The sequence below is a fragment of the Mycobacterium toneyamaense genome (genome assembly GCF_055384815.1).
On the sequence record NZ_AP040333.1, the window covers coordinates 1240875 to 1296697 of the forward strand.

55 protein-coding genes and 1 pseudogene (2 of these 56 cut by a window edge) are annotated in these 55823 nt (G+C 68.3%); 31 read left to right on the plus strand and 25 right to left on the minus strand.

Annotation, left to right across the window (positions count from 1 at the left end):
• Window positions 1-991, minus strand: partial view of an NAD(P)/FAD-dependent oxidoreductase gene (locus tag ACZ5IQ_RS06110; protein WP_212812651.1) — the 5' portion only. 824 nt of this gene lie to the left of the window's left edge; only the first 991 of its 1815 coding nucleotides appear in the window; the start codon lies at window positions 989-991; its stop codon lies off the left edge, out of view.
• Window positions 992-1105: 114 nt separating this feature from the next.
• Between ACZ5IQ_RS06110 and ACZ5IQ_RS06115 the strand changes: the two genes are divergently transcribed.
• The 6 genes from ACZ5IQ_RS06115 (at window position 1106) to abc-f (ending at window position 7539) form a co-directional block, all read left to right on the plus strand.
• Window positions 1106-2152 carry a 2,3-butanediol dehydrogenase gene (locus ACZ5IQ_RS06115; protein WP_464480972.1) on the plus strand — a complete coding sequence of 349 codons (1047 nt, stop codon included), beginning with the start codon at window positions 1106-1108 and terminating at the stop codon, window positions 2150-2152.
• A gap of 14 nt (window positions 2153-2166) precedes the next feature.
• A complete protein-coding gene (locus ACZ5IQ_RS06120) occupies window positions 2167-2961 on the plus strand; it encodes an acetoin reductase (protein ID WP_464480973.1) in 795 nt (264 codons plus the stop codon).
• A gap of 23 nt (window positions 2962-2984) precedes the next feature.
• Window positions 2985-4265 (plus strand): GAF domain-containing protein, encoded by a 1281-nt coding sequence (locus tag ACZ5IQ_RS06125; RefSeq protein ID WP_318986206.1) that lies wholly within the window; start codon window positions 2985-2987, stop codon window positions 4263-4265.
• Window positions 4266-4383: 118 nt separating this feature from the next.
• Complete coding sequence (gene dapE, locus ACZ5IQ_RS06130) at window positions 4384-5448, plus strand: succinyl-diaminopimelate desuccinylase (protein WP_406784226.1); 1065 nt, start codon at window positions 4384-4386, stop codon at window positions 5446-5448.
• Window positions 5445-5807, plus strand: a complete 363-nt coding sequence (locus ACZ5IQ_RS06135; RefSeq protein WP_073697652.1) for an RNA-binding S4 domain-containing protein — start codon at window positions 5445-5447, stop codon at window positions 5805-5807. The genes dapE and ACZ5IQ_RS06135 overlap by 4 nt, the downstream gene beginning before the upstream one ends.
• Before the next feature lie 142 nt (window positions 5808-5949).
• Window positions 5950-7539 (plus strand): ribosomal protection-like ABC-F family protein, encoded by a 1590-nt coding sequence (abc-f, locus tag ACZ5IQ_RS06140; RefSeq protein WP_406775602.1) that lies wholly within the window; start codon window positions 5950-5952, stop codon window positions 7537-7539.
• A 126-nt stretch (window positions 7540-7665) separates the two neighbouring features.
• Here abc-f and ACZ5IQ_RS06145 read toward each other — a convergent pair whose 3' ends face one another.
• Window positions 7666-8532, minus strand: coding sequence for a type VII secretion target (locus ACZ5IQ_RS06145; protein ID WP_212812645.1), 867 nt, complete (start codon window positions 8530-8532; stop codon window positions 7666-7668).
• Window positions 8533-8603: 71 nt separating this feature from the next.
• Window positions 8604-10262: a tetratricopeptide repeat protein gene (locus ACZ5IQ_RS06150; protein ID WP_371824596.1), complete on the minus strand. Its 1659-nt coding sequence runs from the start codon at window positions 10260-10262 to the stop codon at window positions 8604-8606.
• 101 nt (window positions 10263-10363) lie between these two features.
• Here ACZ5IQ_RS06150 and ACZ5IQ_RS06155 point away from each other — a divergent pair, with 101 nt between their 5' ends.
• Window positions 10364-10927, plus strand: a complete 564-nt coding sequence (locus tag ACZ5IQ_RS06155; protein WP_212812643.1) for an LOG family protein — start codon at window positions 10364-10366, stop codon at window positions 10925-10927.
• Window positions 10928-10938: 11 nt separating this feature from the next.
• Entirely contained in the window at window positions 10939-12720 is a 1782-nt protein-coding gene (gene fadD6 / locus ACZ5IQ_RS06160) for a long-chain-acyl-CoA synthetase FadD6 (RefSeq protein ID WP_212812642.1), read from the plus strand.
• Window positions 12721-12806: 86 nt separating this feature from the next.
• Here fadD6 and ACZ5IQ_RS06165 read toward each other — a convergent pair whose 3' ends face one another.
• Window positions 12807-13631 (minus strand): hypothetical protein, encoded by an 825-nt coding sequence (locus ACZ5IQ_RS06165; RefSeq protein ID WP_212812641.1) that lies wholly within the window; start codon window positions 13629-13631, stop codon window positions 12807-12809.
• A 225-nt stretch (window positions 13632-13856) separates the two neighbouring features.
• Between ACZ5IQ_RS06165 and folP the strand changes: the two genes are divergently transcribed.
• From folP to ACZ5IQ_RS06190, 5 genes are all read left to right on the plus strand, one after another.
• The gene (gene folP, locus ACZ5IQ_RS06170; protein WP_212814939.1) at window positions 13857-14681 is read left to right on the plus strand and encodes a dihydropteroate synthase; all 825 of its coding nucleotides are present in this window, start codon (window positions 13857-13859) and stop codon (window positions 14679-14681) included.
• Window positions 14682-14686: 5 nt separating this feature from the next.
• Window positions 14687-15619 carry a glucosyl-3-phosphoglycerate synthase gene (locus ACZ5IQ_RS06175; RefSeq protein ID WP_212814938.1) on the plus strand — a complete coding sequence of 311 codons (933 nt, stop codon included), beginning with the start codon at window positions 14687-14689 and terminating at the stop codon, window positions 15617-15619.
• Between the two features lie 46 nt (window positions 15620-15665).
• The gene (locus ACZ5IQ_RS06180; protein WP_212812640.1) at window positions 15666-15971 is read left to right on the plus strand and encodes a DivIVA domain-containing protein; all 306 of its coding nucleotides are present in this window, start codon (window positions 15666-15668) and stop codon (window positions 15969-15971) included.
• A complete protein-coding gene (locus ACZ5IQ_RS06185; RefSeq protein ID WP_212812639.1) occupies window positions 15968-16549 on the plus strand; it encodes a DNA-3-methyladenine glycosylase I in 582 nt (193 codons plus the stop codon). The genes ACZ5IQ_RS06180 and ACZ5IQ_RS06185 overlap by 4 nt, the downstream gene beginning before the upstream one ends.
• A gap of 153 nt (window positions 16550-16702) precedes the next feature.
• Complete coding sequence (locus tag ACZ5IQ_RS06190) at window positions 16703-16870, plus strand: DUF3117 domain-containing protein (RefSeq protein ID WP_005059648.1); 168 nt, start codon at window positions 16703-16705, stop codon at window positions 16868-16870.
• A gap of 1 nt (window position 16871) precedes the next feature.
• Here the strand turns inward: ACZ5IQ_RS06190 and glgA are convergent, their stop codons facing one another.
• Window positions 16872-18041: a glycogen synthase gene (gene glgA, locus ACZ5IQ_RS06195; protein ID WP_212812638.1), complete on the minus strand. Its 1170-nt coding sequence runs from the start codon at window positions 18039-18041 to the stop codon at window positions 16872-16874.
• A gap of 77 nt (window positions 18042-18118) precedes the next feature.
• On the opposite strand from glgA, the gene glgC reads away from it, so the two are divergent.
• Window positions 18119-19333 (plus strand): glucose-1-phosphate adenylyltransferase, encoded by a 1215-nt coding sequence (glgC, locus tag ACZ5IQ_RS06200; RefSeq protein ID WP_064857802.1) that lies wholly within the window; start codon window positions 18119-18121, stop codon window positions 19331-19333.
• Here glgC and ACZ5IQ_RS06205 read toward each other — a convergent pair.
• The 4 genes from ACZ5IQ_RS06205 to ACZ5IQ_RS06220 form a co-directional block, all read right to left on the minus strand.
• The gene (locus tag ACZ5IQ_RS06205; RefSeq protein ID WP_212812637.1) at window positions 19330-19920 is read right to left on the minus strand and encodes a DUF4126 domain-containing protein; all 591 of its coding nucleotides are present in this window, start codon (window positions 19918-19920) and stop codon (window positions 19330-19332) included. The genes glgC and ACZ5IQ_RS06205 overlap by 4 nt on opposite strands.
• Before the next feature lie 72 nt (window positions 19921-19992).
• Window positions 19993-20667, minus strand: coding sequence for a methyltransferase family protein (locus ACZ5IQ_RS06210; protein WP_212812636.1), 675 nt, complete (start codon window positions 20665-20667; stop codon window positions 19993-19995).
• Window positions 20668-20675: 8 nt separating this feature from the next.
• Window positions 20676-22313, minus strand: coding sequence for an ABC transporter permease (locus ACZ5IQ_RS06215; protein WP_212812635.1), 1638 nt, complete (start codon window positions 22311-22313; stop codon window positions 20676-20678).
• Window positions 22310-23188 (minus strand): ATP-binding cassette domain-containing protein, encoded by an 879-nt coding sequence (locus ACZ5IQ_RS06220; RefSeq protein ID WP_464481430.1) that lies wholly within the window; start codon window positions 23186-23188, stop codon window positions 22310-22312. The genes ACZ5IQ_RS06215 and ACZ5IQ_RS06220 overlap by 4 nt, the downstream gene beginning before the upstream one ends.
• Between ACZ5IQ_RS06220 and ACZ5IQ_RS06225 the strand changes: the two genes are divergently transcribed.
• Window positions 23108-24333, plus strand: a protein-coding gene (locus ACZ5IQ_RS06225; protein WP_464481431.1) for an IS3 family transposase whose coding sequence is annotated in 2 segments (ribosomal slippage) — window positions 23108-23336 and window positions 23336-24333 — 1227 coding nt in all. Because the reading frame shifts where the segments join, the coding sequence is not laid out codon by codon here. The genes ACZ5IQ_RS06220 and ACZ5IQ_RS06225 overlap by 81 nt on opposite strands.
• 32 nt (window positions 24334-24365) lie before the next feature.
• On the opposite strand, the pseudogene ACZ5IQ_RS06230 reads toward ACZ5IQ_RS06225, so the two are convergent.
• The 4 genes and pseudogenes from ACZ5IQ_RS06230 to ACZ5IQ_RS06245 all read right to left on the minus strand — a co-directional run.
• Window positions 24366-24590, minus strand: a pseudogene (locus ACZ5IQ_RS06230) (ATP-binding cassette domain-containing protein); the annotation flags it as partial.
• On the minus strand, window positions 24587-25240 hold the full coding sequence (locus ACZ5IQ_RS06235; protein WP_406802099.1) for a TetR/AcrR family transcriptional regulator: 654 nt from the start codon (window positions 25238-25240) through the stop codon (window positions 24587-24589). The pseudogene ACZ5IQ_RS06230 and the gene ACZ5IQ_RS06235, both read right to left, overlap by 4 nt.
• Before the next feature lie 418 nt (window positions 25241-25658).
• Window positions 25659-27206: an IS1182 family transposase gene (locus ACZ5IQ_RS06240; RefSeq protein ID WP_464480974.1), complete on the minus strand. Its 1548-nt coding sequence runs from the start codon at window positions 27204-27206 to the stop codon at window positions 25659-25661.
• A gap of 64 nt (window positions 27207-27270) precedes the next feature.
• Window positions 27271-28020, minus strand: coding sequence for an O-methyltransferase (locus ACZ5IQ_RS06245; RefSeq protein ID WP_244872643.1), 750 nt, complete (start codon window positions 28018-28020; stop codon window positions 27271-27273).
• 237 nt (window positions 28021-28257) lie between these two features.
• Between ACZ5IQ_RS06245 and sigE the strand changes: the two genes are divergently transcribed.
• From sigE to tatB, 4 genes are all read left to right on the plus strand, one after another.
• A complete protein-coding gene (sigE, locus tag ACZ5IQ_RS06250; protein WP_212812632.1) occupies window positions 28258-29091 on the plus strand; it encodes an RNA polymerase sigma factor SigE in 834 nt (277 codons plus the stop codon).
• A gap of 90 nt (window positions 29092-29181) precedes the next feature.
• Window positions 29182-29589: an anti-sigma E factor RseA gene (gene rseA / locus ACZ5IQ_RS06255; protein ID WP_212812631.1), complete on the plus strand. Its 408-nt coding sequence runs from the start codon at window positions 29182-29184 to the stop codon at window positions 29587-29589.
• A gap of 84 nt (window positions 29590-29673) precedes the next feature.
• A complete protein-coding gene (gene htrA, locus ACZ5IQ_RS06260; protein ID WP_346416948.1) occupies window positions 29674-31167 on the plus strand; it encodes a serine protease HtrA in 1494 nt (497 codons plus the stop codon).
• Window positions 31167-31589 (plus strand): Sec-independent protein translocase protein TatB, encoded by a 423-nt coding sequence (gene tatB, locus ACZ5IQ_RS06265; RefSeq protein ID WP_212812630.1) that lies wholly within the window; start codon window positions 31167-31169, stop codon window positions 31587-31589. Before htrA ends, tatB begins: the two co-directional genes overlap by 1 nt.
• Before the next feature lie 5 nt (window positions 31590-31594).
• Here tatB and ACZ5IQ_RS06270 read toward each other — a convergent pair whose 3' ends face one another.
• Window positions 31595-32302: a TetR/AcrR family transcriptional regulator gene (locus ACZ5IQ_RS06270; protein ID WP_212812629.1), complete on the minus strand. Its 708-nt coding sequence runs from the start codon at window positions 32300-32302 to the stop codon at window positions 31595-31597.
• Between the two features lie 139 nt (window positions 32303-32441).
• On the opposite strand from ACZ5IQ_RS06270, the gene ACZ5IQ_RS06275 reads away from it, so the two are divergent.
• From ACZ5IQ_RS06275 to ACZ5IQ_RS06285, 3 genes are all read left to right on the plus strand, one after another.
• Entirely contained in the window at window positions 32442-33527 is a 1086-nt protein-coding gene (locus ACZ5IQ_RS06275) for an oxygenase MpaB family protein (protein ID WP_212812628.1), read from the plus strand.
• A 41-nt stretch (window positions 33528-33568) separates the two neighbouring features.
• Window positions 33569-35260, plus strand: coding sequence for an aldehyde dehydrogenase family protein (locus ACZ5IQ_RS06280; RefSeq protein ID WP_464480975.1), 1692 nt, complete (start codon window positions 33569-33571; stop codon window positions 35258-35260).
• Window positions 35261-35443: 183 nt separating this feature from the next.
• Window positions 35444-36355: an acyl-ACP desaturase gene (locus tag ACZ5IQ_RS06285; protein ID WP_464480976.1), complete on the plus strand. Its 912-nt coding sequence runs from the start codon at window positions 35444-35446 to the stop codon at window positions 36353-36355.
• Between the two features lie 4 nt (window positions 36356-36359).
• On the opposite strand, the gene ACZ5IQ_RS06290 is transcribed toward ACZ5IQ_RS06285, so the two are convergent.
• The 5 genes from ACZ5IQ_RS06290 to ACZ5IQ_RS06310 form a co-directional block, all read right to left on the minus strand.
• A complete protein-coding gene (locus ACZ5IQ_RS06290) occupies window positions 36360-37364 on the minus strand; it encodes a beta-ketoacyl-ACP synthase III (RefSeq protein ID WP_464480977.1) in 1005 nt (334 codons plus the stop codon).
• Window positions 37365-37392: 28 nt separating this feature from the next.
• A complete protein-coding gene (locus ACZ5IQ_RS06295; protein WP_020099368.1) occupies window positions 37393-38526 on the minus strand; it encodes an Mrp/NBP35 family ATP-binding protein in 1134 nt (377 codons plus the stop codon).
• Between the two features lie 43 nt (window positions 38527-38569).
• A complete protein-coding gene (locus ACZ5IQ_RS06300; RefSeq protein ID WP_464480978.1) occupies window positions 38570-40075 on the minus strand; it encodes a lytic transglycosylase domain-containing protein in 1506 nt (501 codons plus the stop codon).
• 119 nt (window positions 40076-40194) lie between these two features.
• A complete protein-coding gene (locus tag ACZ5IQ_RS06305) occupies window positions 40195-40785 on the minus strand; it encodes a DUF1003 domain-containing protein (RefSeq protein WP_464480979.1) in 591 nt (196 codons plus the stop codon).
• A complete protein-coding gene (locus ACZ5IQ_RS06310; RefSeq protein WP_464480980.1) occupies window positions 40782-42095 on the minus strand; it encodes a magnesium transporter MgtE N-terminal domain-containing protein in 1314 nt (437 codons plus the stop codon). The genes ACZ5IQ_RS06305 and ACZ5IQ_RS06310 overlap by 4 nt, the downstream gene beginning before the upstream one ends.
• Window positions 42096-42120: 25 nt before the next feature.
• On the opposite strand from ACZ5IQ_RS06310, the gene ACZ5IQ_RS06315 reads away from it, so the two are divergent.
• Complete coding sequence (locus ACZ5IQ_RS06315) at window positions 42121-43086, plus strand: HpcH/HpaI aldolase/citrate lyase family protein (RefSeq protein WP_212812622.1); 966 nt, start codon at window positions 42121-42123, stop codon at window positions 43084-43086.
• A gap of 9 nt (window positions 43087-43095) precedes the next feature.
• Here ACZ5IQ_RS06315 and ACZ5IQ_RS06320 read toward each other — a convergent pair whose 3' ends face one another.
• Complete coding sequence (locus ACZ5IQ_RS06320) at window positions 43096-43326, minus strand: DUF4190 domain-containing protein (RefSeq protein WP_464480981.1); 231 nt, start codon at window positions 43324-43326, stop codon at window positions 43096-43098.
• Window positions 43323-43982, minus strand: a complete 660-nt coding sequence (locus tag ACZ5IQ_RS06325) for a DUF4190 domain-containing protein (protein WP_464480982.1) — start codon at window positions 43980-43982, stop codon at window positions 43323-43325. The genes ACZ5IQ_RS06320 and ACZ5IQ_RS06325 overlap by 4 nt, the downstream gene beginning before the upstream one ends.
• Before the next feature lie 80 nt (window positions 43983-44062).
• On the opposite strand from ACZ5IQ_RS06325, the gene ACZ5IQ_RS06330 reads away from it, so the two are divergent.
• From ACZ5IQ_RS06330 to ACZ5IQ_RS06355, 6 genes are all read left to right on the plus strand, one after another.
• Window positions 44063-44563, plus strand: coding sequence for a general stress protein (locus tag ACZ5IQ_RS06330; RefSeq protein WP_212812619.1), 501 nt, complete (start codon window positions 44063-44065; stop codon window positions 44561-44563).
• A gap of 113 nt (window positions 44564-44676) precedes the next feature.
• Entirely contained in the window at window positions 44677-46086 is a 1410-nt protein-coding gene (locus ACZ5IQ_RS06335) for an ABC transporter substrate-binding protein (protein ID WP_464481432.1), read from the plus strand.
• Window positions 46083-46982, plus strand: coding sequence for a carbohydrate ABC transporter permease (locus tag ACZ5IQ_RS06340; protein WP_406801836.1), 900 nt, complete (start codon window positions 46083-46085; stop codon window positions 46980-46982). Before ACZ5IQ_RS06335 ends, ACZ5IQ_RS06340 begins: the two co-directional genes overlap by 4 nt.
• Before the next feature lie 14 nt (window positions 46983-46996).
• Window positions 46997-47833 (plus strand): carbohydrate ABC transporter permease, encoded by an 837-nt coding sequence (locus ACZ5IQ_RS06345; RefSeq protein ID WP_346416938.1) that lies wholly within the window; start codon window positions 46997-46999, stop codon window positions 47831-47833.
• A 3-nt stretch (window positions 47834-47836) separates the two neighbouring features.
• Window positions 47837-49012: an ABC transporter ATP-binding protein gene (locus ACZ5IQ_RS06350; RefSeq protein ID WP_406775620.1), complete on the plus strand. Its 1176-nt coding sequence runs from the start codon at window positions 47837-47839 to the stop codon at window positions 49010-49012.
• A complete protein-coding gene (locus ACZ5IQ_RS06355) occupies window positions 49009-49605 on the plus strand; it encodes a suppressor of fused domain protein (protein WP_318986184.1) in 597 nt (198 codons plus the stop codon). The genes ACZ5IQ_RS06350 and ACZ5IQ_RS06355 overlap by 4 nt, the downstream gene beginning before the upstream one ends.
• On the opposite strand, the gene ACZ5IQ_RS06360 is transcribed toward ACZ5IQ_RS06355, so the two are convergent.
• The 3 genes from ACZ5IQ_RS06360 to corA all read right to left on the minus strand — a co-directional run bounded on the left by ACZ5IQ_RS06360 (window position 49602) and on the right by corA (window position 52629).
• Window positions 49602-49880, minus strand: a complete 279-nt coding sequence (locus ACZ5IQ_RS06360; protein ID WP_318986183.1) for a hypothetical protein — start codon at window positions 49878-49880, stop codon at window positions 49602-49604. The genes ACZ5IQ_RS06355 and ACZ5IQ_RS06360 overlap by 4 nt on opposite strands.
• Window positions 49881-49923: 43 nt before the next feature.
• Entirely contained in the window at window positions 49924-51321 is a 1398-nt protein-coding gene (locus ACZ5IQ_RS06365; RefSeq protein WP_464480983.1) for a flavin monoamine oxidase family protein, read from the minus strand.
• A 201-nt stretch (window positions 51322-51522) separates the two neighbouring features.
• On the minus strand, window positions 51523-52629 hold the full coding sequence (gene corA, locus ACZ5IQ_RS06370; protein ID WP_212812612.1) for a magnesium/cobalt transporter CorA: 1107 nt from the start codon (window positions 52627-52629) through the stop codon (window positions 51523-51525).
• A gap of 136 nt (window positions 52630-52765) precedes the next feature.
• Here corA and ACZ5IQ_RS06375 point away from each other — a divergent pair, with 136 nt between their 5' ends.
• Window positions 52766-53908: an NAD(P)-dependent malic enzyme gene (locus ACZ5IQ_RS06375; protein ID WP_212814933.1), complete on the plus strand. Its 1143-nt coding sequence runs from the start codon at window positions 52766-52768 to the stop codon at window positions 53906-53908.
• Between the two features lie 5 nt (window positions 53909-53913).
• Complete coding sequence (locus tag ACZ5IQ_RS06380) at window positions 53914-54774, plus strand: glycine betaine ABC transporter substrate-binding protein (RefSeq protein ID WP_212812611.1); 861 nt, start codon at window positions 53914-53916, stop codon at window positions 54772-54774.
• Window positions 54775-55057: 283 nt separating this feature from the next.
• Here ACZ5IQ_RS06380 and ACZ5IQ_RS06385 read toward each other — a convergent pair whose 3' ends face one another.
• A protein-coding gene (locus ACZ5IQ_RS06385) for an SDR family NAD(P)-dependent oxidoreductase (protein ID WP_464480984.1) crosses the window boundary here: on the minus strand, window positions 55058-55823 show its 3' portion. It continues 65 nt past the right edge of the window; 766 of the gene's 831 nt are visible here — the last part of the coding sequence; its start codon lies off the right edge, out of view; it ends in the stop codon at window positions 55058-55060.

The window sequence follows — 55823 nt, forward strand, 5'->3', positions numbered from 1 at the left end:
CCGGCCCGGGGTGCTGACTCGAGTGGTGCTGTTCCCCGGCGAAGATGTCCTGGCCGGGCAGCGTCGGGATGCTGGGCTTGCCGGACATGCCGGTCGCCAGCACCAGCTGTGTCGGGTGCAGCGTCATGCGCTCACCGTCGCGATTGACCTCGACGGTCCACCGGCCCGCTTCGGAATCGTAAGTGGCCGAAAGGCATTCGGTGCGCGACCAGTACGGCACCTCCATCACCTTGGTGTAGAACTCCAGCCAGTCGCCGACCTTGTCCTTCGGCGCGAATACCGGCCAGTTGGCCGGGAACGGCAGGTAGGGCAGGTGGTCGTACCAGACGGGGTCGTGCAGGCACAGCGACTTGTAGCGCTTGCGCCACTGGTCGCCGGGCCGCTCGTGCTTGTCGACGACGATGGACGGCACGCCGAGTTGCCGTAGCCGCGCACCCAGGGCGATGCCGCCCTGGCCACCGCCGATCACCAGCACGTAGGGCTGCTTCTCGCGTCCCAGTGTGGCCTCTTCCTCGGCGCGCTTCTCGGCCCACGAGCGCGGGTCGGGATCGGATCCGTGCACGGCGCCGAGCACGCGCGTTGCGCCCTTGCGCTCCTCGTGTCCCTTGAGTTCCTGCAGCGTCGTCAGCAGCGTCCAGCCTTCGTCGCCGCGCAGCCGCAGGTGTCCCGAGCCGCGCCCGGTGGCCGTCTCGAACTCGATGAACGCCGACGTCACGTCGCCGTCGGCGGTGGCGGGTTCGCGGGTCCGGAAGCCGGACGGGGTGGTGTCGGCCAGCCGGGTGCGCAGCATGTCCGCGATCTGGTCGCGACCCTCGACGGTCTTGATGTTCCAGGTGAAGGCGACGAGGTCGCGCCAGAAGCTGTCGACGGCGAACATCCCGACGACACCGTCGATGTCCTGTGCGGCCAGCGCCGCCTCGAAGTTGGCGAGCCAGGTCTCGACGCGCTGCTGCGGTGAGACGGCGGTAGTTGGTTCCAGTGTTGCGGTCATGTGACTCAGGACACAGCCAGAGCGCAACCTCGGACAAGAGTTGCACCAGGTTGCAGCGTTGCAACCTCCTGCAACTCTGTCGAGGTGTGGCCGCGGTCACATACAACTGGTCGCATGAGAGCAGCTGTCTACTACGGTCCCAACAAAGTCTCGGTCGAGGACGTCGCCATCCCGGCGCCAGGCCCAGGCCAGGTGCAACTGCAGATCGGCTTCAACGGTATCTGCGGCACTGACCTCCACGAGTACTACGCCGGCCCCATCTTCGTCCCCACGCAGCCGCATCCCCTGACCCATCAGGAGTTGCCGCTCACGTTGGGCCACGAGTTCTCCGGCACCATCACCGCCGTCGGCGCCGGCGTCACGGGCTGGCGTGAGGACGACCGGGTGGCCGTCGAACCGATCTACAAATGCGGCCACTGCGGCCCATGCGCGGCCGGCAATTACAACGTCTGTCAGCAGATCGGCTTCCACGGCCTGATGTCCGACGGCGGCATGGCCGAGTACACCGTGGTGCCGACGAACATGCTGCACCGGCTGCCCGACAACGTCTCGCTGGAACTCGGTGCGCTCGTCGAACCGATGTCGGTGGCCTACCATGCGGCGACGCTCGGTGACGTCAAACCCGGTGATACCGCGATGGTATTCGGCGCAGGTCCCATCGGCATCGGATTGTGGTTCGCCTTGCGCGGCAAGGGACTTCAGGAGATCTTCGTCGTCGAGCCGTCGCCGACGCGGCGGGCCGCCATCGAAGCACTCGGTGCCGTCACGCTCGACCCGACGGTCACCGACGTGCCCGGCTTCATCGCCGACCACACCTACGGCGCCGGGGCCGACGCGGCGTTCGACGCCGCCGGCGTCACTCCCGCGGTGGAGACGGCACTGGCCTGCGTCGGCTCCCGCAAGCCGATGGTCAGCGTCGCGATCTACGAAAAGCCGCTGCAGACACCACTTTTGAACCTGGTTATGAACGAATCCCGTATCCAGGGCTCGCTGTGTTACACCGGCGCCGACTTCGAGGCCGTCATCGCGTTGATGGCGCAGGGCGCCTACGACACCAGCGGATGGGTGGCCCAGATCCCGATCGGTGACGTGGTTTCCGAAGGATTCGAGGCCCTGCATGCGGGGAACAAGATGAAAGTTCTGGTCGACCCGACGCGATGAGCGGAGAAACAGCAATGACATTGGCAGGAAAGGTAGCCCTGGTCACCGGGGCCGGACGTGGCATCGGTCGCGGTATCGCGCTACGGCTGGCGCGTGACGGCGCCGACGTCGCGCTCGTCGACGTCGAAGCCGATCCCTTGGCGGAGGTGGCCGCCGAGATATCCGAAATCGGGTCCAAATTCACCACTTTCGTCGCCGATGTCAGTGCTCGGGACCAGGTGTTCGCGGCCGTCGACTATGTGGCAACCGAACTCGGCGGGCTCGACATCATGGTCAACAATGCCGGTGTCGCACTGGTCGGCCCGCTCGCCGACGTCACACCGGAGGATCTGCAGCGGTTGTGGTCGATCAACGTCGACGGCGTGCTGTGGGGCATCCAGGCCGCGGTCGCGAAATTCAAGGAACTCGGCAACCAGGCGCACGGCAAGGTCAGCAAGATCATCAACGCCTCATCGATCGCCGGGCATGACGGCTTCGCCATGCTGGGGCCGTACAGCGCCACCAAATTCGCCGTGCGCGCCCTGACCCAGGCCGCCGCGAAGGAGCACGCCGCCGACGGCATCACCGTCAACGCCTACTGCCCCGGCGTGGTGGGTACCGACATGTGGGTGGAGATCGACAAGCGGTTCGCCGAACTCACCGGCGCCCCGGTCGGCGAGACGTACGCGAAGTTCGTCGGCGGCATCGCGCTGGGCCGTGCGGAAACCCCGGATGACGTCGCCGGGTTCGTGTCGTACCTGGCCGGGCCCGACGCCGACTACATGACCGGGCAGGCCGGTCTCATCGACGGCGGCCTGGTTTATCGCTGACATGCGGAGCACAATCGGCGTTGATGCAGAGCCCGGCCGTGCCTGAACCAGCGGTAGCTGTTGGCGAGGACCCGCGCAGTTACGCGCGGTTGATGTCGGCTGTCTACGACGCGACCATGTCCGGCGGCCGCGCGCCGGCTCGGCCCCGCGACGTCATCGGCGAGTCGTGGCAGCGGATGCTGGCCCGCGGCGTCAACCCCGACACCCACATCCCGCCGGTCATCGAATCGTCCGGTCTGGATGCGCTGCGCAAGTCGTCGGGGCTGCTCGCCGTGCTCGACGACGTGTCACGCGGGCTGGAATCCATTGTCGCCGAAGGGGACAACATCCTCGTGCTGGCGGATGCGCGGGGTCGTGTGCTGTGGCGGTCCGGGTCCGCGGCCGTGCTGGGCAAGGCCGACCGGCTCGGGTTCGTCGAAGGCGCCAACTGGGGTGAGGGCGCCGTCGGCACCAACGCCATCGGGACCGCGCTGGCGTCCAACCGGGCCGTGCAGGTGTTCTCCGCCGAGCATTTCCTGCGCAGCCACCACGCCTGGACCTGCGCGGGCGCTCCGGTCCGTGACCCGCGCACCGGCCAGGTCATCGGCGTCGTCGACGTCTCCGGCCCGGCCGCGACGGTGCATCCCACCACCGTCGCGCTCGTCGACGCGGTCGCCCGGCTGGCCGAAGCGCACCTGCGCGAGCAGCACGAGGGCACGCTGAACCGGCTGCGGATGGTCGCCGCGCCCATCCTGGCCCGCATCGGCAGTCCGGCGCTGGCGGTCGACGCCGACGGCTGGGTGGCCGCCGTCGACCAGATGCCACTGCACAATCGGATTCTGCTGCCCGACGAACTGGCCCCGGGGCGGGCGTGGATCCCGACCCTCGGACGATGCGACGTCGAGATGCTGCCCGGCGGGTGGCTGGTCCGGCCGTCCACCGCCGCGGCCGACGACGACGCCACCGCCACCCGCGTCGTCCTGGACCTGCGCGCCGCCCCGGTCCTCGAGATGGCCGGGGAGTTCGGGGGATGGCGCCATGACATCTCGCTACGGCACGCCGAAATCCTGCTGGTGCTGGCGATCCACCGGAACGGGCGCTCGGCGTCGGAGCTCGCCGAAGACCTGTACGGCGACCGGAGCCGGGTGGTCACGGTGCGGGCCGAGCTGTCCCGGATGCGAAAGCAGTTGGCGGGCTTGATTCTCGGCAAGCCCTACCGGTTCGGTGACGACGCCGTCATCGACGTGCGCTACCCGGCCGACCGCTCGACACTGCTCGGCGCCTCGACGGCACCTGCCATCCGGGCCCTGCGCGCCGTCGCCTGAACCTCGTGAGCTGGGGCACTCTCCCCTCGCGAGCAGACGTAAAACTGTCGTTTTCGGCCGTGAAAACGACAGTTTTGCGTCTGCTCGCGGGTGAAAGGTGACCAGCTAATCTGGCTGAATGCTCGATCTCACCGCCGACCCGATCGCTCTGACCGCCGCCCTGGTCGACATCCCCAGCGAATCGCGGCACGAGCAGCTCATCGCCGACGAGATCGAGGCCGCAATCAAGGCCCAGGCTCCGCACTTCGAGGTGATCCGCAACGGCGACGCGGTGCTGGCCCGGACCAATCTGGGCCGGCCGTCGCGCGTGCTGCTGGCCGGGCACACCGACACCGTCCCGGCGGCCGACAACCTCCCCAGTCGGCTCGTCGGCGGCGAGCTCTGGGGCTGCGGTACCTCCGACATGAAGGCCGGCGACGCGGTGTTCCTGCACCTGGCGGCCACCATCGCCGAGCCGACGCACGACATCACCCTCGTCATGTACGACTGCGAGGAGATCGAATCCAGCGCCAACGGTCTCGGCCGCATCGAGCGTGAACTGCCCGACTGGCTCAAAGCCGACGTCGCGATCCTCGGCGAGCCGTCGGGTGGTCTCATCGAAGCCGGGTGCCAGGGCACCCTGCGCGTCATCATCCACGCCACCGGTACCCGCGCGCATTCGGCGCGATCGTGGCTGGGCGACAACGCGATTCACAAGCTCGGTGCCGTCCTCGACCGGCTCACCGCCTACCAGGCGCGCTCGGTCGACATCGACGGCTGCGTCTACCGCGAGGGACTGTCCGCGGTCCGGATCGACGGCGGCATCGCCGGCAACGTCATCCCCGACGCCGCGTCGGTCACCGTCAACTTCCGGTTCGCGCCGGACCGCAGCGTTGAGCAGGCCCTCGCGCACGTCCACGAGGTGTTCGCCGGTCTCGACGTCCGCATCGAGCTCACCGACTCGGCTGCCGGCGCGCTGCCCGGTCTGACGCAGCCGGCCGCCGCCGCGCTGGTGGCCGCGGCCGGGGACCAGGTGCGAGCCAAGTACGGCTGGACCGACGTGGCACGCTTTGCCGCCCTGGGCATTCCGGCCGTCAACTACGGACCGGGCGACCCGAACCTGGCGCACAAGGTCGACGAGCGCGTGACGACGGCGGACATCACCGCCGTCACCGAGATGCTGCGGCGGTATCTGACAAGTTGAGTAGCGTCCGCGTCGACAGCTGGATTTTCGCCGTCCGGATCACCAAGACCCGGTCTTTGGCGGCCGCCGCCTGCCGGGCCGGCCACGTCCGCGTCAATGGCGTCACCGTCAAACCGGCGCAGCTGGTCAGCCCGGGCGACGAGGTCCGGGTCCGGCTCGATGGCCGCGAGCGCATCGTCGAGGTCATCCGCCCGATCGCCAAGCGGGTCGGCGCGGCCGTCGTGCCGGAATGCCTGATCGACCGCAGCCCGCCGCCACCGGCCAAAGAGACGATGCCGGCAGTGCCCGTCCGGGATCGCGGAGCCGGCCGGCCCACCAAACGTGAACGGCGACAGCTGGATCAGTTGCGCGGGTACTGAGCGGCAATAAATCAGTTGCGCCCGTGAGTACTGTGGGCTTTGCAACTGCTGCCAACCGAGGTGGGCCGAAACATGCTGGGAGAAGACATCTCCGGATAACCGGAGTACGCCCTCGCCCTGTCACTCTCACGAGAGCTCTTGCATGTCTTCTATCTCCTGTTCCCATTTGTCGTTTTCCTGGCCCGATGGCACCGAAGTGTTCTCGGATCTGTCGTTCACGGTCGGTGCCGGTCACACCGGACTGGTCGCTCCCAACGGCGCCGGGAAGAGCACGCTGCTCAAACTCATTGCCGGAGAACTGCAGCCGACTGGCGGCAATGTGACCGTCGACGGCACGCTCGGCTACCTGCCGCAGACACTGCCGTTCGCCACCGATCTGACCGTCGCCGAAATGCTCGGCGTGGCACCCGTTTTGGCGGCTTTGGCGGCACTCGCCGAGGGTGACGCCTCCGAGGCCGTGTTCGCCACCATCGGTGACGACTGGGACATCGAGGAACGCAGCACGGCGCAGCTGGCCCGGCTCGGTCTCGACGTCCCGCTCGATCGGGTGCTCGGCACGCTGTCGGGCGGTGAGGTCGTCACCCTCGGCCTGGCCGCGCAACTGCTGCGGCGTCCCGATGTCCTGCTGCTCGACGAACCGACCAACAACCTGGATTCTGCTGCACGGCAACGGCTCTACGACGAGCTGGACCGCTACCCAGGCGTTCTACTGCTGATCAGTCACGACCGCGCACTACTGGACCGCATGGACCGCATCGCCGAACTACGTGACGGTGACGTCCAGTTCTACGGCGGCAACTTCACGGCGTACCAGGATGCGATCGCTGAATTGCAGCGAGCGGCTGTCGATGAGATGCGTAACGCCGAGTCGCAACTGAAGCTGCAGAAGCGGCAGATGCAGCAGGCCCGCGAGCGCGCCGCCCGCCGGGCCGGCACTGCTGCCCGCAACGTCAAGGACGCCGGGCTGCCGAAAATCATTGCCGGAAAGCTCAAGCGCAATGCCCAGGAGTCGGCAGGCCGCGCCGACGAGGTCCACTCCCAGCGCGTCGACGATGCCCGGGCGCGCCTCGACGCCGCCGAGCGTGCGGTGCGCGACGACGACGTCATCGCCCTCGACCTGCCGGACACGGAAGTGCCCGCAGGCCGGACGGTGCTGAGCGCGGCCGGCCTGAACATCCAGCGCGGCGGCCGGACGTTGTTCGCCGGCAACGGAATCGACCTCGACATCCGTGGACCCGAGCGGATCGCCCTGACCGGCCGGAACGGTGCGGGCAAGTCGACGCTGCTCAAGATGATCAACGGCGACCTCGAACCCGACGCCGGAACCCTGATCCGAGGCGACGGCCGCATCGCCTACCTGTCGCAGCGCCTCGACCTGCTCGATGAGGAGCGCAGTGTCCTGGAGAACCTGATGGCCTGGGCGCCGACCCTCAGCATCACCCGCAGGCGGCATCTGCTGGCGCAGTTCCTGTTCCAGGACAACAGGATCGACCTACCGGTGTCGGTGCTGTCCGGCGGCGAGCGGCTGCGCGCCACACTGGCGTGCGTGCTGTACGCCGAACCGGCGCCGCACCTGCTGCTGCTCGACGAACCGACCAACAACCTGGACCTGGTCAGCGTCGCGCAGCTGGAGTCGGCGCTCAACGCCTACCGCGGCGCCTTCATCGTGGTCAGTCACGACGAGCGCTTCCTCGATGCGATCGGCATCGAGCGGCGGATGACGCTGGAGTGAAACCGGCGTGCACGGCTCCGCGTGTCGGCTCTCCTGCGGCGCTTGCGATTTGAAACTGTCAACATCGGCTGACAATGTCGGGTTTGGTGACAGCTCCGGGTCACCGGGTGAGGCCCCGGCCCCGATCTAGATGTCCTGCGGCCGGGTCTGGGCCGGACGCCGCGGCGGGGGAGCGGCGACGCCCGACGGACCGGCCGCCGGGTCCCCGCTCCCGTCGGCGGTGCCGCTTGCCGGACCGCGGTGCTCGACCGACAGGATCCGCTTGTCGTCGTCACCCTTCTCGTGGCGTTCGGGATCCCGGCGTTCCCGTTCCCGGTCGTCGGTGTCCGGCTTGTCATGTTCCCCAACGGAATCCACGCCACCCGAGCCGCTCGCTCCGCCCAGTCCCGTGCCCGCCGCATGGCCGGCGCCGACACCGTCAGCCCCGCCCAGTCCGCCGAGCAACCCGCCCAACACGCCACTCACGCCCTGGGCGATCTGTCCCGGAATCTGCCCCAACGTCTGCGCCACACCCTGCGCGATCTGACCGGCCTGCTGGCCCACCTGCCCGAGCGTCTGCGCGGCGTCACCACCACCGGCGGCGGGGGAACCCGGCACCGCGGCACCGAGTCCCCCGGGCGCGCCGGCACTGACGCCACCACCGCCACCACCGCCACCACCGCCGGGAATGCCCTCGGCGGCCGAGGACAGCCCACGCGCACCCTGCTCGTCACCGGCGCGGTAGGCCTCGGCGGCGCGGTGCAGCTGCTCGGACAGCTGCTGACCGGCGGCGCCCGTCGACTGCAGGATGCTGTCGCGTCGCGCCATGACCCCACCAAGTGCCGAATTCATGCCGTGGGCGATCAGCCCGTGCGTCGCCGCCGGACCGGCCGGGCCGACCGACTGGCCGAGACCCGCGCCGTTCTGCAGCTGACCGAGCCCGGCCGCCACGGCGTCGTGCACCCGGGCCATGCCCAGCACACCCTCGGTATTGACGTACAGCGGATCGCCCATGACCTGACCCCTCGAAGATCTGTTGCGGTCAATCCTATGGCGGCGTCGACGACCTGCCCTGCGGCAAATGGTCAGGTGCGATCGGCGGCAACCTCCGCCGCCACCGCGCGAGCCTGCCTGGCGAACGCACAGTCGACGCCGACGCGGCCGAAACAGTCTGCGGCGCGGACATCGCCCAACAACGCCGCGTCGTGCAACGCACGCAGCGCCACGGCCGACTGGCCGCCGCGCTCGGCGGCACGGAACGCCTCGCGGGCGGCGGCGATCGCGCCGTGCCGGTCCCGCCGCGCCGCGTTGGTCCAGGCGCGAGCCAGGGCCAGTTCGGGAGCGAACAACATCGACTTCAAGCCGTGCCTGGCCTCGGCGCGGGCCAGTGCCCGGCCCGCCTCGGCGGTCGCCCCGCGCTGTCCGAGGGCTCGCGCCAGCAGCATCCATGCCAGCGGGCCCCACGAATACCCGGTGCGCGCCAGCGCTTTCGCCGCGTTCTCAAGCAGTTCGATCGCCGAGTCGAGTTCGCCCCGCGAGATCAACACATCGGCCAACAGCACCTCACCGATGGCCCGCCCGGGCTGTTGGGACTGCGTGAAATCGATCAGCTCCTGCGCCAGCCGCTGCGCGTTGTCGGGCTCGCCGGCCAACAGCAGGGCCGTCGTCTGCCCGAAGCCACTGGTGAACCGCAACAGGCCCGGCTGGCCGGCGGCCAGCGCGCGCTCGGCGAAGCCGTCCACCTCGGTCAACCGGCCCGTTCGCGCACAGCTCAGCGCCGCCGCCGATGCCGCCCAGCCGACGGCGGTGTCGCTCGGATCAGGACTGGACAGCACCGAGTCGGCCAGCTGCATCGCCCGATTGAGATTGCCCGCGTTCATCGCGAACGTCGCCGACAAGGCGTCCAGGGTGACCTGCGCCGTCGGCGTCTGGACCCGGCTGCGGACGGTGCGCAGGAAGGCCGTCGCCCGCTCGGGCTCGGACAGCATCCAGAACTGGTTGGCCGCGCGGGGCAGCGCCCACATCAGCAACGCGGGTTCGGTCAGTGCGGTCGCGTCGACCTCGGCCAGCACGGCATCGGCATCCGGACCGCGACCCTGCCAGGCCAGGGCGTAGCTCAGCGTCACCCGGGTGGCCAGGCCGCCGCCCGGCAGCGCGGCGCGGCCCAGGCGTTCCGCCAGCTCGAGATCACCCAGCCGCAGGGCATCGTCGGCGGCGGCAGCCAGCTCGGCGACGGGTAGGGCGTCACCGCCGTCGAGTGCCCGCACCGCACGCCGCAGCCGACCGACGACACCGTCGTCGTCCGGCGTCGGCAGCGGGTCGGCAGCGGGGGACGCAACGGGCGGGACCGGCCCGTCGGCGGTCACCGGCATCACCAGCCGGTCCCGTACCAGTGCCGAAATGCCTTCGGGCAGAGACTGATTCGATTCCGCGGTGACGATGACCCGGGCCGCCCCCGACACCGCGAGCTGGTAGACCAGCGACGCCGACAACCGGTCGAGCAGATGCCCGTCGTCGACGACCAACAGCAGTCCGGTCCCGAGGGCCTCGCGGGCCGCGCTCAGCACCTGAACCGTCCGGCCGGTCTCGGGCACCGTGAACAACCGCTCGAAGGCGCCGAACGGTACGCGGGAGTCGGCCGCGGTGCCGGTGATCCAGGCGGCGCGCTCGAAGCCGGGCGCCAGCTCGTCGTATGCGGCCCGTGCCCATGTGGTCTTGCCGGACCCGCGGGCACCGGTGAGCAGCGCACCGGACCGGGTTTCGACGCCCGCTTCGAGCTGGCTCAGCACCACGGTCCGATCCTATGGCTGCGCGATGCCCGGCACGGCTCGATTAGCGTTGCGGTGTGACAACCGAAAACGCCTACGCCGTCTGTGTCTACTGCGCCGCTGGTCCCCGTCATCCCGAATTGCTCACCCTCGCCGGCGATGTCGGCCGGGCGATCGCGGCCCGGGGCTGGACGCTGGTGTCCGGCGGCGGCAACGTCTCGGCCATGGGCGCCGTCGCCGACGGAGCCCGGGAGAACGGCGGCCGCACCATCGGTGTCATCCCGAAGAAGCTGGTGCACCGTGAGCTGGCCGATGTGAACGCCAGCGAACTGATCGTCACCGACACGATGCGCGAGCGCAAGCAGATCATGGAGGACCGGTCCGACGCGTTCATCGCGCTGCCGGGCGGGATCGGCACCCTCGAGGAGTTCTTCGAGGCCTGGACGGCCGGCTACCTCAACATGCACGACAAGCCGCTGGTGATGCTCGATCCGCACGGCCACTACGACGGCCTGCTGGCGTGGCTGCACACGCTGGTCGACACCGGCTATGTCCAGCGGGCCGCGCTCGACCGGCTCATAGTCGTCAAAGACGTCGACGCGGCCATGGCTGCTTGTGCGCCGCGTGACATCGCTCACTAGGCTCACCGGGCATGAGTGACGAGACATCACGCACCGGCGTCGGGCTGCTCGATATTGCTAAGCAACTGCCCGGTTTCCTGTCCGACGCCCCGGTGATCCTGCGCGGCCTGATCACCGGCTTCGGTGCGACCCCGACGGCGAAGACGTCCATCGGCAAGGTCTTCCAGGAACGCGCAGAGGCCAACAAGGACAAGGTCTTCATCAAGTTCGAGGACCAGCGCATCACCTACGGCCAGGCCAACGCGACGGTGAACCGCTACGCGGCGGTGCTGGCGGCCAAGGGCGTCGGCCCGGGTTCGGTCGTCGGCATCATGCTGCGCAACTCGCCGGACGCCGTGCTGCTGATGCTGGCGACGGTCAAGTGCGGCGCGATCGCCGGAATGATCAACTACAACCAGCGCGGCAACGTGCTGGCGCACAGCCTGGGCCTGCTCGGCGCCAAGGTGCTCGTCACCGAGCCGGACTTCCACGAGCCCGTCATCGAGTGCGGTGCCGCTCCGGAGCTGACCGCGGGTCTCATGTCGGTGGAGGAACTGCGCGAGCAGGCCGTCGGCCAGTCGACCGCCAACCCGGTGGGCACCAGCCAGATCCTGGCCAAGGAGAAGGCGTTCTACATCTTCACCTCGGGCACGACCGGCATGCCCAAGGCCAGTGTCATGACGCACTACCGCTGGCTGCGCGCCCTCGGCGGGTTCGGCGGGTTGGGGCTGCGTCTGAATAGCAGCGACACCCTGTACTGCTGCCTGCCGCTGTACCACAACAACGCGCTGACGGTCGCGACGTCGTCGGCCCTCAACGCCGGTGCGGCGCTCGCGCTGGGCAAGTCGTTCTCCGCCTCGCGGTTCTGGGACGAGGTCATCAAGTACGACGCCACCGCGTTCATCTACATCGGCGAGATCTGCGGCTACCTGCTGAACCAGCCGCCCAAGCCCACCGACCGGGCACACAAGGTCCGGGTCATCGCCGGCAACGGGCTGCGCCCCGCCATCTGGGACGAGTTCACCTCGCGCTTCGGCATCAAGCGGGTGTGCGAGTTCTACGCCGCCAGCGAGGGCAACACCGGCTTCGTCAACGTCTTCAACATCGACAAGACGACGGGCATCTGCCCGTCGCCCGTCGTCTACGTGGAATACGACCTGGAGACCGGCGAGCCGGCCCGCGGACCCGACGGCCGGCTGCGCAAGGTCAAGCGCGGCCAGCCGGGCCTGCTGCTCAGCAAGGTCAACAACCTGCAGCCGTTCGACGGCTACACCGACAAGGCCGCCAGCGAGAAGAAGTTGGTGCGCAACGCATTCAAGGACGGCGACGTTTGGTTCAACACCGGTGACCTGATGCGGTCGCAGGGCTTCGCGCATGCCGCGTTCGCCGACCGTCTCGGCGACACCTTCCGGTGGAAGGGCGAGAACGTCGCCACCACCGAGGTCGAGGCCGCGCTCGGCGCCGACGACCAGGTGGAGGAGTGCACGGTGTACGGCGTCGAGGTGCCGGGCTGCGGCGGCCGCGCCGGCATGGCGTCGGTGCAGTTGCGCGAGGGCGCCGAGTTCGACGGAGCCCGCCTGGCCAAAGCCGGCTTCGAGCACCTGCCCGCCTACGCGGTACCGCTGTTCATCCGGGTCGTGCCCGCCCTGGCGCACACCTCGACGTTCAAGAGCCAGAAGGTCGACCTGCGCAAGCAGGGCTACGGCGACGAGGTGAAGGACCCGATCTACGTGCTGGCCGGCCGCGACGAGGGCTACGTGCCGTTCTACCCCGAGTACCCCGCCGAGGTGAAGGACGGCAAGAAGCCGCGTTAGTCAGGGATTTGTGCACGATTTTCCGCGCTTACCGCGGAAAATCGTGCACAAATCACACGGGTGGCGAGCCGAATTCGGTCAGCTGATCACCACGTCACCGACGTCTCGACGTGGCCGAGTTCGGCTTTCTGCCTGCCGCTGGCGTCCTTGCATGACAGCACCACGTTGTAGGTGCTCAATGTTGGTGCGCCACTGAAGGATTCGGTGTGGCTGCCGTTGGCGGGAACGTTGAACTGCCGCGTCGTCTTCTTCGGGACCAGCGGGTTGATCGAATCCGCCGTCGCGGTGTAGTTGCACGTAGCCGCGATGTTGGAGGTGTTGGTGACGTTGAACGCGATGCTGGAGACGCCGGGTGCGCCGAACGACGCCTGAATCGCGTTGGTGACGTCAGGGATCGGGGCGCAGGTCTGGCCGGCCGGCACCGTCGGGGTGGGGGAGCCCGCGGGGCACTGCACCGGGGGCTTCTCCGCCGGTGGCGGGGTCACGACGGGCGGTGCCTGTGGTGTGGGTTTCGCGTTCCCGGGCATGGTGAACGTCGTGTTCGACCACGGACCGCACCAGTCGCCCTCGAGATCCTTCTTGCGGCACGCCTGCACCGCGATGTTCCAGTGGGCACCCGGACCGCCGCCGAGGGTGAATCGGGTGGTCGCGCCGTTGATGCACTTGAAGCCCTCTTCTTGCTGCTCGCCGCCGTCGATCTTCCAGTGCACCGCGTCGACGACATAGTCGCCGTGCACCCGGGGGCAGCCGCTGATGACGCAGATCGCGGTGGTGATCTCGCCGGGTTCCTGATTGCAGTTCACGTCGAGACCGTTGGGTAGGGCCCCGGCGGGCGCCGGTGCCAACACGGGGAAGCTCGTCATCGCGGCAACGACGGCGACGCGCGTCAAATACAGTGCTCGCTTGCTCATCTGCGGCCTCCTGGGAGTTTGCTCTCGATCCGATTGGACGTGAATCGAACCTATTGACCGCGGCACCTCCTCGAATCAGGGAATTCCCTACACTTCGCGGCATTTGCCACAGCGGTGGCCGCGGAATGAGCGGATTTGCGGCAGCCCGATAGCCTGGGAGTCGTGCAGTCCTCCGCAAGGGGCCAGTTCCTGGGTCGCCAGGTGGCCGGCGATCGCGCGCTGATCATGGCGATCGTCAACCGCACCCCGGATTCCTTCTATGACCGGGGGGCGACCTTCAGCGACGGCGCGGCCAAGGACGCCGCGCACCAGAAGATCGCCGACGGGGCCGACGTCATCGACATCGGCGGCGTCAAAGCGGGTCCGGGCAGCACCGTGGACGCCGACGAGGAGATCGCGCGCGTCGTGCCGTTCATCGAATGGCTCCGCGGCGAGTACCCCGACCAACTCATCAGCGTCGATACCTGGCGCGCGAACGTGGCCAAGCAGGCCTGCGCGGCCGGGGCCGACCTGATCAACGACACCTGGGCCGGCGCCGATCCGGGACTGCCCGAGGTGGCCGCCGAATTCGGCGCGGGACTGGTCTGCTCGCACACCGGCGGGGCCGTGCCGCGAACCCGGCCCTTTCGCGTCAACTACGGCGTCACCGAACGCGGCGTGGTGGACGACGTCATCGCCGAGGTCACCTCAGCGGCGCATCATGCCGTCGATGTCGGCGTCGCGCGGGACGCCATCCTGATCGACCCGACGCACGATTTCGGCAAGAACACTTACCACGGTCTTAGTTTGTTGCGCCACGTAAAAGATCTTGTAAATACCGGATGGCCAGTCCTGATGGCCCTCAGTAACAAGGATTTCGTGGGGGAGACTTTAGGTGTCGAACTGACCGAGCGCCTGGAGGGGACGCTGGCCGCGACGGCACTCGCCGCCGCTGACGGCGCCGCCATGTTCCGGGTGCACGAGGTGGGCCCCACCCGACGCGTGCTGGAAATGGTCGCGTCGATCCAGGGCGGGCGTCCACCGAGCCGAACAGTGAGGGGACTCGCGTGACCCTAATGCCCGAGATGACTGCTGAATCCATCGCTCGCCATGCGTGGCTGGCCGAACGCAGCTGGAGCCGGCCGGCGTGGACCATCGCCGAGCTCGAGGCCGCCAAGGCTGGCCGGACCGTCTCTGTCGTGTTGCCCGCGCTGAACGAGGAAGACACCGTCGCCGACGTCATCGACAGCATCAGCCCGCTGCTGGGTGGTCTGGTCGACGAGCTCGTCGTGCTCGACTCCGGTTCCACCGACGAGACCGAACTGCGTGCCATCGAGGCCGGCGCCCGGGTCGTCAGCCGGGAACAGGCGCTGCCCGAGGTGCCGGTACAGCCCGGCAAGGGTGAGGCGCTGTGGCGCTCGCTGGCGGCCACCACCGGCGACATCATCGTGTTCGTCGACTCCGACCTGCTCGACCCCGACCCGATGTTCGTGCCCAAGCTCCTGGGCCCCCTGCTGCTCGCCGACGGGGTGCATCTGGTCAAGGGCTTCTACCGGCGGCCGCTGAAGGTCGGCGGCACTGAAGACGCCAACGGCGGCGGCCGGGTCACCGAACTCGTGGCACGGCCCCTGTTGGCATCCCTGCGGCCCGAGCTGACGTGCCTGCTGCAGCCGTTGGGCGGCGAATACGCCGGCACCCGGGAGCTGTTGACGTCGGTCGGGTTCGCGCCGGGCTACGGCGTCGAGATCGGTCTGCTGATCGACACCTACGACAAGCTGGGCCTCGACGCCATCGCGCAGGTCAATCTCGGGGTGCGCACGCACCGCAACCGGCCGTTGAACGAGTTGGCCTCGATGAGCCGTCAGGTGATCGCGACGTTGCTGTCGCGCTGCGGCATCAGCGACTCGGGCGTCGGCCTGACACAGTTCTTCGCCGACGGCGACACCTTCACGCCCCGCACGTCGACGGTGTCACTGATCGACCGTCCCGCCATGAACACCCTGCGCTGACCCGCCCTCGCGGCGCTTGTCGGTGCCATCCGGCAGGATCGTCGGTGTGACACTGATTTTGATCTACCTCGTGGTGCTGATCCTCGTCGCGGTGGTGCTCTTCGCGCTGGGCACCGTGCTGTTCGGGCGCAGCGAGCAGCTGCCGCCGCTGGCACGCGGCACCACGGCCACCGTGCTCCCCGCATCCGGTGTCACCGGCGCCGACGTCGACGCCGTCAAGTTCACGCAGACCCTGCGCGGCTACAAGACCAGCGAGGTCGACTGGGTGCTGGACCGGCTGGCGCAGGAACTGGACTCGCTGCGCGGCGAGCTGACAACGCTGCGGGCGCAGACCGCGGACGCCGACCAATGACGAGTGCCGAGCGGACCCGCTGCGGGTGGGTCAACATCGGTGAGTCGGCGGACGCGGTGCTGTACCGCGACTACCACGACACCGAATGGGGGCGTCCGCTGCGCGGCACCCAGGCGCTGTTCGAACGGGTCTCGCTCGAGGCGTTCCAGAGCGGCCTGTCGTGGCTGGTCATCCTGCGCAAGCGGGAGAACTTCCGGGCGGCGTTCAAGGGGTTCGACGTGGCCACGGTCGCCGGCTTCGGGGAGAAGGACATCGACCGGCTATTGGCCGACCCGGGCATCGTCCGCAACCGCGCCAAGATCGAGGCGACCATCGCCAACGCCCGCGTGATCGACGGGGGCCTGGACCTCGACGAGCTGCTGTGGTCGTTCGCGCCACCGGCGCGGCCGCGGCCGGCCGACCTGGCGCAGGTTCCGGCGACCACACCGGAGTCGGTGGCCATGGCCAAGGAGCTGAAGCGCCGCGGTTTCCGGTTCGTCGGCCCGACCACGGCGTATGCGTTGATGCAGGCCACCGGGATGGTGGACGACCATGTCGAGGCCTGTTGGGTGCCCCGTTACAGCTTGTCGGAGGCGTGACGGGCGGGTCTTTCACACCCTCAGGTAGCGATAGGGAACAATAGACATAGTTCAGTTGCAGTTCAGTGCCGTGATCCGACCCACTGAGTGGGTAGATCCGGCCTTGATCCGGGACCGTGGATGCGGTCCGGGCGCGTGCGGAGGGAGCACCCGATGGCGGCGATGAAGCCCCGGACCGGCGACGGTCCACTGGAAGCAACCAAAGAGGGGCGCGGCATCGTCATGCGGGTACCGCTGGAGGGTGGCGGTCGTCTGGTGGTCGAGCTGACCCCGGATGAGGCCGCAGCCCTGGGCGACGAACTGAAGAACGTCACCAGCTAGTTCAGCCGCAGACGCTCCGATAGATGTCGAGCGTCTGCTGGGCGACCTGCATCCAGGAGAACTCCTCGATGCACCGCCGACGGCCGGCCTGCCCGAACGTGCGGGCCTGTTCCGGGTTCCGGACCAACGCATTGACCGCGTCCGCGAGCCCTGTCTCAAACCCCACCGCATCCGCGGCGTCGTAGTGCACAAGTGACCCTGTGCTGCCTTCGTCGACCACCTCGGGAATGCCGCCGACGTCCGAGGCGACCACGGCGGTGCCGCAGGCCATCGCTTCGAGGTTGACGATGCCGAGCGGTTCGTAGACCGACGGACAGACGAAAACTGTTGCCGTCGCCAGGATTTCGCGGATCTTCTCGAGCGGCAGCATCTCCTGGATCCAGTGCACGCCGGCGCGCGTCGCGCTGAGCTCTTTCACCGCGGCCGCCACCTCGGCCGCGATCTCCGGGGTGTCGGGTGCGCCCGCACACAGCACCAGCTGCACGTCCGGGTCGAACCGGTGGGCCGCCGCGATGAGGTGACCGACACCCTTCTGCCGGGTGATCCGCCCGACGAACGCCACGATCGGCCGGTCCGGGTCGATCCCGAGGTCAACCAGGGTCTGGCCCGCCTCGACCGGATACCAGTCGTCGGTGTCGATCCCGTTGCGCACCACGTGCACTCGCGCGGGGTCCAGCTGCGGGTAGGTGGCCAGGACGTCGGCCCGCATGCCGGCACTGACCGCGATGACGGCGTCGGCCGCTTCGATCGCCGTGCGCTCGACCCACGAGGAGATGCGGTAGCCGCCACCGAGCTGCTCGGCCTTCCACGGCCGCCGCGGCTCGAGCGAGTGCGCGGTCAGCACGTGCGGGATGCCGTGGAGCAGCGCGGTGAGATGCCCGGCCATGCCGGTGTACCAGGTGTGCGAATGCACCACGTTCGGCATGGCAGCCGGCCCGGCGAACGCGTTGTTGACCATCGCCAGATCTGCCGACAGCGTCGTCAGGGCCGCATTGGCGCCGGCGAGCAGGGGATCGGGCTGGGCCACGAAGGCGTCCCGCCGCTGCACGCCCATGCAGTGCACGTCGACGTCGCACAGCTTCGTGAGCTGCCCGACGAGCTCGGTCACATGCACGCCCGCGCCGCCGTAGACCTCCGGTGGATACTCCCGCGTCATCATCGCCACCCGCATGTCGATGACGTTAACGCGTGCGACGGGTTGGGGCGTATGTCTGGCCGCTTCGGTTGGTGGCTACTAGGTTTGGTGGCATGAGGGAACAGCCGCAGGTGCTGGGAATCGTCTTGGCCGGCGGTGAGGGCAAACGGCTGTATCCGCTGACGGCGGACCGCGCAAAGCCCGCCGTCCCGTTCGGCGGCGCCTACCGCCTCATCGACTTCGTCCTGTCGAACCTCGTCAACGCCCGATACCTGCGGATTTGTGTTCTGACGCAATACAAGTCGCACTCACTGGACCGGCACATCTCGCAGAACTGGCGGCTGTCGGGCCTGGCCGGCGAGTACATCACCCCGGTCCCGGCGCAGCAGCGCCTGGGCCCGCGCTGGTACACCGGCTCGGCCGACGCCATCTATCAGTCGATGAACCTCATCTACGACGAGGACCCCGACTACATCGTGGTCTTCGGGGCCGATCACGTGTACCGCATGGACCCCGAGCAGATGGTGCGGTTCCACATCGAGAGCGGAGCGGGCGCGACGGTCGCCGGCATCCGGGTGCCGCGCGCCGAGGCGTCGGCGTTCGGCTGCATCGACGCCGACGAGTCCGGCCGCATCCGCAGCTTCGTCGAGAAGCCGGCCGACCCGCCGGGCACGCCCGACGACCCCGAGCAGACGTTCGTCTCCATGGGCAACTACGTGTTCACCACCAAGGCGCTCATTGACGCCATCCGGGTGGACGCCGAGAACCACGACTCCGACCACGACATGGGCGGCAACATCATCCCGCAGATGGTGGCCGACGGAATGGCCGCCGTCTACGACTTCAACGACAACGAGGTGCCCGGCGCCACCGAGCGCGACCACGGCTACTGGCGCGACGTCGGCACGCTCGACGCGTTCTACGACGCCCATATGGACCTGGTGTCGGTGCACCCGGTGTTCAACCTCTACAACCGGCGCTGGCCCATCCTCGGTGAGTCGGAGCATCTGGCCCCGGCCAAGTTCGTCAACGGCGGCTCGGCCCAGGAATCGGTCGTCGGCGCGGGCAGCATCATCTCGGCTGCGTCGGTGCGCAATTCGGTGTTGTCGTCCAACGTCGTGATCGACGACGGCGCCATCGTGGAGGGCAGCGTGATCATGCCCGGCGCCCGCGTCGGGCGCGGTGCCGTGGTGCGGCACGCCATCCTGGACAAGAACGTCGTCGTCGGCCCCGGCGAGATGGTCGGCGTGGACCTGGAGAAGGACCGCGAACGCTTCTCGGTCAGTGCCGGCGGCGTCGTCGCGGTCGGTAAGGGCGTCTGGATCTAGACGGCCGCATCGGGCGTCCGGCGGCGTCTGCGGCGGAGTAGCGCCACCGCCGCCCAGACCAGCAGCGCGAGCGCGACGACAACCAGCACCGGCAGCACGATCGCGACGATCACCAGCCCGACGCTGGCCACGTCTTCCACCGTGCTCAGCACGGGTGCCGCGAGCCCGCCGGTGGCGACATTGGCGACGGGCCGCACCGTCGACTTGGTCAGCGACACCACGAGCGCGGTGACGGCCCCGATCACCACGGGAATCCACTGACCGGAACTGGCGAACGCGCCGGGATCGGTGACGGCGGCAGTCTGTGCCGCGGTGCCGGAGCCGAAGACGATGCCGCCGGACGTCGGCCGCACGAACGTCTGGATGACGTCGTTGACGCTGTCGAGGGCGGGCACCTTGTCGGCGACGATCTCGACGACCAACAGCACGGCCACGATGCCGATCACCCAGCCGTTGGTCAACCACGCCCACGGGTGCGGGAGCTCCACGAGGTTGGTGAAGCGTCCCAGCAGGCCCATCGCCAGCAGGGGAATGTAGGCGTTGAGGCCCGACGCGGTGGCCAGACCGAGGCCGGTGAACAGTTCCACCCGTTCAGTCTCCGGGATTTGTGCACGATTTCCCGCGCTGTCCGCGGATTTTCGTGCACAAATCCCGCGGTGTCACCAGACGTAGGGGAGCAACCGGTAGCGCACCTTGTGGGTGTAATCGACGTAGCCGGGCAGTTCGGCGCGCAGCATCTTCTCCTCGTCGAAGATGCGCGCCATGAGCGCCGGGGCGGCGGCCAGCACCGGGATGAGCCCCCAGTAGGAGCCCAGTGCCAGCGGGGTCGCGAGCATCATGATCAGTGCGCAGATGTACATCGGGTGCCGCACGATGCCGTACAGGCCGGTGGAGATGACCGGCTGGTTTTCCTCGACCGAGATGCTCGCGCCCGCGAAGTTGTTCTGGATGACGACCCACTGGGCCGCCAGCAGCGACACCGCGACGACGACGTTGCCGAGGATGACGACGGCCGTCGGCACGTAGGACCACCCGAAACGCCAGTCGAGTGCGCTGACGATGCCGGTTCCGATCACCGACGCGAGGATCGCCCAGATCGCCACCTTCTGAATCGGGCGCGTCTCGGCCGTCGGGCCGCCGTGCATCCGTCGCGCCAGCGCCTCGGGGCGCTTGATGGCCAGGTACATGCTCGGGCCCATGGTCGCGACCATGAAGACCGCGATGAAAACCCAAGCCTGCCAATAGTGGATGGTGCCGGCCGGCACGCACAGCAGCACCGCGAAGAAGACGATGCCCCCGGCCGCCGAGGCGAGCGCCTGCAGAGCGAGTTTCATGATTTCTCCTACCGTAGATCACGGCGCCGGAAAGCCAAGGCGCCCAGGATGATCAGAGTTGCGTCCAGAGCCAGCAGCCAGACCAGTGGCGTCGCGGTGAAGGTACCCGAACCAACCCGCGGGATATGGCTGAACGGATCGAGGTCCAGCACCCAGTGCGGTGAATTCGCCAGCGAACCAAGCAGATACACCGCGATGAAGCCGACCAGGGCGCCCCACGCCACCGGAGTGAATCGCGGCGCTGCCCCGAACAACACGGTCGTCACTGCGATCAGGAGCCAGATGGCGGGCAGTTGCACTGCTGCCGAGCCCAGCACCAGGGGCAGTTTGCCGCCGAGGTCGTCGGCCGCCGCGCCGTACGTCAGGCCGGCCAGCAGGCCCGACGTCAGCATCGCGACCGTGGTGCCGGCGAGCGCGATGGCCAGATAGCCGGTCAGCCAACGGATCCGGCTCACGGCTCCGGCGAGTAACGTCTCGGCGCGCTGGCCGGTCTCCTCTTGATGCGGCCGCAGGGCCAGCGATACCGCGAACGCGGCGGCGACCATGCCGAGCATGTTGAAGGCGATCGAGATGAACGCTTCCTCCAGTGCGCTGGTACCGCCGAGACGCGTGATGATGTCGCGTGCCGAGCCGCTGCCGCCCAGCTCGTCGCCGATGCCGTGTACGACGCTGCCGACGAGCAGCCCGTACAGCCCCAGCCCGACGGTCCATACCAGGACCGAGCCGCGGGTCAGCCGCCAGGCCAACCCTGTTGGGCCGCTGAGCATTCCGGTGGCCCGAGGCCGGCCGCGCCGCTCGGCGAACATCCCGGCTCCGACATCGCGGGCGCCCTGCAATTGGTACGCCAGTACCACCAGGGCGACGGTCAGTGTCAGGTGCAGTGCCAGCACACCGAACCGGTCACCGGCATACGGGCGGACCAGCAGTGACCAGCCCAGGGGAGAGGCCCAGGACAGTTCGCTGCCACTGGCGTCGCCCACCGCGCGCAGCGTGAACGCGGCGCCGAGAACGCCGAAGGCGATACCGCGGGCGACGCGCGCGCTGGCCGAGAGCTGCGCGGCCACGGCGGCGACGGCGGTGAACACCAACCCGGAGGCGGCCAGCGCGCAGCTGAACGCCAGTGAACCCGCCACGGGCACATCGGTATTCAGGAGGCCGAGGAAGCCGAGCCAACCGGTGAGCAGCGAGCCGCCACCGGTCAACAGCAGCGCGGCGGTCAGGCTCGCGTTGCGGCCGACGGCCGTCGAGTCGATGAGTTCGGTGCGGCCGGCCTCTTCATCGGCGCGGGTGTGCCGGATCATCGTGAGGATCACGGCGACGGCGATCAGCACGTGGAACATGCCGGCTTTCCAGATGCCGGCCGCGCCCAGGCTGTCGTTGTAGATGTTGCCGTAGATCGCGCGCTGGGCCGGGCTGGCCATGATGCTCGCCGCGAATCCGGCGCGGGCCGCCGCGGTGGGGTAGACGGCCTCGATGCTGCCGATGTACACCGTGGACAGTGGCAGAGACAGCAGCAGCACCCACAGGGGCAGCACGATCCGGTCGGTGCGCAGGTAAAGACGAAGCAGCCCAAGGGTTCCGGTGAAGCTGGAGGCCCCGGCGGCCGGCCGGGCGGGCCGGGCCGGGCGGTCCAGGACGGCGGTCATGCCCGCACCTGCTCGGGTTCGCGGCGGTTCCGGCCACTGTCGTAGTGCCGCAGGAACAGATCCTCCAGCGTGGGCGGCTGGCTCACCAGTGAGCGCACACCGGCATCGCCGAGTGCCTTGATGACCGCGCCGAGACTCTCCGATTCGACGCGGGCTGTGAGCATCCGGCCGTCGAAGAAGATGTCGGAAACCCCTGGGAGGTGGTCGATCCGGCCCGGGTTGTTGATCATGTCGGCCTTGATGGTGGTGCTCGACAGGTGCCGCATCGACTCCAGCGTTCCGCTCTCGACGGTCCGGCCGGCCCTGATGATCGTCACCCGCTGGCACAGTCGCTCGGTCTCGGCCAGGATGTGGCTCGACAGCAGGACGGTGGTGCCCCGTCCGGCGGCCTCGGCGACGCACTGCTGGAAGATGTTCTCCATCAATGGATCCAGGCCGCTGCTGGGTTCGTCGAGTAACAGCAGGTCGGCGTTGGAGGCGAAAGCCGAGACCAGGGAGATCTTCTGCCGGTTGCCCTTGGAGTACGTACGGGTCTTCTTGGTGGGGTCCAGGTCGAACCGCTCGGTGAGCTCGGCGCGGCGTTTTTCGTCGATGCCACCGCGCATCCGCGCCAGCAGGTCGATCGTCTCGCCGCCGGTCAGCGTCGGCCACAGCGTGACATCGCCTGGCACATAAGCGATGTGGCGGTGCAATGCTGAACCACCCCGGGTTTGATGCACACCTTCTTTCGAGGGAAGGTCGTTTGCATCATGCCAAGGAAGTACGACGACGAGTTCAAGGCCCGAGCGGTCCGGTTGGTCACCGACCATGCCGAGGAGTACGACACCCGCACGGCCTGCATCACCGCGGTCGCCAAGCGGTTGGGGGTGTCGTATGAATCACTGCGCCGCTGGGTCAACCAGACCGAGGTCGACACCGGCCAACGTGACGGGGTGCCCACCGACGTCGCCCGTGAGAATAGAGAGCTGAAGCGCAAGAACCGCGAGCTTGAGGAAACCATCGAAATCCTCAAGGCGGCAACAAGTTTCTTCGTGCGGGAGAGCGACCCGCGACACCGTTGATTTGTGCGTTCATCGCCGAGCATCGTGCTCGGTTCGGGGTCGCTCCGATCTGCCGCGTGCTCACTGAGCACGGCTGCCAGATCGCCCCGAGAACCTTCTACGCCTGGCTGACCCGCCCCCCATCCGCTCGGGCGCTGTGGGACACCGTCATCACCGAGGTGCTCGCCGGCTTCTACGAGCCAGACGAGCACGGCCGACGCAAACCGGAGTCACTGTACGGGGCTACCAAGATGTGGGCTCACCTGCACCGACAAGGCATTGTGGTGGCCCGCTGCACCGTGGAGCGCCTCATGCGGGCCAACGGCTGGCGCGGGGTTACCCGCCGCAAGAAGGTCCGCACCACGATCGCCGATCCCGCCGCGGCGCGGGCGGCCGATCTGGTCAAACGCCGGTTCCGGGTGCCCGCGCCCAACGTGCTGCTGGTCGCGGACTTCACCTACGTACGGCTGACCAACGGAACGTTCGTCTACACCGCATTCGCCATCGACGCCTACGCGGGCCGGATAGTGGGATGGACCTGCTCGGCCAGCAAGGAGGACCGGTTCGTGCGTCAGGCGATCCGCCACGCCGCCCAACTTCGTATCGACGAGGGTAATCCATTGTTGGGCAACACTATTCACCATAGCGATGCGGGCTCTCAATATACGTCTGTGCGGTTCGGCGAGACCCTGGCGCTGTCTGGACTGGTGGCCTCAATCGGGACAGTCGGCGATGCCTTCGATAACGCTCTGGCGGAGACGACCATAGGGCTCTACAAGACTGAAGCCGTCCGCGATGACTCGCCGTTTCGGCGCGGCCCTCTGAGCCGTCTGACCGACGTGGAGCTGCTCACCGCCGAGTGGGTGCACTGGTACAACGCCGACCGGCTCATGCACCGCCTCGGTCGCATCCCACCCCTGGAGTACGAAGCCGTCCACTACGCTACAAACGCGGCCAACTCAGAGGCTGCACACCAGTAACCGGTGTGCATCAAACCCGGGGCGATTCATGCCACGGAGTCGGTCCACGGGTCACCGCCGAGCAGCCGGACCGAACCAGAGTCGGCGCGGACGAGCCCCAGCAGGATGCGGATCGTCGTCGACTTGCCTGCGCCGTTGGGCCCCAGGAAGCCGTGCACCTCGCCCCGCTCGACCCTCAGGTTCAGTCCGTCGAGTGCCCGGACCGCCCCGAAGTTCTTTGTCAGGGTGTCGATTTCGATAGCGGCGTTCACATTCACTCCTCAGTGGTGGTGACGATGGGTTGGCCTGATTCCTGTTGCGCCAGAAAGGCTTCGTACATCGTCGAATCGACCATCAGGCCCTCGGTGTACACCTCGAGTGCGGGCAGCACCATGTCCTGCGCGTAGTCGTGCAGCACCTGGCGGTAGTCCGTCGGGTTGTCGTGCAGCTGGATGTACGTCAGGAAGGCGCCGCCACTGGTCAGCGCCAGGAAGCGGGCCCGCGCTCTGGGGTCGTGACTCGGCTTGATGGTGCCGGCGCGGACGCCCTCTTCGAGATAGCCTTCGGTGTTCTCGATCATGTTCTGCCACAGCGACTTCGACAGTTCGCCGCCGGTCTGCAATGCCTGCATCAGGTAGGCGGTCATGGGTGCGAAGGATTCGATCTCGGCGAGCTGCGCGAACCATGCGCTCGGGCTGGCGTTCTGCATCGACTCGGTCTTGGCGGCCCGGACGGTCTCGATGACGTACGCGTCGCAGGCTTCGCGCAGTTTCTCCTTGGAGCCGAAGTGGTGGATCACCAAGGCCGCGCTGACCCCGGCGGCCGTCGCAATGCTGCGGACGCTGGCCGAGAACCCCTGCTGGCCGAACTGCTCGATGGCCGCATCGCGGATACGGGCGACGGTGGTGAGGTCCTCGACTGAACGCATGTTTAGTACGCTAAACACGCGTTCAGTCGGTCGTCAAGCGTCTGACCCGTCAAGAGCCCGTAAAGATTCGACAGCGACGTCAACGGCACGGCGTGAGCCGGTGCTTGGCGGCCGTTGATCCAGCGGCGAGCGTGCGTGTCTGCAGCCGCCACGCCGTCCGGCGTGTGCATTTTGGTCCCGCTCAGCGGCGGCGAACGTGCGCGAACAGCACGGGTGGAGCGGCGTATCTAGGTGCAGACACGCACGCTCGCGGGAATGGCTAGGAGCCTGCTGAATAAGGCGGTTTTGGGGCGGGGTGCCTCAAGGCGCTCTGTGGCGCGTGTGTGTTGTGAGTCAGACCCGAGGGTCGACAATTCGAGGGTCACCCCGCCGCATTGAGCGTGGCATCTGGTGCCGCGGGTGGCAATGCCCGGTCGTGTCAGGCGATGGCCCAGTGGGTGCCGGTGTGGGTCAGGCCGAGGGTGATCAGCCGGCGCAAGTTGAGGGCGGCGGCGCGGTGGTGCAGCCAGTGGTCGTTTTTGATGGCGCCGCGGTAGCGGACTTTGCGGTTGCCGCGGGTCAGCCAGGCGATGGAGCGTTCCACCATGGGCCGGTGTTGGCGGTACTCGTCCCGCCACCGGGGAGTGCGCGCTGCTGCGCGGGCGGCACGTAGCAGCGGTTCATGCTCGCTGATAGTGAGGTTGCGTCCCCGTGACGCGGTGGTGCACTGGGCCCGTAATGGGCAAGTGCGGCAATGCTTCTCAAATCTCGCGCCACCTTTAGGTGCGATATTGACGGTGTGCCCAGCCGGGCAGGTCACGGTGCGGGCATCGAAATCGATAGCGAAGTCATCGCTGGTGAACCCGCCGGGCACCGGGGTCCGCAGTGGCAGCGGTTTGATCACCGCGACATGCTTGAGTTCGGCGAGGGTGGCGCGGGCTGCTCCGGTGCCGTAGGCCGAATCACCGAGCACCCGCACCGGGGCATTCTCATCCTGGAGCAACCCCAGCCCGACGACCGCTTCGTGGTTATCGGCACCACTGGCTTTGGTCAGCGCGCAGTCGGTGATGATCCCGGTATCGGGTTCGATCGCGATGTGGGCCTTGAAGCCGTCCTGGCGGCGGCGCACCGTCTTATGGGCGTGCCGGGCATCAGGATCCACGGTCGAGACGACACGGTCCTCGGCGACTTTCTGCGCGATACGCCACTGCCCGTCGGTGCCATCCGAGCCTTCGACAGGTTCGACGTCCTGCCCGGCGATCAACGCCAACAGGGCCACCGCCTCGGCGGCCCGCGGTCCGAGCTCCTGCTCGGGCAGATACCCCAACACTCGGTGCGCGTCGCCGACCAGGGCGTCGATGAGCTGATCGCGGGCGGCTTTGTCGTTCCAGGCGATCGCTGGTTTACCCGGGTCGTGGTAATTGTGCGCCGTGCAATGAGTCTCGATCACCTCGGCGGCGCCGGGGACGTCGCGGCCCACGCGGCGGATCGCGGCGATCAGCTGGGTCACGGTGTCTTGGGTGGCCACCGCGTCATCGAGGACGGTGGAATCGAGCGCCCGCCGGGTCTTGCCCGCCAACACCGCGGTCTGCGCGACCACCGTTCTGACGGCCTCGAAGATCCGATTGGGGCGATCAGAGGCCGCCAGCCGGCGCCGCCAATAGGTCAACGTTGTGGAGTGAAACGCCGGCGCGGTGACCGGCAGCCCGCATGCGGCTTTCCACCGCAGATCGAAGGTGACCGCATCCACCGTCTCGTTGTCCGAGAGCCCGTGCAGGGCCTGCAGCGTGATCACCGACGCCATCACCTCGGCCGGCACACTGGGTCGGCCCCGCCGCGACGGGAACAGATCGGCGAACATCTCCTCGGGAAACAGCTCGTGGCGATGGGCCGCCAGGAACGCAAACACGCTGTCGGGCTTCAGAAGATGCCCGGCAACCGATTCGGCATCCAACAACTCACGCTGATCATCAGAGCGACCCTGCACCCACCAATTATCAGCGAAATCCCAGGTCAACCCCGGCCGCCACACCGATTAATTCAGCAGACTCCTAGTCGCGGACGGCGGCCAGGAGCCCGTCGCCCAGAGGAACCAGGACCGGGGTCAGCCGCTCGTCCTCGGCGATGGCGCGGGTGGCCTCCCGCACGGCCGTCACGTCGCGGTCGTTGGCGGCGGCGTCGCCGGCACGGCCGCCGAGCGCGGCGCGGTGCACCACGATCACGCCGCCCGGTCGCAGCAGGCGGACGCCCTCGGTGACGAACTGCGGCTGGTCGACGGGCTCGCCGTCGATGAACACCAGGTCGTAGGACTCGTCGGCCAGCCGGGTGAGCACTTCCTGCGCGCGGCCCACGATCAGCCGGGTCCGCGACGGCCCGACACCCGCGGCGACGAACGCCTGCTTGGCCAGCCGCTGATGCTCGGGCTCGATGTCGATGGTGGTCAGCACGCCGTCTTCGCGCATGCCGGACAGCAGCCACAGTCCGCTGACGCCGGCCCCGGTGCCGACCTCGACGACGGCCTTGGCCGACGCGATCTTCGCCAGCACGCTCAGCAGTGCGCCGACCGCCGGGGTGACGGGGTTGGCCCCACTCTCCTCGGCCCGCTCCCGGGCCGCGGCGGTGATGGGTTCTTCGGTGATGGACCGCTCGGCGTGCTTGACGATGGCCTCGGCCGTGCTCGCTTTGGGAGCGGCAGCAGCGATGGGCTGGGCCGGTGCCTGCGCGGGTGCCGCCGGGGCCGGCTGCGCCGGGTCAGGCTGGTTGCTACCGGCCGAAACCGTCGGGTCATCGGTGCTGGACATGTGCGCAGCGTAACGAACGCCCAGCGTGCCGCCGCTCAGTACACGCGCAATACGGCCGCGCTCTCGGGCGGCGGCGGAGCAATCCTGAGCGGCGACGCGCCACGCCCGAGGCGCAAGGTTAAGTTTTGGCGAACATATAACGGGTATTCGCAGGTCATGGAGCCGACGCGGGGTTTCTCAGGAAAAGTTCAGTTTGCTCATACATCAACCTCACCAGGGTGGGGAACCGTAATCGCCATGCACGCGAGTGTGAACGATCTGCAAGCCGATTCCGGAGTCCGGCAGTCGCCGGACATCCGCGGGATCGGGAATATCGGACTCCAGGTACCGGTTTCTGCTGATGCGTCATGTGCCAACGACGCGGAAACTACGGAACTGGAGATTGCCACGACCGCCATGCCGGCCCCCACAAAGCTCGCCCCGACCCACATGTCCCATGTCCCGGTCGCCGAAGCCGAAGTGGATTGGGCTGAAGTCAGCGACGAATTGACGGGCACCGCCGTCTTCGATGCCACCGGTGATGTGGCCACCATGCCGTCCTGGGACGAGCTGGTCCGCCAGCACGCCGACCGGGTGTACCGGCTGGCCTACCGCCTGTCGGGTAACCCGCAGGACGCCGAGGACCTCACTCAGGAGACGTTCATCCGGGTGTTCCGCTCGGTGCAGAACTACCAGCCCGGCACCTTCGAAGGCTGGCTGCACCGCATCACGACCAACCTGTTCCTGGACATGGTCCGCCGCCGCACCCGCATCCGTATGGAGGCGCTGCCCGAGGACTACGACCGCGTGCCCGCCGATGACCCGAACCCCGAGGAGCTGTACCACGACTCGCGGCTGGGACCGGACCTTCAGGCCGCGCTCGACTCGCTGCCGCCGGAGTTCCGCGCCGCCGTGGTGCTGTGTGACATCGAGGGTCTGTCGTACGAGGAGATCGGCGCGACGCTCGACGTCAAGCTCGGCACCGTGCGCAGCCGTATCCACCGGGGCCGGCAGGCGCTGCGCGAGTACCTCGCCAGTCATCCGGGTGACTACTCCGAGGCGGCCGCGGCCATCTCCGCCAAGTCCGCCTGAGCGTTGTGACGTATCCGTCCCAGGTTGTCGCGCTACATTCAGTAGTAACGGCAACACGGACGAAGGCGTGGCGCGGAGAGGAGCTCGGTGATGGTCGACCGGGGACAGTTGTTCCGTCGTGCGTTCTCCTGGCTACCCGCGCAGTTCGCCTCCCAGACTGACGGACCCGTCGGCCCACGCCGCTTCGGGTCGACGGAGCACCTGTCGATCGAGGCCATCGCCGCATTCGTCGATGGTGAGCTGCAGATGGGTGCGCATCTGCGCGCCGCCCATCACCTGTCTCAGTGCCCGGATTGCGCCGCCGAGGTCGATGCCCAGGGGCAAGCCCGGAGCGCATTGCGCGATTCGTGCCCGATCATCGCGCCCACTGCGTTGCTGGGTGCGTTGGCGAACATCCCCAACGACACATCGATGCAGTTCGCGGAAATCCAGACATCCGGAATCGATGACCAGGACTTTGCCGATCGGCCGCCGCGGGAACGTCGTCGGCGCCGGTAGGGTTGACCCTGAATTTTGAGTGACCGAGACGCCCGTCAATGCGGGTCGTGCGGATAGAGCCAGCAGATGGGGAGTGGAAAACCGGTGACGAATCAGGACATGTCCGGAGATCGCCCCCGTCTGGCTCCGCGTCCGGTGACGCGTACCCCGGTGGACCCGGCGTCGCAGCGCGCGTTCGGCCGGCCAGAGGGCTTCACCGGTTCCTTCCTCGCCGAGGATCAGATTCGTAACCAGGGCGAGTACACCCCGACCAACCAGGCGCCCGATCCCGTGCTCGCCGAAGCCTTCGGCCGGCCCGCCGGTGGCGTCGATTCCCTGCAGCGCCACCCCGCCGACGCCGGCGCGCTGGAGGCCGAGGCCCAGGACGACGACGACGCTGTTGCCGACCCGTGGCGGGATCCGTCGGCCGCGCCGTCGCTCGGCACCCCGGCACTGCCCCCGCCGCCGCCGGTGGTGGTCGCCGCTCCTGTCGGCAAGCTCGGTGTGCGTGACGTGCTGTTCGGCCGCAAGGTCTCGATGACGGCGCTCGCGGTGCTGGCCCTGCTGGCGTTGGTCATCGGCGTGCTCGGCGGTGTCGTCGGGCGCAAGACCGCCGAGGTGGTCGAGGCCTTCACCACGTCCAAGGTCACCTTGAAGACCAGTGACGGCGGCGACCTGCCCGAGGGGCGGTTCGCGAAAGTCGCTGCCGCCGTGGCGGATTCGGTGGTCACCATCGAGGCGATGGGCGACACCGACGGATCGCAGGGTTCCGGTGTCGTGGTCGACGGCCGCGGCTACGTCGTCACCAACAACCACGTCATCTCCGACGCGGCCAAGAACCCCAGCCAGTACCACATCTCCGTGGTGTTCAACGACGGCAAGCAGGTGCCGGCGAACCTCGTCGGCCGGGATCCCAAGACCGACCTCGCGGTGCTGAAGGTCGACAACGTCGACAACCTGACCGTGGCGAAGTTCGGTGACGCCGAGAAGGTCAAGGTCGGCGACGAGGTCATCGCGGCCGGCGCCCCGCTGGGTCTGCGCAGCACCGTCACGCACGGCATCATCAGCGCACTGCACCGTCCGGTGCCGCTGTCCGGTGAAGGCTCCGACACCGACACCGTCATCGATGGCATCCAGACCGACGCCTCGATCAACCACGGCAACTCGGGTGGCCCGCTGATCAACATGAACTCCGAGGTCATCGGGATCAACACGGCCGGAAAGTCGTTGTCCGACAGCGCAAGTGGTCTCGGGTTCGCCATCCCCGTGAACGAGGTCAAGGCCACCGTCGAGGTCCTGATCAAGGACGGCAAGATCTTCCACCCGACGCTGGGCCTCAACGCCAAGTCGGCCAGCGACAAGGTCGCCTCGGGTGCCCAGGTCGTGAACGTCGTCGCCGGCAGCCCCGCGGAGAAGGGCGGCATCCTCGAGAACGACGTCGTGGTCAAGGTCGGTAACCGCAAGGTCGCCGACGCCGACGAGTTCGTGGTCGCGGTGCGTCAGCTGCAGATCGGCCAGCCGGCGCCCATCGAGGTGATCCGCGACGGCCGGCACGTGACGCTCACCGTCGTTCCCAACGCAGACACCCCGGCCAGCTGATGTTCGGCAACATCGGATGGGGCGAGATGCTCGTGCTGGTCATCGCGGGCCTCGTGATCCTGGGCCCGGAGCGGTTGCCCGGCGCCATCCGGTGGACGGCCGGCAGCCTCAAGCAGGTGCGCGAGTACCTCAGCGGTGCGACCAGTCAGCTGCGTCAGGATCTCGGGCCGGAGTTCGAGGATCTGCGTCAGCCCCTCAGTGAGCTGCAGAAACTGCGCGGTATGACACCGCGCGCGGCGCTGACCAAGCACCTGCTCGACGGTGACGACTCGTTCCTCACCGGCGCCTTCGACACTCCCGCGCCGCCGGACCAGACCAAGCCGCTGACCACGCCCGAGGTCAACGGCATCCCGCCCACACCGGGCGCTCCGGGGGCGGCCCCGCAGTCGCAGACGCCGCAGTTCGACCCCGACGCGACCTGACGCCGCTAGAGATTCAGGGCCTGCAGGCGCGCCGGGTCGCGGTAGCGATCGGCGTTCTCGGCGATCTCTGCTGCCGGCGGCAGGATTTCGTCCGCGGCGACGTAGACGCCGCCCGCGCGCAGTGAGTCGTCGAGCATCAACCAGATCCAGCGGGTCAGGTCGTCGACCAGCGCGTCCTGGGTGTCGCGCAGCGGTTGTTCGAGCCAGTGCCCCGCGGCGGTCTCGACGAGGCCGACGATGCCGTACGACAACCGCTCGGCATCGGCCTTCACATCGAAGGCGGCCACGTACACCTTGAGGACCGCGGTCAGCAGGTTGGCGATGGTGATCTTGATGTCGGCGAACGCGTTGAAGCCCTCGTCGATGGAGCATCGCTGCAGGTACCGGTACAGGTTCGGGTGTTGGGTCAGGAAGTGGACGTGCGCGCTCACGCCGGCTCTGACGATCTGCGCCATGCTGCCCTCGGGCCGCCACACCGGCGCGAGTTCGGCGGTGATCATCTCGCTGGTCCGGTGCGCGACCTCGCGTTGCAGGTCCGCGGCGTCGACGAAGTGCCGATAGAGCTTGGTCCGGCTGACGCCCACGTGCGCGGCGATCTGCTCGGTCGAGGTCTGGGGCCCGTGTTGCTCGATCACGACGAGGGCAGCGTCGATGAACTCAGCGCGCCTGCGCTCGCGTTGGCCGGCCCAGCGACCCGTGGTGGCATCCGCCATGGCTCCTTGTTTACCTCATGTACCTGCCCGGGAGTTACCTGATGCAGCCAATCAGTGGGACTCTGGCTATCTAGTGGTACGTGCCGTACCATCTACGAAACCGCGCCGTGGGCGCCTTCATGTTCAAAGGGGAACGACGATGGATGCTGTCGCCACTTTTCGCCGGGTCGCCGGTCTGCCGGTTGCGGACACGAAACTGACGCCCGCGGTCGACTACGGATTCTTCGGGCCCGACTCGGTCACCTGGCGGGTGTGGAGCTACCCGACCTCGTTGCTGCTGGGCTTCGCCCGCGCCGTGACCATCGAGCACCTCGACCCGTACCTCGCCGCGGCCGTCGATGCCAGTGGTCAGGTGTACGCCCGCACCCGGCTGCGCTACGACCGCACCATGCAGTACTTCGCCCTGGTGGCGTTCGGTGACGCCGAGGCGGTGCTGGACGCCTCGGAGATTCTGGTCAAGATTCACGGCAAGGCCATCGGCACCGAGCCGATCACCGGCAAGCCGTTCGACGCCAACGACCCGTACTCGCAGCTGTGGATCCACCTGACCGCGTGGCACTCGATCCTCTACACCTATGAGATGTTCGGGCCGGGCAAGCTGACCGAGGCCGAGGAACTGCAGTACTGGGAAGAGTGCGCGCGGGCCGCGGAATTCCAGACCATCAACCCCGACGACGTGCCGCGCACGCGCGAGGGCATCCAGCAGTACTTCGAGCAGTACCGGCCGCAGATGGCCGGCTCCGAGGTGGCCCAGAACATGATGAACTACCTCGTCGACCTGGGCTATCACATCCTGCCCGAGCGGGTGCCGAGCTGGATGCGCCGCGTGTTCAACTGGCCGATGCGCCGGGCCATCATCGCGACCATGCCGAAGTGGATGCGCACCCTCGGCGGCATCCCGCAGAACTACTCCGACGACGTCATCGCCAAGCTCATCGCGCGGCCACTGCTGCGGGCGGTCGCGGGCATCCCGCGCCTGGAGCTGGCGATCCTGGACTTCACCACCCCGCACACCACGCCGATCGTCGGCCCGACGCTGATGAAGATCCCGGCCCAGAACCCCGTCACCTACACGCCGGCCGAGGCCCGCGCGAAGTGGGGCCGGACCACGCCGTTCGAGCAGTATCAGGCGCTGCTGGCCAAGCGGGCACTCGGGCAGGGCCCCAAGCCGTACGAGCACAACCACAGCGACGCGCTGCTGGAATTCGAAGCACACGCCGGCTGATTCCGGCCCATACCGACCGCACCACCGGGAGAATTCAGCACATGACGGACATCGCGTACACGGCCCTGGTGGATCAGGCGCTGAATGAGCTCGCTGAAGGCGAGAAGGCTTGGGCGGCAACGCCTCTGGCGCGCCGGCGGGAGATTCTCGACGACGTGCATCAGTTGGCGGTGCAGCACGGCGCCGAGTGGGTCGAGGCCGCGATCCGGATCAAGCAACTGAATCCGGAGTCGCCGCTGGTCGGTGAGGAATGGATTTCCGGCCCGTACCCGCTGGCGGCCGGGGCCGCCGCGCTGTCCGCGAGCCTGGCCAAGTTGGAGGCCGGCAAGAGCCCGCTGGACGGGGCCACCTTCGGCACCGCAGCGGGCCGGACAACCGTGAATGTGTTGCCGCTCAACGTCTTCGACAAGCTCCTGCTGTCCGGGTTCAGTGCCGAGGTGTGGCTGCAGCCGGGTGTCAGCCGCGACGAGGCGCTACGGACCGCCGGTCTGGCGCAGCGGGATCCCGGTAAGACCAACGGAATCGGCGTCGTGCTCGGCGCCGGCAACATCACGTCGATCGCCCCGCTCGACACCGTCTACGAGCTGATCGCCAACAACCGCGTGGTGGCGCTCAAGCTCAACCCGGTCACCGATCCGATCCTGCCGGTGCTGACCAAGGTGCTGGCACCGTTCATCGAGCTCGGCGCGGTGCGGATTCTCACCGGTGGCGCGGACGTCGGCACCTACCTGGTGCAGCACGACGCGGTCGACCACGTGCACATGACGGGCAGTGCCCTGACGCACGACGCCATTGTCTTCGGCGTCGGCGAAGAGGGTGCCCGGCGCAAGGCCGCGGGCGAGCCGATCCTCCACAAGGACATCACCAGCGAGCTCGGCGGGGTGTCGCCGACCATCGTGGTGCCCGGCAAGTGGAGCAAGGCCGATATCGCGTTCCAGGCCAACCACATCGCCACCCAGCGGCTGCACAACAACGGCTACAACTGCGTGGCGTCGCAGGTCGTGGTGCTGTCCTCGAAGTGGGCGCAGCGCGACGAGTTCGTCGCGGCCCTGACCAAGGCCATCGCCGCCGCGCCCAACCGCGCCGCCTACTACCCGGGCTCCGATGCGCGCGTCGCCAGTGCCGAGGCCGCCTACCCGAAAGCCCAGCGCCTCGGTGACCGCGTGCTGGTGGTGGACCCCGAGGACCGCACCGCGCTGCTGGGCACCGAGTACTTCTCGCCGGTGTACGGCGTCGTCGACCTCGACAGCGACGGCGTCGAGTTCCTCCGCGAGGCCACCCGCCTGGCCAACGAGGACTTCGTCGGCACGCTGGGCGTCAACATCGTCGCGGCGCCCGCCACCATCAAGGCGCTGGGCAAGGCCTTCGACGCCATGATCGAGGCGCTGCACTACGGCACCATCGCGGTGAACGCCTGGACCGGCGTCGGTTACCTGACGCCGCACGCCACCTGGGGCGCCTTCCCCGGGCACACGCTCAATGACGTGCAGAGCGGAATCGGTGTGGTGCACAACGGTTTCCTGATCGAGAAGCCGGAGCGCACCGTGGTGCGGGGGCCGTTCCGCCCGTCGCCGCGCTCGCTGATCGGCGGCGAGCTGTCGATCTCGCCGAAGCCGCCGTGGTTCGTCAACAACCGTACGGCCGCGTCGACCGGCCGGCTCCTCACCGCGTTCGCCGGCAAGCCGAGCTGGGCCAAACTGCCCGCGATCTTCGTGTCGGCACTGCGGGGCTGACGGGTTCCCGGGGTTTACCCGGGCAAAAGTCCGGTCTGTGGTCACTCCACAGGCCGGGCTTTTTGCATGAAGTGGGCGTCACCGTCTGGTCATCGAAAGCTAACCTACGCTACCGTAGGTTACGGTACCGTAGGTTCGAGAGGGTGTGGACCTGACGCCGACCACCGATGAAGGGAATGACCCATGGATACCCAGGCCGCCGTGCTGTACGAACTGGAGCCCGTCGTCGCGCAGAACCTCGACCGGCACCTCGAGATGTCGCGGGAATGGTTCCCGCACGACTATGTCCCGTGGAGCCGCGGGCGGGACTTCGCGTTCCTCGGCGGCGAGGACTGGCAGCCGGAGGACTCGCCGCTCGACCCGGTCGCCAAGACGGCCCTGACCGTCAACCTGCTGACCGAGGACAACCTGCCGTCGTACCACCGCGAGATCGCCACCCGTTTCTCCCGGGACGGGGCGTGGGGCACCTGGATCGGGCAGTGGACGGCCGAGGAGGGCCGCCACAGCATCGCGCTGCGGGACTACCTGGTGGTCACCCGCGGCGTCGATCCCGTTGCGCTGGAACGGCTTCGCATGGAGCACACCGTCGCCGGCTATGACGCGGGGGACCGCAGCGCGCTGTCGGTGCTGGCCTATGTGTCATTCCAGGAACTGGCCACGCGCGTCTCGCACCGCAACACCGGCCGGGCGTCGGGCTGCCCGCTGGCGGACCAGCTCCTGGCCCGGATCGCGGCCGACGAGAACCTGCACATGGTCTTCTACCGCAACCTGATGGCCGCAGCGCTCGACATCGCACCGGACGACGCGATGGTCGCCATTCGCGACGAGGTCATCAACTTCGCCATGCCGGGGGTGGGGATGGCCGACTTCGCGAAGAACGCGCTCACCATCGCCAAGGCCGGCATCTACGACCTGCGCATCCACCACGACGACGTGCTGGTGCCGGTGCTGCGTTTCTGGAACATCTTCGAGCGCAACGATTTCGGTGCGGTCGGTGAACGGGCTCGCGAGGAGCTGATCGGGTTCCTCGGGATGCTCGACGAGCGCGCGCGGTTCTACGAGGAGAAGCGCAAGCTGGCCGCCGTGGCCGGCTGAGCGGCTATCCGGGGAGCCGGATCACCTGGGCGGCGTAGGCCAGGCCGGCGCCGTAGCCCAGGAGCAGCGCCACGCTGCCGGGCTTGGCCTCGCGGGTGTCCAGCAGGGTGTACATCGCGAGCGGAATCGAGGCGGCCGAGGTGTTGCCGGCATCCTGGATATCTTGGGCGACAACGGTTTCCGGACTGAGTCCGAGCCCCTTGGTGAGCAGCTCGTTGATCCGGCCGTTGGCCTGATGGGGGATGAACACGTCGATGTCGTCGACCGTCAGGCCCGCGGCCGCGATGGCGCGCTTGCCGACGTCGACCATCTGGAAGGCCGCCCAGCGGAAGACGGTCTGGCCCTCCATGCGCAGGAAAGGCCTTGGGCCGGAAGGGTTCTCGGTGTAGTCGATCCAGCTGAGGTCCTGCACGATGGCGCTGGACTGCTCGCCGTCGCTGCCGGCGACGGTGGGCCCGATGCCCTGCTCCTCGGTCGGTCCGACGACCACCGCGGCGGCGCCGTCGGCGAAGATGAAGGCGTTGCTGCGGTCGGTCATATCGATGGCATCGGACAGCTTCTCCGAGCCCACCACCAGGATGCGGCCCGCGCTACCGGCCCGGATCATGTCGGCGGCCACCCCCAGCGAGTAGCCGAATCCGGCGCAGCCCGCGGCGATGTCGAAGGCCGGAATGCCCTGCGCGCCAATCTCGGTGGCGACCTGGGGCCCGCATGGCGGGGTGTTGCGGAAGTTGGTGCTGGTGGCCACGATGACGGCGTCGATGTCCGAACCGGACAGCTCCGCCGCGGCACAGGCGCGCCGTCCGGCCTCGCAGGCCATCGTGACCGCGGACTCGTCGCGTCCGGCGAACCGGCGGTTCTTGATGCCCGTCCGGGAGTAGATCCACTCGTCCGACGAATCGATGGTCTCGCAGATTTCGTCGTTGGTGACGACGCGGCCGGGGCGGTAGGCCGCCACGCTCAGCAGGCCGACGTTCTGTGCGCCGCTGCGCGTATGGATATGTGTCACTTGTGGATTCCTGTCGGACGGGGGAGGCTCAGCGCCCAGCCGGGTCGAGCCCGAGCGACATCCCGGCCAGTCCGCGCTTGCGGCTGGACAGTTTGTCGGCGATACCGCGCAACGCGGCGCCGGCGGCGGTGTCCGGTCCGGACAGCACCAGGGGCACACCGGTGTCGCCGGCGCTCACGAGCTGCGGGTCCAGGGGGACCTGGCCCAGCAGCGGAACCTCGGCACCGACTGTGCGCGTGAGGCTTTCGGCGACCTGTGCGCCGCCGCCCTCGCCGAACAGCTGCATCGTGGTGCCGTCGGGCAGGGTCAGTCCGGACATGTTCTCGACCACGCCGACGATGCGCTGACGGGTCTGGACCGCGATGGCGCCGGCGCGCTCGGCGACCTCGGCGGCGGCCATCTGCGGTGTGGTGACGACGAGGATCTCGGCGCCGGGGATCAACTGCGCCACCGAGATGGCGATGTCGCCCGTGCCGGGCGGCAGGTCGAGCAGCAGGACGTCGAGGTCACCCCAGTACACGTCGGCCAGGAACTGCTGCAGCGCGCGGTGCAGCATCGGCCCGCGCCACACCACCGGAGTGTTGCCCTGGGTGAACATCGCGATGGAGATGACCTTCACATCGTGCGAAACCGGCGGCAGGATCATCGAATCCACCTGGGTGGGACGGTCCTGCACACCCATCATCCGGGGCACCGAGTGGCCGTAGATGTCGGCGTCGAGGAGGCCGACCGACAGGCCCTTGGCGGCCAGCGCGGCGGCCAGGTTCACCGTCACGCTGGACTTGCCGACGCCACCCTTGCCCGACGCCACCGCGTACACCCGGGTCAACGAGCCGGGCTGGGCGAACGGGATGACCGGCTCTTTGTCGTCACCGCGCAGCAGCTTGCGCAGTTCGGCGCGCTGCTCGTCGTTCATCACATCGAGGGTCACCTTGACGGCCCCGGTGCCCGGCACGTCGGTGACGGCCGCGGTGACCCGATCGCTGATCTCGGTCTTCTTCGGGCAGGCCGACGTGGTCAGGTAGATCTCGACGTGCACCGCGCCGTCGGACTCGACCGTCACGTCCTTGACCATCCCGACCTCGGTGATCGGACGGCGCAGTTCAGGATCGATGACTTTGCCCAGTGCGGCGCGCACAGCGGCTTTCAGCTCAGCAGACATTACCCGCGAGTTTATAACTGCCGGTCAGCGCACCGGCAGCTGGTCAGGGTAGGCCCGGGAAGGCGGGCGGCGGCAGACCCATGGCTTCCGCGGGCAACGGGCCGGCGGGAGCCGGCGCTGCCGGGACCACTGCCGGGCCGGGCGCGGGTCCCGGTGCGGCGCCGACCGGACCGGCGGCCGGGGTGCCGACGCCGACCGCGGTGATCGGGATGGGACCCGGAGGCAGCGGCGCGACGGGCGCGGGCGCGGGCGCGAGCGGGGCCGGCGGCAACTGGAACGGCGGCAGCCCGAACGGGTTCGGCGCCGGTGCATCCAGCGCCGGTGCATCCGGGGCGGGGATGGGCACGGCGCTCGGCGCCGGGCCGCCCTGCAGGCAGAAGACCGCGCAGTTCTGTTTCGGTTCGGCCGGCCCGGGCAGCGGACCCATGCGGCCCATCTGCAGCGCGGGCGTCATCGCCAGCGGGTCGTCGGACGGCAGTCCCATCGCGTTGATCGGCAGCCCCGGCCCGAGTCCCTCGGGGTTGTCCAGGTGCTGGTCGCCGATGGCGGGCGGCGGGCCGACGATCGGCGGCAGGTCGACCGGCGCGATGCCGGTGACGTAGGCCTTGGCCCAGCCGAGCACGTTCTGGGCGTAGGGCATCGAGTTGTTGTAGCGCAGGATCGCGGTCAGCACCTGGGACGGATCACGCAGGTTCAGCCCGCCGCTGCACAGGTAGCGGGCCGCGGCCAGGGAGGCGTCGTAGACGTTCTGCACGTCGGGCTTGCCGTCGCCGACGGCGTCCGCGGCGTACCGGGCCCATGTGCCGGGCAGGAACTGCATGGGCCCCAGTGCCCGGGCATAGGTCACGCGTCCGGCCGAGATGCTCTGCACGATGACCTCGTTGCCGGCCAGCGTGCCGTCGAGGACGGGACCCAGGATCGGGGTGAGCGCGGTACCCCGCGCGTCGGTGGCGCCGCTGTTGGCGTGGCCCGACTCGATGCGGCCGATACCGGCCAGCAGGTTCCAGCTGATACCGCAGCCCGGTGCGCTGGTCGCCATGATCTTCTCGGCGGTGCGGTAGGCGTTGAGGACGATCGGCGGGATGCGCAGCCCGCCGGGGGCCATCACGAGCGACGCCGGCGGCGGCGACAGGGCAGTGGTCGGGTCCATGTGCAGCGCGCGGGGCATCTGATCGGACGCGACGACCGTCATCCCGGCCCGATTGCGGGGGCCGGGCGTGGTGGGTGTGACGGCGGCCAGCGGCGTGACGCCCGTGGTGGCGCTGGTGTGCGCGGTTGTTTGCCGAGTCGGCGCCGAACCGCCGACGGCAAGCATCAGGACGAGCGGCGCGACGACCGCGACACCGGCCAACGGCCGGCGCAGCGCCCTGGCGATCTGCCGGCGCCGGCCGGGCCCGGCTTCGGCGACGGCGTCGTTGTCATCACCAACCGCGGCGTCGTAATCCTCGATGGCGTCGTCAGCCGGCTCGGAATCGCCGGGAAGTGCGTCGAATTCAGTAGTAGGCGCAGCGTTGTCCGCGGAATCAGCGGTGTCGCCCCCGATGTGCACTGAGCCATCCTATGAAAGTGGAATACCGGAGTGACCCCGGTGACCTGTGTTGTGACCCAAGTCACCATACCTACTCCGCGGTCGGTTGTCGGCCTATTGATTCCGCAGAGTGGAATCTCTCATTCGGCCGCGGTGGCGGAGTCGGCGGACTCGGCCGCGGGGCCGCCGAAAGCGTCGTCCTCTTCGACGGGCGGCCGTGATTTCCCGGTCTTGCGTTTGCCGGATCCGCTCTTGCCGTTCTGCTGAGCAATCAACGTCCGAAGCTCGTCGAGTTCGCGGCGGAGGTAGTCGCGCGTCGCCACCTCGCCCACGGCCAGCCGCAGCGCGGCCAGTTCGCGGGCCAGGAATTCGGTGTCGGCCTTGGTCTGGGCCGCGCGCCTGCGGTCCTCTTCGAGCGCCACGCGGTCCCGGTTCTCCTGGCGGTTCTGCGCCAGCAGGATCAGTGGCGCGGCATACGCGGCCTGGGTCGAGAACGCCAGGTTCAGCAGAATGAACGGATACGGGTCGAACTGCAGGCTGACCGCGATGAGATTGAACGCGATCCAGATGACGACGATCACCGTCTGGATGAGCAGGTATTTGCCCGTGCCCAGGAACCGCGCGATCGACTCGCTGAACTGACCGACGGCCTCCACGTCGACCCGCGGCGTGAGCCGGAAGCGGGACGTGCGCGGGACGTCGAGACGCTGCCGCGCCGAAGGCTCGCTCACCGGCCCGCTCCCGAGATGTTGTCAGTGATGGCCTGCGTCGAATCCGGCCCCGGTTCGTCTGCGCTCCGCCAGCCCGACGGCAGCAGATGGTCGAGCAGGTCGTCGACCGTGACGGCACCCAGCAGATGGCTCTCGTCGTCGACCACCGGCGCGGACACCAGGTTGTAGGCGGCGAAGTAGCGCGTGACCTCGGCCAGCGAGCTGGTCGGGGACAGCACCGGCAGGTCGCTGTCGATGATGCCGCCGAGTTGGGTGGCCGGGGGTTCGCGCAGCAACCGCTGGGTGTGCACACAGCCCAGGTAGTGACCGGTCGGTGTCGCGGTCGGCGGCCGGGTGACGAACGTCAGCGACGACAGTGCCGGCGTCAGCTCGGGATCGCGCACGCGGGCCAGCGCCTCGGCGACGGTCGTGTCCGGCGTGAGCACGACGGGCTCGGGCGTCATCAGACCACCCGCGGTGTCCGGGGAGTGCTGCAGCAGTCGGCGGACGGGCTCGGAGTCCTCGGGGTCCATGCGGTCCAGCAGCACGGCTGCCCGGGTGGCGTCGAGCTCACCGAGGAGGTCGGCGGCGTCGTCGGGGTCCATCTCCTCCAACACGTCCGCGGCGCGCTCGGTACCCAGCTGGTTGAGCAGCTCGGCCTGTTCGGGTTCGGACAGCTCCTGCAGGATGTCGGCCAGGCGGTCGTCGTCGAGGGCCTTGACGACTTCGTGGCGGCGCTTGGCCGGCAGGTCGCGCAGGGCATCGGCGACCTCGACGGGACGCTGCCCCTCGAACTGCTCCAGCAGCTGCGCGACGCCCTGTCCCGGCAGCGCGAGCGCCGACGGCGTCAGCCCCGTGACGTTCTTCCAGTCGACAACGTGCACCGTGGTGCGCCGGCCCAGGCGGCGGTGGCGCACGGCGACACGGGTGACCAGCCAGTCACGCGACCGGGCCTGCTCGATCGCGAGGTCGACCACGACGACGTCGACGCCGGCGAGCTGTTGGAGCTCCGGGTCGGTGACGCGGACGCGGGTGTCCAGAATCTGCCCGAGGACCAGGGCCTCGCCGGGGCGCTGCTCGAACCGGCGCAGCGAGATCGTCGCCCCCGTGAGGGTGACCGAGTTGTGCTCGATGGACGTCACCCGCAGGATCGGGACGAAAATCCTTCGGCGCGTGGTCAATTCCACGACGAGGCCGAGCACCCGCGGCTGCTGGCGGACGATGCCCATGCTCACGACCACGTCGCGGACCCGGCCGACCGACTCTCCGTCGGGGCCCAGCACGACCAGTCCAGCGAGTCTGGCCACGTAGACCCTGTTGACCGCCACCATGCTCCACAGGGTAGAGAGTGGGGTCGTGGAGAACCTGTATCGGCCCCGCCGTACCTGCCTGTCCGTTCCGGGTAGTAGCGACAAGATGATCGCCAAGGCCAAGACGTTGCCTGCCGATCAGGTGTTCCTCGACCTCGAGGACGCGGTGGCGGCCGACGCCAAGGCCGCGGCGCGGACCCGGGTGGCGCAGGCGTTGTGCGAGCCGGGCTGGGCGGGCCAGCTGCGCGGCCTCCGGGTCAACGACTGGACCACGCCGTGGACGTACGCAGACGTGATCGAGGTCGTCACCGCGGTGGCGCACGGCGGCGGCGTGCTGGACATCATCGTGCTGCCGAAGGTCAGCGACGTCTCGCACGTGCAGGCGCTCGATCTGTTGCTGACCCAACTGGAGCGCACGCTCGGGCTGCCGGTCGGCGGCATCGGCATCGAGGCGCAGATCGAAGACGCCAAGGGGCTCGTGAACGCCCACGCCATCGCCGGCGGGCCGCGGGTGCAGGCACTGATCTTCGGGCCGGGCGATCTGATGGCGAGCCTCAACATGCGCACCCTCGTCGTCGGCGAGCAGCCCGTCGGTTACGGCGTCGGCGATGCCTATCACCACGTGTTGATGACGATCCTGGTGGCGGCGCGGGCACACGGCATCAACGCAATCGACGGCCCGTATTTCAAGGTGAAGGACACCGAGGCGTTCACGCGCGTCGCGGGGCAGACCGCGGCGCTGGGGTACGACGGCAAGTGGGTGCTGCACCCCGACCAGATCGCCGCCGGAAACGAGATCTTCAGTCCGCGGCAGGCCGACTACGACCATGCCGAGCTGATTCTCGAGGCGTACGAATGGCACACCTCGCAGGCGGGCGGTGCCCGCGGCGCCGTGCTGCTGGGCGACGAGATGATCGACGAGGCCAGCCGCAAGATGGCGCTGGTGATCGCGGGCAAGGGCCGGGCCGCCGGGATGACGCGCACCGGTGAGCGGTTCACGCCGCCGGCGTGAGCGCGCCGGCTAGCCGCCGAGGACCCGGACGACCAGGAACAGGTTGAGCAGGAACGCCAGCGCGCCGCACCCGATTCCGGTCAGGGCCAGCAGGCTCCCGCGGGTGACGCTGCCGGGGATGCGCTCGTAGGCCACCACGCCGAGCCCGACGCCGATGAGCGCCAGGGGGCCGAACACCACGCCGGTCAGCGCGCACACGATCGAGCCGACCGCCAGCCGGTTCACGCGGGCGCCGATCACAAGGTCGGTTCTTGGCGTGAGGCCCAGTCGACCAACAGCAGGAAGCCGACCAGGCCGACGACGAGCGTGACGGCACCGATGACGATGCCCGCGATGGCCATGGTTCTGCCGCTGGTGCGCGGCCGGCCTTTAGCCTGTGCCAAGGCCACGGTGCCCAGCACGATGCCCAGTACCGAGCCGACCGGGCCGAATACGAAGCAGATGAAGTAGAGCGGCAAGGCGACCAGCGACGACACCAGCGACCCGATGGCCATGCCGTCGTTCGACTTCGGCGCCGGATACGACGAGTACAGCGGGGGCGGCAGGTAGCCGGACGGTGGCAGGTATCCCGGCGGTGCCGCGCCCGGCGGCGGGCCGTACGGCCCGGCAGGCGGCGCACCGTAGAAGCCCGGCGGCGGGCCGGGAGGCATGGACGGCGGCCCGGGAGGCACCGGAAACGGACCCGTCGGTGGCTGCGGTGGGACCTGTGGCGCGGGCGCGGGCGGCCCCTGCTGCCAGGGCGCGGAAGTGGGCCCCGGCTCTTCGATCGCCGGGTACTCGTACACCGGGTAGTCGCTGGTCGCTTCGGCATCGGTGCCGGTCGGCGGCGGCACGGATCCGGCCGGTCTCGACGGATCCCAGGAGGGTTGGCCCGACTGCCCGCCCGGACTTGTCATGCCGACCAACCTAGCGCACGAGTTCATGGCATCGTGGTAGCCGAAGTGCGTTCCGCGGCGAGTGACAGGAGACCAGGGGCATGACGAATCCGCTGCAGCCTGACCGGACCCCGGGCCCGGGTGGTCAGCCCGGATTGCCGACCCCGCCCAAGGGCTGGCCCATCGGTTCGTACCCGACCTATGCCGAGGCGCAGCGCGCCGTCGATTACCTGTCGGATCAAGAGTTTCCGGTGCAGCACGTGACCATCGTGGGTGTCGACCTGATGCAGGTGGAGCGCGTCACCGGGCGGCTCACCTGGCCGCGGGTGCTCGCCGGCGGCATCCTGACCGGGGCGTGGCTGGGTCTGTTCATCGGCCTGGTGCTCGGGCTTTTCGGCACGAACGCGTGGGGCTCGCTGCTCACCGGCCTGATCGCCGGCATCTTCTTCGGCTTGATCACCTCGGGCGTGCAGTACGCGATGTCCCGCGGCACAAGGGATTTCAGCTCCACCATGCAACTCGTCGCGGGCCGCTACGACGTGCTGTGCGATCCGGTGTGCGCCGAACAGGGCCGCGACCTGCTGGGCCGCCTGTCGCTCTAGGGCCTTCGGGCCTCGGTCGCCATATCCGCCACTGAGCGGCGATATGTTGCACGGCACACCCGCGGCGCTCTACGGTTTGCGCGCGGGAGGTTCCCGTGAGACAGGAGGCGTCCGTGGTGCGCGCGGGAAAGCTGCGGGCTGCGCTGGCAGCGGGTGCGGCGGCGTGCACGGCCGCCACGTTGGTCTCCGCCTGCGGTTCCGGTGGGGGCGGCACCGTCGTCAGCGTCTACACGTCGGCCAATGAGAAGGCGACGTTCTCGGCCCTCGCCAGGCGGTGCAACGCCGAACTCGGCGGCCGCTTCAGCATCAAGCAGGTCAGTCTGCCCAAGGGCGCCGACGATCAGCGGCTGCAACTGGCGCGCCGGCTGACCGGCAACGACAAGACCCTCGACATCATGGGCCTGGACGTCGTGTGGACCGCCGAGTTCGCCGAGGCCGGCTGGGCCGTGCCGCTTTCCGACGACCCGGCCGGAAAAGCGGAAGCCGACGCTGCCGACGACACCTTGCCCGGACCGCTGAAGACCGCGCAGTGGCAGGGCCGGCTGTTCGCCGCGCCCATCACGACCAACACCCAAATGCTCTGGTACCGGGCCGATCTGATGCCCGAAGCGCCGGCCACCTGGGACGACATGGTGGCGCAGGCGACGCGGCTGCACGCCGCCGGCGGACCCAGCTGGATTGCCGTGCAGGCCAAGCAGTACGAGGGCCTGGTGGTCTGGTTCAACACCCTGCTGACCAGTGCCGGCGGCAGCGTGCTGTCCGACGACGGCAAGACCGTCACCTTGACCGACACCCCTGAGCACCGCGCCGCGACGGTCAAGGCCCTGCAGGTCATCAAGTCGGTGGCCACCGCACCCGGCGCCGACCCGTCGATCACCCAGACCGACGAGGGGACGGCGCGGCTCGCTCTCGAGCAGGGCAAGGCCGCGCTCGAGGTGAACTGGCCGTTCGTGCTGCCGTCGCTGCTGGAGAACGCGGTCAAGGGCGGCGTGCCGTTCCTGCCGCTCGATCAGCACGCGGAGCTCAAGGGCGCCATCAACGATGTCGGCACCTTCGCACCCGACGATGCGCAGTTCGCCACCGCCTACGACGAGAGCAAGAAGGTGTTCGGCTTCGCGGATTACCCGTCGGTGCAGCCCGGGGTGCCGGCCAAGGTCACCATCGGTGGCCTGAATCTTGCGGTGAGCAAGACCAGTACGCACAAGGCCGAGGCCTTCGAGGCCATCCGGTGCATGCGCAGCGCGACCAACCAGCAGTTCACGTCGGTGGAGGGCGGGCTGCCCGCGGTCCGCGCGTCGCTGTATGACGATGCCAAGTTCCAGGCCAAGTACCCGCAGTACGCGGTGATCCGCCGCCAGCTCGCCGACGCCGCGGTCCGGCCGGCCACGCCGCAGTATCAGGCGGTGTCGACGCGGATTTCGGCGACGCTGGCCCCGGTCACCAAGATCGACCCGGAGCGCACCGCCGACAAGCTGGCGTCCGAGGTGCAACAGGCGATCGACGGCAAGGGGCTGATCCCGTGAGCGACACCGGAGTTGCGAACGCGGCAGCCAACCCCGAGCGCCGGCTCGCCTACCTCCTGATCGCCCCCGCCGTGCTGGTGATGGTGGCGGTGGCCGCGTATCCGGTCGCCTATGCGGTGTGGCTGAGCCTGCACCGGGACAACCTCGCGGCGCCGGCGGAGACCCGCTTCGTGGGGCTGGACAACTACACGACGATCCTCACCGACCACTACTGGTGGACGGCGTTCGTGGTCACCCTCGGCATCACGGTGGTATCGGTGGCCATCGAGTTCGTGCTCGGGATGGCGCTGGCGGTGGTGATGCACCGGACCATGTTCGGCAGTGCCGTCGTGCGCACGGCCATCCTCATTCCGTACGGCATCGTAACCGTGGCCGCTTCCTACAGTTGGTATTACGCGTGGACGCCGGGCACCGGATACCTCGCGAACCTGCTGCCTACGGGCACCGCGCCGCTGACCGAACAGTTGCCGTCGCTGGCCATCGTGGTGCTCGCCGAGGTGTGGAAGACGACGCCGTTCATGTCGCTGCTGCTGTTGGCCGGGCTGGTGCTGGTGCCCCGGGAACTGCTCGACGCTGCCGAGATGGACGGCGCGAGCCGCTGGCAGCGGTTCGCCAAAGTGACTCTGCCGCTGATGAAACCGGCCATCCTGGTGGCCCTGTTGTTCCGCACGCTGGACGCGTTCCGGATCTTCGACAACATCTATGTGCTCACCGGCGGCACCAACAACACCGGTTCGGTGTCGATCCTGGGTTACGACAACCTGTTCAAGGCGTTCAACATCGGGCTCGGCTCGGCGATCAGCGTGCTGATCTTCGCGACCGTCGCGATCATCGCCTTCATTTACATCAAGATCTTCGGTGCTGCGGCGCCCGGTGCGCAGGCCGAGGTGCGGTGAAAATGGGTGGGGCGATGAGCGGGCAGAGAAGTGGCGGCCGGCTGGCCGGCTGGGGCGTGGTCAACGTCCTGGTGGTCATCTACGCGCTGCTGCCGGTGCTCTGGATCTTTTCGCTGTCCCTCAAGCCGACGTCATCGGTCAAGGACGGCAACCTGATTCCGCGTCAGATCACCTTCGACAACTACAAGGGCATCTTCACCGGCGGCGCCTTCGGCTCGGCATTGTTCAACTCGATCGGTATCGGGCTCATCACCACCGCCATCGCGGTGACGATCGGCGGCATGGCCGCCTACGCCGTGGCGCGCCTGGACTTTCCGGGCAAGCGGCTGCTGGTCGGCCTGGCGTTGCTGATCTCGATGTTCCCCCAGATCTCCCTGGTGACACCGCTGTTCAACATCGAGCGCACCGTCGGGCTGTTCGACACCTGGCCGGGCCTGATCCTGCCGTACATCACCTTCGCGCTGCCGCTGGCGATCTACACCCTGTCGGCGTTCTTCCGGGAAATCCCTTGGGATTTGGAGAAGGCCGCCAAGATGGACGGTGCCACGCCGGGGCAGGCCTTCCGGAAGGTCATCGCGCCGCTGGCGGCGCCCGGCATCGTCACCGCGGCGATCCTGGTGTTCATCTTCGCCTGGAACGACCTGCTGCTGGCGTTGTCGCTGACCGCCACGCAGCGGGCCATCACCGCGCCCGTGGCAATCGCGAACTTCACGGGCAGTTCGCAATTCGAGGAGCCGACCGGTTCCATCGCCGCCGGGGCGATGGTCATCACGGTGCCGATCATCATCTTTGTTCTGATCTTCCAACGACGGATCGTCGCGGGCCTGACGTCCGGTGCGGTGAAGGGGTAGTTCATGGCCGAAATAGTTTTGGACCACGTCACCAAGAGTTACACCGGCGGGGCGACCGCGGTGCAGGACCTGTCGCTGACCATCGCCGACGGTGAGTTCCTGATCCTCGTCGGGCCGTCGGGGTGCGGAAAGTCGACCACGCTCAACATGATTGCCGGGCTCGAGGACATCAGCTCCGGCGAACTGCGCATCGGTGGCGAGCGGGTCAACGAGAAGGAGCCCCGGGACCGGGACATCGCGATGGTGTTCCAGTCCTACGCGCTCTACCCGCACATGACGGTGCGGCAGAACATCGCGTTCCCGCTCACCCTCGCGAAGCTGCCGAAGGCCGAGATCGCGGCCAAGGTCGAGGAGACCGCGAAAATCCTTGACCTGACCGCACTTCTGGACCGCAAGCCCGCCCAGCTTTCCGGTGGCCAGCGTCAGCGCGTGGCGATGGGACGCGCCATCGTGCGCAGCCCCAAGGCCTTCCTGATGGACGAGCCGCTGTCCAACCTGGACGCCAAGCTGCGGGTGCAGATGCGCACCGAGATCGCCCGACTGCAGGCCCGCCTCGGCACCACCACCGTCTACGTCACGCACGACCAGACCGAGGCGATGACGCTGGGGGACCGGGTGGTGGTGATGAGCGGCGGTGTCGCACAACAGGTCGGCACCCCCGATGAGCTGTACAACGAGCCGGCGAACCTGTTCGTCGCCGGCTTCATCGGCTCCCCGTCGATGAACTTCTTCCCGGCCACGCGGACCGACGTCGGCGTGCAGCTGCCCTTCGGCGAGGTCACCTTGAGCGACGACGCGCGCGCGGCGCTGGAGCGGCAGCGGCCGTCGGCCGACCTGATCGCGGGCGTGCGCCCCGAACAGTTCGACGACGCCTCGGTGATCGACGCCTACGCGCGCATCCAGTCGCTGACCTTCGAGGTCGACGCCGAGCTGGTGGAATCGCTCGGTGCGGACAAGTACGTGCACTTCCGGCTCGAAGGCGCCGGCGCCCAGGCCGCCCAGTTGGAACAGCTCGCCGACGACACCGCGGACGCCGGATCGAGCGAAAACACCTATGTGGCACGGGTTTCGGCCAAGTCGCCCGCGACGGCGGGCAGCCGGATCGAGCTGGCCCTGGACACCTCCAAGCTGACGCTGTTCGACCCGGCCACGGGCCGCAACCTGTCGTTGCCGCAGTGACCGACGTCCTCGGCGCGGTTCGTGCCCGTCTGACAACGCATTTCGCCGATCGCGGCAGCACCGCCGATCCGGTGGGCGCCAGCGTCACGTTCCTCGGTGCCGACCCCATCGAGGTACTGCGTTACGGGCCGACCGACGGGGACGTGTATCACTATGCGTCCCTGGGCTGTTCGCGCTACCCCATGACGGACCCGATGGACATGGTGGCCGACGGGATCAGCGGCCCGCGGGCGGAGGCGGTGCTGTCCCTGCGCGGTCCGACCCCGACGGCGCTGGCTCGCTCGATCGCGGTGTTGGCGTCGGCACCGGCCGTCGAAGGCCTGATCCTGGAACCGGATGCGCTGATCGATCTGCAGCAGCCGGTCTGGCAGGGGGCGGCGTTCACCGCATTCCTGTTGGGCGTCAGCGAGATCGGTGACGTCGAGCTGCCCGAGCCGTACCAGCCGGTGCGGATCCTCAGCGCCACACCGATCACCGCGACCGAGGCCGCCTGGGTGCGGCTCAAAGGCGCCGCCGCCATGCGGGATGCGTGGCAGCAGGACGGCGTCGACGTCCTCGATCAGCGACGCCGGGCCGCCGAACCTCGGGCCTAGGACGTGTTGTTCGGACAGGTGACGTCGGCCCACACGACGTCACCCTCGGCCGGTTCGTCGGAGGACGGGTTGTTGACGCGGACCACGGTGCAGCGGGGCAGGAGCACCGGCTTGTTGCCGTTGAGCCAGTTGATCCTGACGGTGTAGCCCTCGGCCTCGAGGTCTCTGATCACGGCGTCCGCGCCATTGGCGTGGGCGGCGGGTGCGGTGATGCCGGTGAGCACACCACTGGCAACGACCAACGCGACTACGGTGGAGCTGCGCCCAATTTTCATTGGAAGATCATGCCCGAACGGTTGTCACCGGCGGTCCGTTTTGCTAGAGGACGGTGTCACTCAGCGCGGTGCGAACCTCGGCCACGGCGCGTTCGGCCGCGCGTACCGCTCCTTCGAGGTAGCTCTCGAACTCGGGCGCGGTCTCGGTGCCGGCCCAGTGCAGCCGGTCCACCGGGACGGTCGCGGCGTCGGTGTATCCCGTCAGCACCCCCGGTGCGCGCGTGCCGACACAACCGTTGATCCACGGCTCGTCGACCCAGGACTTCTCCACCACTTCAACGGGATTCGCCGCTTCGGGGCCGAACAGCGTGACCAGGTCGCGCACGAATGCTGCGTGGCGCGCCGCGGGATCGTTGAGTACCTCGTCGGTCCAGGTGAAGCCCGGACCTGCGCCTGCCGTGCCGACGAAGACCAGCAAGACGCCCACACTGCCGTCCGCCGGGGAGTTGTCGACCACGAAATGCGCGATCGGCAGGTCGGTGAGGGCCGATCCGTTGAAGCCCTGCTTGCGCCAGAACGGCTTGTCGTAGACCGCGAACACCTTGGTTTCGGTGCCGTTGTGCCAGGTCCGCTGTAGGGCCGAGCGACGCACCGGCAGTTCGGGAGTGACACGAATCCGGCCCGCGTCGGCCGGGGTCATGGCCACGATGACGCGCCGACAGCGCACGTCCGCGCGCGCGGACCGGACCAGCACCTCGTGGTCGAGCTGGTGAATCTCGGTGACGGGAGAGTCCAGCAGCACCCGGTCATCCAGCCGGTCGGCGAGCGTCGTGGACACCAGCTGCATGCCACCGACCACCCGGGAGTCCTGTGCACCGTCTCGGGTGTTGACCATGAAGCTGATTCCGCCCGAGGTGGCGATCTGGTGCAGCACCTTGAGCAGTGAGACCCGGTGCGGGTCTTCGGCATACATCATGGTGAAGCAGGTGGTGAACAGGTGTCGTGCCTCGTCGACGAGGCAGTTCGTGTCCAGCCAGTGGCCGAGCGTCGTACTGTCCCAGGCGCCGGCCTTCTTCGCCGTCCACGGTGTCTTGGCGGGCACCCGCTTGGCCATTCGTTCCAGCCGGAACTGGGCCTGCGCGAAGTCGAGCAGGGCGAGGGGGCCCAGCGGCGGGATGGTGCCCGTGTAGGTGCGACGCTTCCCGTGCTGCAGGTAGATGGTGTTTCCCGCGGTGTACGTCTGGAAGGTCGACAGTCCCAGCTCTTCGATCAGCGCGTACATCCGCGTGTGCAGGGCGCCGATCCATTGACCGCCACCATCGGTGACGGCGCCGTTGCCGACGTCGACATTGACGGTCCGGCCGCCCACCCGATCACCGGCTTCGAGTACCACTACCGAAAGTCCTTGTTGGGAAAGCCGATACGCCGCGGTGAGGCCGGACAGCCCGGCGCCTACGACGACCACGTCGACGTCACGGTCGACACTCTGTGGGTTGGTCATTTCTCGCTGCCTCCTGGCCGCCCGCTCGTAAAACCAAAACTCGATTCGATATTGAGTTTAGGTGTCGGCGATCGTCGCCGTCAAGGAAAAATCGATCCGAGATCGGTTTTGGGCCGGACGGCAACATCAGCCAACCCGGGCCCTGCGTGCCAAGCGAATTGCCGTCAGCGGCTACGGCGCGCGCTCATCGCCCGAGCTGAATTACAGCCAGTGGTTGTGGCGGAACGTCCGGTACAACGCCGTGCACACCAGCACCATCACCGTCAGCACGGCGAAATAGCCGTAATGCCAATGTAGTTCGGGCATGTTGTCGAAGTTCATGCCGTAGATGCCGGCGATCATCGTGGGCATCGCGGCGATGGCGACCCACGCCGAGATTTTGCGCATGTCCGCGTTCTGTTCCATCCCGACCTTGCCGAGCGCGGCCTGCACCAGTGAGCTCAGCATGTCGTCGAACCCGGTGATCTGATCGGCGGCCTGGCTGTTGTGGTCGTGGACGTCGCGGATGTAACGGCGGACTTCTTTGGAGATCAGGTCGTTGTGGTCGGACAGCAGTCGCTGCAGCGCCATCGTCAGCGGATTCACCGAGTGCCGCAGCTCGACCACTTCGCGCTTGAGCAGGTAGATGCTCTCGATGTCGGTCTGGGTGTGTGAGGAGAAGACGCTCTGTTCGATGGTGTCGATGTCGGTCTCGACCAGCGCGGTGACTTCGAGGTAGCTGTCCACCACATGGTCGGCGATGGCGTGCATCACCGCGTACGGCCCCAGCGTGAGGATGGTGGGCGACTCGTCGAGCCGGTGCCGCACACCGGCCAGTCCGCTGTGCTCGCCGTGCCGCACGGTGACGACGAAGTCGGGCCCGACGAACACCATGATCTCGCCGGTCTCGACGATCTCGCGGGCATTGGCCACGGACTCGTGTTCAACGTAGCTGACCGTCTTGAGCACCAGGAACAGGGTCTGGTCGTACCGTTCCAGCTTGGGCCGCTGATGGGCGCAGACCGCGTCTTCGACGGCCAGTTCGTGCAGCCCGAAGACATCGGCGACGGCCTGCATCTGGTGCTGGTCGGGCTCGTGGAGCCCGATCCACACGAAGGCCTCGGCGCCGGCCGCGCGCAGTTCGCGCACCTTGGCGACGGCGGCACCGTGGGTGTACTTGCCGGGCAGCCGCGCGCCCATGGAGTAGACGCCGCAGTCGACAGTGGCGCGGGCGACCGGAACGTGGATGGAGCTGGCATCGGGGCCGGCGTGCGTCTTTTTCGGGACGGGACGGAAGTTCGATGGTTGGAGCGCGCGGAACGAGGGCATGCGGCTGACCTCCCGTGGGGCGGACTTCTCGGATCTGTAGACCAGTCGCAAATGCTACGCGGAACCGGCGAGTAACAATTGAGTGAAGTAGCCTGACGCGGTGTCAGATAAGTCAGGTGCTGTGCGCACACCCCAGGTGGTCATCGAAGATGCGGAAATTTTCGCCGCCCACGAAGGGGGCAAGCTCTCCGTAGCCCTCAACGAGCCGCTGGATACCCAGCGTGCGTTGTCGATCGCCTACACCCCCGGCGTCGCGCAGGTCAGCCGTGCCATCGCGGCCGACGCGACCCTGGCCAAGAAGTACACCTGGGCCAACCGCCTGGTCGCGGTCGTCAGCGACGGCAGCGCCGTGCTGGGCCTCGGCGATATCGGCCCGGCGGCCTCGCTGCCGGTCATGGAGGGCAAGAGCGCCCTGTTCAAGACCTTCGGCGGCCTCGACTCCATCCCGATCGTGCTGGACACCAAGGACCCCGACGAGATCGTCGAGACCCTGATCCGGCTGCGTCCGACGTTCGGCGCCGTCAACCTGGAGGACATCTCCGCGCCGCGATGTTTCGAGATCGAGCGCGGCGTCATCGAGGCGCTGGACTGCCCCGTCATGCATGACGACCAGCACGGCACCGCCATCGTGGTCCTCGCCGCGCTGCTGGGCGCCACCAAGGTGCTCGAGCGCGACATGCACAACCTCAAGGTCGTGGTCTCCGGCGCCGGTGCGGCCGGTGTGGCCTGCACCAACATCATGCTGGCCAGCGGCATTCGCGACATCATCGTCCTCGACAGCAAGGGTGTCGTGCACTCCGGTCGTAACGACCTGAACTCCTTCAAGGCCGAACTCGCCGGCCGCACCAACCCCCGTGGCGTCACCGGTGGCATCGCCGAGGCGCTCGACGGCGCCGACGTCTTCCTCGGCGTCTCGGCCGGCCTGGTGCCCGAGGAATTCATCGCCGAGATGGCGCCCAACAGCATCGTGTTCGCCCTGTCCAACCCGGACCCGGAGATCCACCCGGATGTCGCGCGCAAGTACGCCGCGGTGGTGGCGACCGGTCGCAGCGACTTCCCGAACCAGATCAACAACGTGCTGGCGTTCCCGGGCGTGTTCCGTGGCGCCCTGGACGCCGGTGCCCGCCGGATCACCGAGGCCATGAAAGTGGCTGCCGCAGAAGCCATCTTCTCGGTCGTCGGTGACGATCTGTCGGTCGACTACATCGTGCCCAGCGCGCTCGACCCGCGCGTGGGGCCGGCCGTGGCGGCCGCGGTGGCGGCTGCCTCGCAAGCCTGAACACCATGAGCCGCCGGGTCGCGGCGGGCGGTGTGGCGCTGGCCGCACTGCTCACCGCGGCGACGGCGGGCTGCAGCAGCGGGCAGTCCGTGCCCGGGCCTCCGGCGTTGACCGTCGGCGCGGCACCGACCGCCGAGTCGAAACTGCTCGCGCATCTGTACTCGGCGGCGCTGGGGTACTTCGGTATCCCGACCCGGGTGCACCTGGTCCCGGATCCTGTTGCGGCACTTGACTCCGCCGATGTGACGGTGGCGCCCGGGCTGACCGGTGAACTGCTCGTCAGATTCGTCCCGCATGCCACGGCACGGGCCGACGAGCAGGTGTACCGGTCGATGATCTCGGCGCTGCCCGAAGGTGTCGCCGCCGCCGACTACACGGCGTCGGCACAGGACAAGCCGGCCGTCGCGGTCACCGCGGCGACCGCGGACCGCTGGGCCAAGCGGGATGTCGCGGCGCTGCCGGGGCACTGCGGCGGATTGTCCGTCGGGGTGGTGACGGGCGACGCGCATCCGGCTCGGGTGGGGGACTGCATCCTGCCGGCCGCTCGTGAATTCAAGGACAGCGCAAGCCTTTTCGACGCGTTGCAGGCGGGTGCGGTGACGGTGGCCTGGACCTCGACGGCGGCGCCCGCGGTACCGTCCGGGGTGACGGTACTGACCGACCGGACGTCGCTGATCCGCGCCGAGAACGTGGTGCCCTTGTACCGGCGCAATGTCCTGGCCGAGCAACAGGTGTTGGCGCTCAACGGAATTGCCGGCGAACTGGACACCGCGACGCTGACCGACATGATCGGTCAGGTCGACAAGGGTGCCGATCCGGCGGCCGTGGCGGGTGCGTGGCTGGCCCAGCATCCGCTGGACCACTAGCCGCGCGGGCAATCCGCGGTCAGGGGTTCACATGCCCTCGCGCTGCTCACCAGTAGTGGGTGAACCTGGTGCGAAGTGCGTGGTTTCAATCGCGGGGGGAGCAGCAGTCGTTCTGATTGAAGCCACGCACCGTTCCGCGCCGCGAAACGTCCCTGGCTTCAACAACAACTCGCGGATCGTCGTCCCGGTTGCACTCAGGGACTTGTCGCCCCGCCGCTGTTGGTGAACAAGTCCACCCGTGTCTCGGCGCCCGCGGGCAGGGGTCGCACAACTGGCCCGGGAGTTACCCGAGCTTCGGCAGCACCCGTCCGGCGATGGCCGCGAAGAGACCCTGGTAGGCGCCCGACCCGGTGATGCGGACGATCACGTCGACGATCTTGGCGTCGGGCCCGACCAGCACCCGGGCGTGGCCCTTGCGGACCGACTCGAGAATGATCTGCGCGGCGCGTTCGGGCGTGGTCAGGGCCGCCCTGTCGAAGAGCTTGTTCAGGCCAGCGGAGTCGATGTCGGACGCCGCGGTCGAGTTGCGCACGATGTTCGTCTTGATGCCGCCGGGGTGCACCGTGGTGACCTTGACCGGATGCCCGGCGAGCTTCATCTCCTGGCGCAGCGCCTCGGTGAAGCCGCGGACGGCGAATTTGGCTGCGTTGTAAGCGGATTGGCTGGGTACCGCGAACAGGCCGAAGATGCTCGAGACGTTGACGACGTGCCCGTCACCCGAGGCGATCAGGTGCGGCAGAAAGACCTTGGTGCCGTTCACGACGCCCCAGAAGTCGACGTCCATGACCCGCTCGATGTCCTTGAACTGGCTGACCTCGAGATCACCGGTGAAGGCGATGCCGGCGTTGTTGTAGACCTGATTGACCTTGCCGAAGTGCTTGACCACCTCGTCGGCGTAGAGCTCGAAGGCTTCCCGCTCGGCGACGTTGAGCCGGTCGGCTTTCACCGGTGCGCCGATGGCCTTGACCTGTTCCTCGGTCTTGGCCAGACCCTCGGTGTCGATGTCACTGATCGCCAGCGACGCGCCCGAGCGCGCCAGCGCGATGGCC

Bases quoted from the DNA above. Each gene is read 5' to 3' on its own strand.
- ACZ5IQ_RS06115 (WP_464480972.1), top strand. From the start codon at position 1,106: ATGAGAGCAGCTGTCTACTACGGTCCCAACAAAGTCTCGGTCGAGGAC.
- ACZ5IQ_RS06120 (WP_464480973.1), top strand. From the start codon at position 2,167: ATGACATTGGCAGGAAAGGTAGCCCTGGTCACCGGGGCCGGACGTGGC.
- ACZ5IQ_RS06125 (WP_318986206.1), top strand. From the start codon at position 2,985: ATGCAGAGCCCGGCCGTGCCTGAACCAGCGGTAGCTGTTGGCGAGGAC.
- dapE (WP_406784226.1), top strand. From the start codon at position 4,384: ATGCTCGATCTCACCGCCGACCCGATCGCTCTGACCGCCGCCCTGGTC.
- abc-f (WP_406775602.1), top strand. From the start codon at position 5,950: ATGTCTTCTATCTCCTGTTCCCATTTGTCGTTTTCCTGGCCCGATGGC.
- ACZ5IQ_RS06145 (WP_212812645.1), bottom strand. From the start codon at position 8,532: ATGGGCGATCCGCTGTACGTCAATACCGAGGGTGTGCTGGGCATGGCC.
- fadD6 (WP_212812642.1), top strand. From the start codon at position 10,939: ATGAGTGACGAGACATCACGCACCGGCGTCGGGCTGCTCGATATTGCT.
- ACZ5IQ_RS06165 (WP_212812641.1), bottom strand. From the start codon at position 13,631: ATGAGCAAGCGAGCACTGTATTTGACGCGCGTCGCCGTCGTTGCCGCG.
- folP (WP_212814939.1), top strand. From the start codon at position 13,857: ATGGCGATCGTCAACCGCACCCCGGATTCCTTCTATGACCGGGGGGCG.
- ACZ5IQ_RS06175 (WP_212814938.1), top strand. From the start codon at position 14,687: ATGCCCGAGATGACTGCTGAATCCATCGCTCGCCATGCGTGGCTGGCC.
- ACZ5IQ_RS06185 (WP_212812639.1), top strand. From the start codon at position 15,968: ATGACGAGTGCCGAGCGGACCCGCTGCGGGTGGGTCAACATCGGTGAG.
- ACZ5IQ_RS06190 (WP_005059648.1), top strand. From the start codon at position 16,703: ATGGCGGCGATGAAGCCCCGGACCGGCGACGGTCCACTGGAAGCAACC.
- glgA (WP_212812638.1), bottom strand. From the start codon at position 18,041: ATGCGGGTGGCGATGATGACGCGGGAGTATCCACCGGAGGTCTACGGC.
- glgC (WP_064857802.1), top strand. From the start codon at position 18,119: ATGAGGGAACAGCCGCAGGTGCTGGGAATCGTCTTGGCCGGCGGTGAG.
- ACZ5IQ_RS06210 (WP_212812636.1), bottom strand. From the start codon at position 20,667: ATGAAACTCGCTCTGCAGGCGCTCGCCTCGGCGGCCGGGGGCATCGTC.
- ACZ5IQ_RS06215 (WP_212812635.1), bottom strand. From the start codon at position 22,313: ATGACCGCCGTCCTGGACCGCCCGGCCCGGCCCGCCCGGCCGGCCGCC.
- ACZ5IQ_RS06235 (WP_406802099.1), bottom strand. From the start codon at position 25,240: ATGCGTTCAGTCGAGGACCTCACCACCGTCGCCCGTATCCGCGATGCG.
- ACZ5IQ_RS06245 (WP_244872643.1), bottom strand. From the start codon at position 28,020: ATGTCCAGCACCGATGACCCGACGGTTTCGGCCGGTAGCAACCAGCCT.
- sigE (WP_212812632.1), top strand. From the start codon at position 28,258: ATGCACGCGAGTGTGAACGATCTGCAAGCCGATTCCGGAGTCCGGCAG.
- rseA (WP_212812631.1), top strand. From the start codon at position 29,182: ATGGTCGACCGGGGACAGTTGTTCCGTCGTGCGTTCTCCTGGCTACCC.
- tatB (WP_212812630.1), top strand. From the start codon at position 31,167: ATGTTCGGCAACATCGGATGGGGCGAGATGCTCGTGCTGGTCATCGCG.
- ACZ5IQ_RS06270 (WP_212812629.1), bottom strand. From the start codon at position 32,302: ATGGCGGATGCCACCACGGGTCGCTGGGCCGGCCAACGCGAGCGCAGG.
- ACZ5IQ_RS06275 (WP_212812628.1), top strand. From the start codon at position 32,442: ATGGATGCTGTCGCCACTTTTCGCCGGGTCGCCGGTCTGCCGGTTGCG.
- ACZ5IQ_RS06280 (WP_464480975.1), top strand. From the start codon at position 33,569: ATGACGGACATCGCGTACACGGCCCTGGTGGATCAGGCGCTGAATGAG.
- ACZ5IQ_RS06285 (WP_464480976.1), top strand. From the start codon at position 35,444: ATGGATACCCAGGCCGCCGTGCTGTACGAACTGGAGCCCGTCGTCGCG.
- ACZ5IQ_RS06295 (WP_020099368.1), bottom strand. From the start codon at position 38,526: ATGTCTGCTGAGCTGAAAGCCGCTGTGCGCGCCGCACTGGGCAAAGTC.
- ACZ5IQ_RS06310 (WP_464480980.1), bottom strand. From the start codon at position 42,095: ATGGTGGCGGTCAACAGGGTCTACGTGGCCAGACTCGCTGGACTGGTC.
- ACZ5IQ_RS06325 (WP_464480982.1), bottom strand. From the start codon at position 43,982: ATGACAAGTCCGGGCGGGCAGTCGGGCCAACCCTCCTGGGATCCGTCG.
- ACZ5IQ_RS06330 (WP_212812619.1), top strand. From the start codon at position 44,063: ATGACGAATCCGCTGCAGCCTGACCGGACCCCGGGCCCGGGTGGTCAG.
- ACZ5IQ_RS06345 (WP_346416938.1), top strand. From the start codon at position 46,997: ATGAGCGGGCAGAGAAGTGGCGGCCGGCTGGCCGGCTGGGGCGTGGTC.
- ACZ5IQ_RS06350 (WP_406775620.1), top strand. From the start codon at position 47,837: ATGGCCGAAATAGTTTTGGACCACGTCACCAAGAGTTACACCGGCGGG.
- ACZ5IQ_RS06360 (WP_318986183.1), bottom strand. From the start codon at position 49,880: ATGAAAATTGGGCGCAGCTCCACCGTAGTCGCGTTGGTCGTTGCCAGT.
- ACZ5IQ_RS06365 (WP_464480983.1), bottom strand. From the start codon at position 51,321: ATGACCAACCCACAGAGTGTCGACCGTGACGTCGACGTGGTCGTCGTA.
- corA (WP_212812612.1), bottom strand. From the start codon at position 52,629: ATGCCCTCGTTCCGCGCGCTCCAACCATCGAACTTCCGTCCCGTCCCG.
- ACZ5IQ_RS06380 (WP_212812611.1), top strand. From the start codon at position 53,914: ATGAGCCGCCGGGTCGCGGCGGGCGGTGTGGCGCTGGCCGCACTGCTC.